The organism is Actinoplanes sp. NPDC024001 (assembly GCF_040638955.1).
In the GTDB taxonomy this organism is placed as follows: domain Bacteria; phylum Actinomycetota; class Actinomycetes; order Mycobacteriales; family Micromonosporaceae; genus Actinoplanes.
Genome location: NZ_JBEZZB010000014.1, coordinates 1 through 55,096, shown reverse-complemented (window position 1 = coordinate 55,096; position 55,096 = coordinate 1). Strand labels below are relative to the sequence as shown.

52 protein-coding genes and 2 pseudogenes (1 of these 54 cut by a window edge) are annotated in these 55,096 nt (G+C 72.1%); 29 read left to right on the top strand and 25 right to left on the bottom strand.

Annotated features, from left to right (window positions below; translation table 11 throughout):
- The 3 genes from AB0F81_RS08045 to dhaK all read right to left on the bottom strand — a co-directional run.
- Positions 1-1,162, bottom strand: the 5' portion of a protein-coding gene (locus tag AB0F81_RS08045) for a methyl-accepting chemotaxis protein (protein ID WP_360192811.1). It extends 410 nt beyond the left edge of the window; only the first 1,162 of its 1,572 coding nucleotides appear in the window; it begins with the start codon at positions 1,160-1,162; the stop codon falls past the left edge of the window.
- A 74-nt stretch (positions 1,163-1,236) separates the two neighbouring features.
- A complete protein-coding gene (dhaL, locus tag AB0F81_RS08040) occupies positions 1,237-1,860 on the bottom strand; it encodes a dihydroxyacetone kinase subunit DhaL (protein WP_360192808.1) in 624 nt (207 codons plus the stop codon).
- 2 nt (positions 1,861-1,862) lie between these two features.
- On the bottom strand, positions 1,863-2,864 hold the full coding sequence (dhaK, locus tag AB0F81_RS08035) for a dihydroxyacetone kinase subunit DhaK (protein WP_360192805.1): 1,002 nt from the start codon (positions 2,862-2,864) through the stop codon (positions 1,863-1,865).
- Between the two features lie 96 nt (positions 2,865-2,960).
- On the opposite strand from dhaK, the gene dhaM reads away from it, so the two are divergent.
- Positions 2,961-3,347 carry a dihydroxyacetone kinase phosphoryl donor subunit DhaM gene (gene dhaM, locus AB0F81_RS08030; protein WP_360192802.1) on the top strand — a complete coding sequence of 129 codons (387 nt, stop codon included), beginning with the start codon at positions 2,961-2,963 and terminating at the stop codon, positions 3,345-3,347.
- Positions 3,331-3,591 (top strand): HPr family phosphocarrier protein, encoded by a 261-nt coding sequence (locus tag AB0F81_RS08025; RefSeq protein ID WP_360192800.1) that lies wholly within the window; start codon positions 3,331-3,333, stop codon positions 3,589-3,591. Before dhaM ends, AB0F81_RS08025 begins: the two co-directional genes overlap by 17 nt.
- Here the strand turns inward: AB0F81_RS08025 and AB0F81_RS08020 are convergent.
- Both AB0F81_RS08020 and AB0F81_RS08015 read right to left on the bottom strand, forming a co-directional pair.
- Positions 3,578-4,870: a caspase family protein gene (locus AB0F81_RS08020; RefSeq protein WP_360192797.1), complete on the bottom strand. Its 1,293-nt coding sequence runs from the start codon at positions 4,868-4,870 to the stop codon at positions 3,578-3,580. The genes AB0F81_RS08025 and AB0F81_RS08020 overlap by 14 nt on opposite strands.
- 4 nt (positions 4,871-4,874) lie before the next feature.
- On the bottom strand, positions 4,875-5,291 hold the full coding sequence (locus tag AB0F81_RS08015) for a hypothetical protein (RefSeq protein WP_360192794.1): 417 nt from the start codon (positions 5,289-5,291) through the stop codon (positions 4,875-4,877).
- A gap of 122 nt (positions 5,292-5,413) precedes the next feature.
- Here AB0F81_RS08015 and AB0F81_RS08010 point away from each other — a divergent pair, with 122 nt between their 5' ends.
- From AB0F81_RS08010 to AB0F81_RS07990, 5 genes are all read left to right on the top strand, one after another.
- Entirely contained in the window at positions 5,414-6,760 is a 1,347-nt protein-coding gene (locus tag AB0F81_RS08010) for a baseplate J/gp47 family protein (protein ID WP_360192792.1), read from the top strand.
- Positions 6,761-7,014: 254 nt separating this feature from the next.
- Positions 7,015-7,785, top strand: a complete 771-nt coding sequence (locus AB0F81_RS08005) for a hypothetical protein (RefSeq protein ID WP_360192789.1) — start codon at positions 7,015-7,017, stop codon at positions 7,783-7,785.
- A 45-nt stretch (positions 7,786-7,830) separates the two neighbouring features.
- Positions 7,831-9,372, top strand: coding sequence for a hypothetical protein (locus tag AB0F81_RS08000; protein WP_360192787.1), 1,542 nt, complete (start codon positions 7,831-7,833; stop codon positions 9,370-9,372).
- 39 nt (positions 9,373-9,411) lie between these two features.
- Complete coding sequence (locus tag AB0F81_RS07995; RefSeq protein ID WP_360192784.1) at positions 9,412-10,050, top strand: LysE family translocator; 639 nt, start codon at positions 9,412-9,414, stop codon at positions 10,048-10,050.
- 6 nt (positions 10,051-10,056) lie between these two features.
- On the top strand, positions 10,057-11,310 hold the full coding sequence (locus tag AB0F81_RS07990) for an MFS transporter (protein WP_360192781.1): 1,254 nt from the start codon (positions 10,057-10,059) through the stop codon (positions 11,308-11,310).
- Here AB0F81_RS07990 and AB0F81_RS07985 read toward each other — a convergent pair.
- Positions 11,231-12,148: a LysR family transcriptional regulator gene (locus AB0F81_RS07985; RefSeq protein WP_360192778.1), complete on the bottom strand. Its 918-nt coding sequence runs from the start codon at positions 12,146-12,148 to the stop codon at positions 11,231-11,233. The genes AB0F81_RS07990 and AB0F81_RS07985 overlap by 80 nt on opposite strands.
- Before the next feature lie 125 nt (positions 12,149-12,273).
- On the opposite strand from AB0F81_RS07985, the gene AB0F81_RS07980 reads away from it, so the two are divergent.
- Together AB0F81_RS07980 and AB0F81_RS07975 are read left to right on the top strand one after the other, a co-directional pair.
- Positions 12,274-12,633 (top strand): hypothetical protein, encoded by a 360-nt coding sequence (locus AB0F81_RS07980; RefSeq protein ID WP_360192775.1) that lies wholly within the window; start codon positions 12,274-12,276, stop codon positions 12,631-12,633.
- Positions 12,633-13,094, top strand: coding sequence for an SgcJ/EcaC family oxidoreductase (locus tag AB0F81_RS07975; RefSeq protein WP_360192772.1), 462 nt, complete (start codon positions 12,633-12,635; stop codon positions 13,092-13,094). Before AB0F81_RS07980 ends, AB0F81_RS07975 begins: the two co-directional genes overlap by 1 nt.
- Here the strand turns inward: AB0F81_RS07975 and AB0F81_RS07970 are convergent.
- Positions 12,990-13,340 carry a MerR family transcriptional regulator gene (locus AB0F81_RS07970; protein ID WP_360192769.1) on the bottom strand — a complete coding sequence of 117 codons (351 nt, stop codon included), beginning with the start codon at positions 13,338-13,340 and terminating at the stop codon, positions 12,990-12,992. The two genes, AB0F81_RS07975 and AB0F81_RS07970, sit on opposite strands and share 105 nt — an antisense overlap.
- Before the next feature lie 47 nt (positions 13,341-13,387).
- Between AB0F81_RS07970 and AB0F81_RS07965 the strand changes: the two genes are divergently transcribed.
- A complete protein-coding gene (locus AB0F81_RS07965) occupies positions 13,388-13,765 on the top strand; it encodes a TIGR03618 family F420-dependent PPOX class oxidoreductase (protein WP_360192765.1) in 378 nt (125 codons plus the stop codon).
- 33 nt (positions 13,766-13,798) lie between these two features.
- Here AB0F81_RS07965 and AB0F81_RS07960 read toward each other — a convergent pair whose 3' ends face one another.
- Entirely contained in the window at positions 13,799-14,389 is a 591-nt protein-coding gene (locus AB0F81_RS07960) for a helix-turn-helix domain-containing protein (RefSeq protein ID WP_360192762.1), read from the bottom strand.
- 89 nt (positions 14,390-14,478) lie between these two features.
- On the opposite strand from AB0F81_RS07960, the gene AB0F81_RS07955 reads away from it, so the two are divergent.
- The 5 genes from AB0F81_RS07955 (at position 14,479) to AB0F81_RS07935 (ending at position 19,173) form a co-directional block, all read left to right on the top strand.
- On the top strand, positions 14,479-15,132 hold the full coding sequence (locus AB0F81_RS07955) for an NAD(P)H-dependent oxidoreductase (RefSeq protein WP_360192760.1): 654 nt from the start codon (positions 14,479-14,481) through the stop codon (positions 15,130-15,132).
- Entirely contained in the window at positions 15,129-15,458 is a 330-nt protein-coding gene (locus AB0F81_RS07950) for a multidrug efflux SMR transporter (RefSeq protein ID WP_360192758.1), read from the top strand. The genes AB0F81_RS07955 and AB0F81_RS07950 overlap by 4 nt, the downstream gene beginning before the upstream one ends.
- Before the next feature lie 88 nt (positions 15,459-15,546).
- Positions 15,547-16,533 (top strand): 2-dehydropantoate 2-reductase, encoded by a 987-nt coding sequence (locus tag AB0F81_RS07945; protein WP_360192755.1) that lies wholly within the window; start codon positions 15,547-15,549, stop codon positions 16,531-16,533.
- A gap of 34 nt (positions 16,534-16,567) precedes the next feature.
- Positions 16,568-18,292 (top strand): glyoxylate carboligase, encoded by a 1,725-nt coding sequence (gcl, locus tag AB0F81_RS07940; protein ID WP_360192753.1) that lies wholly within the window; start codon positions 16,568-16,570, stop codon positions 18,290-18,292.
- 128 nt (positions 18,293-18,420) lie between these two features.
- Positions 18,421-19,173, top strand: a complete 753-nt coding sequence (locus AB0F81_RS07935) for a GntR family transcriptional regulator (protein ID WP_360192750.1) — start codon at positions 18,421-18,423, stop codon at positions 19,171-19,173.
- 37 nt (positions 19,174-19,210) lie between these two features.
- Here AB0F81_RS07935 and AB0F81_RS07930 read toward each other — a convergent pair whose 3' ends face one another.
- Together AB0F81_RS07930 and oxc are read right to left on the bottom strand one after the other, a co-directional pair.
- Positions 19,211-20,572, bottom strand: coding sequence for an NAD-dependent succinate-semialdehyde dehydrogenase (locus tag AB0F81_RS07930; protein ID WP_360192748.1), 1,362 nt, complete (start codon positions 20,570-20,572; stop codon positions 19,211-19,213).
- A 98-nt stretch (positions 20,573-20,670) separates the two neighbouring features.
- Positions 20,671-22,407: an oxalyl-CoA decarboxylase gene (oxc, locus tag AB0F81_RS07925; protein WP_360192746.1), complete on the bottom strand. Its 1,737-nt coding sequence runs from the start codon at positions 22,405-22,407 to the stop codon at positions 20,671-20,673.
- A 470-nt stretch (positions 22,408-22,877) separates the two neighbouring features.
- Here oxc and AB0F81_RS07920 point away from each other — a divergent pair, with 470 nt between their 5' ends.
- The gene (locus AB0F81_RS07920) at positions 22,878-23,087 is read left to right on the top strand and encodes a hypothetical protein (protein WP_360192743.1); all 210 of its coding nucleotides are present in this window, start codon (positions 22,878-22,880) and stop codon (positions 23,085-23,087) included.
- 7 nt (positions 23,088-23,094) lie between these two features.
- Here AB0F81_RS07920 and AB0F81_RS07915 read toward each other — a convergent pair whose 3' ends face one another.
- The 5 genes from AB0F81_RS07915 to frc form a co-directional block, all read right to left on the bottom strand.
- The gene (locus tag AB0F81_RS07915; protein WP_360192741.1) at positions 23,095-24,087 is read right to left on the bottom strand and encodes a TerC family protein; all 993 of its coding nucleotides are present in this window, start codon (positions 24,085-24,087) and stop codon (positions 23,095-23,097) included.
- A complete protein-coding gene (locus AB0F81_RS07910) occupies positions 24,087-24,644 on the bottom strand; it encodes a hypothetical protein (RefSeq protein ID WP_360192738.1) in 558 nt (185 codons plus the stop codon). Before AB0F81_RS07910 ends, AB0F81_RS07915 begins: the two co-directional genes overlap by 1 nt.
- Positions 24,645-24,664: 20 nt before the next feature.
- Positions 24,665-26,068: an Nramp family divalent metal transporter gene (locus AB0F81_RS07905; RefSeq protein ID WP_360192735.1), complete on the bottom strand. Its 1,404-nt coding sequence runs from the start codon at positions 26,066-26,068 to the stop codon at positions 24,665-24,667.
- Positions 26,069-26,328: 260 nt separating this feature from the next.
- Positions 26,329-28,482, bottom strand: coding sequence for an acetate--CoA ligase family protein (locus tag AB0F81_RS07900; RefSeq protein WP_360192732.1), 2,154 nt, complete (start codon positions 28,480-28,482; stop codon positions 26,329-26,331).
- Between the two features lie 19 nt (positions 28,483-28,501).
- A complete protein-coding gene (gene frc, locus AB0F81_RS07895) occupies positions 28,502-29,731 on the bottom strand; it encodes a formyl-CoA transferase (protein ID WP_360192730.1) in 1,230 nt (409 codons plus the stop codon).
- A gap of 266 nt (positions 29,732-29,997) precedes the next feature.
- Between frc and sucC the strand changes: the two genes are divergently transcribed.
- Positions 29,998-31,176 (top strand): ADP-forming succinate--CoA ligase subunit beta, encoded by a 1,179-nt coding sequence (gene sucC / locus AB0F81_RS07890; protein WP_360192727.1) that lies wholly within the window; start codon positions 29,998-30,000, stop codon positions 31,174-31,176.
- 5 nt (positions 31,177-31,181) lie between these two features.
- A complete protein-coding gene (gene sucD / locus AB0F81_RS07885; protein ID WP_360192930.1) occupies positions 31,182-32,057 on the top strand; it encodes a succinate--CoA ligase subunit alpha in 876 nt (291 codons plus the stop codon).
- 24 nt (positions 32,058-32,081) lie between these two features.
- Here the strand turns inward: sucD and fdhD are convergent, their stop codons facing one another.
- Both fdhD and AB0F81_RS07875 read right to left on the bottom strand, forming a co-directional pair.
- On the bottom strand, positions 32,082-32,948 hold the full coding sequence (fdhD, locus tag AB0F81_RS07880) for a formate dehydrogenase accessory sulfurtransferase FdhD (RefSeq protein WP_360192724.1): 867 nt from the start codon (positions 32,946-32,948) through the stop codon (positions 32,082-32,084).
- A gap of 16 nt (positions 32,949-32,964) precedes the next feature.
- The gene (locus AB0F81_RS07875; protein ID WP_360192721.1) at positions 32,965-34,338 is read right to left on the bottom strand and encodes an OFA family MFS transporter; all 1,374 of its coding nucleotides are present in this window, start codon (positions 34,336-34,338) and stop codon (positions 32,965-32,967) included.
- 85 nt (positions 34,339-34,423) lie between these two features.
- On the opposite strand from AB0F81_RS07875, the gene AB0F81_RS07870 reads away from it, so the two are divergent.
- Positions 34,424-35,635, top strand: coding sequence for a molybdopterin molybdotransferase MoeA (locus AB0F81_RS07870; RefSeq protein ID WP_360192718.1), 1,212 nt, complete (start codon positions 34,424-34,426; stop codon positions 35,633-35,635).
- On the opposite strand, the gene AB0F81_RS07865 is transcribed toward AB0F81_RS07870, so the two are convergent.
- The 7 genes from AB0F81_RS07865 to AB0F81_RS07835 form a co-directional block, all read right to left on the bottom strand.
- Positions 35,627-36,517 (bottom strand): 2-hydroxy-3-oxopropionate reductase, encoded by an 891-nt coding sequence (locus AB0F81_RS07865; RefSeq protein ID WP_360192715.1) that lies wholly within the window; start codon positions 36,515-36,517, stop codon positions 35,627-35,629. The genes AB0F81_RS07870 and AB0F81_RS07865 overlap by 9 nt on opposite strands.
- Positions 36,514-37,341, bottom strand: coding sequence for a TIM barrel protein (locus tag AB0F81_RS07860; RefSeq protein WP_360192713.1), 828 nt, complete (start codon positions 37,339-37,341; stop codon positions 36,514-36,516). Before AB0F81_RS07860 ends, AB0F81_RS07865 begins: the two co-directional genes overlap by 4 nt.
- Positions 37,338-37,556, bottom strand: coding sequence for a formate dehydrogenase subunit delta (locus AB0F81_RS07855; RefSeq protein WP_360192710.1), 219 nt, complete (start codon positions 37,554-37,556; stop codon positions 37,338-37,340). The genes AB0F81_RS07860 and AB0F81_RS07855 overlap by 4 nt, the downstream gene beginning before the upstream one ends.
- Positions 37,556-40,339 (bottom strand): formate dehydrogenase subunit alpha, encoded by a 2,784-nt coding sequence (fdhF, locus tag AB0F81_RS07850; RefSeq protein WP_360192707.1) that lies wholly within the window; start codon positions 40,337-40,339, stop codon positions 37,556-37,558. Before fdhF ends, AB0F81_RS07855 begins: the two co-directional genes overlap by 1 nt.
- Positions 40,336-41,895, bottom strand: coding sequence for an NADH-quinone oxidoreductase subunit NuoF (locus AB0F81_RS07845; protein WP_360192704.1), 1,560 nt, complete (start codon positions 41,893-41,895; stop codon positions 40,336-40,338). The genes fdhF and AB0F81_RS07845 overlap by 4 nt, the downstream gene beginning before the upstream one ends.
- Complete coding sequence (locus AB0F81_RS07840; RefSeq protein ID WP_360192701.1) at positions 41,892-42,335, bottom strand: formate dehydrogenase subunit gamma; 444 nt, start codon at positions 42,333-42,335, stop codon at positions 41,892-41,894. The genes AB0F81_RS07845 and AB0F81_RS07840 overlap by 4 nt, the downstream gene beginning before the upstream one ends.
- Before the next feature lie 146 nt (positions 42,336-42,481).
- The gene (locus AB0F81_RS07835) at positions 42,482-43,249 is read right to left on the bottom strand and encodes an SAM-dependent methyltransferase (protein ID WP_360192698.1); all 768 of its coding nucleotides are present in this window, start codon (positions 43,247-43,249) and stop codon (positions 42,482-42,484) included.
- An 85-nt stretch (positions 43,250-43,334) separates the two neighbouring features.
- On the opposite strand from AB0F81_RS07835, the gene AB0F81_RS07830 reads away from it, so the two are divergent.
- From AB0F81_RS07830 to AB0F81_RS07820, 3 genes are all read left to right on the top strand, one after another.
- Positions 43,335-44,975: a glycoside hydrolase family 9 protein gene (locus AB0F81_RS07830; RefSeq protein ID WP_360192695.1), complete on the top strand. Its 1,641-nt coding sequence runs from the start codon at positions 43,335-43,337 to the stop codon at positions 44,973-44,975.
- A gap of 4 nt (positions 44,976-44,979) precedes the next feature.
- Entirely contained in the window at positions 44,980-45,834 is an 855-nt protein-coding gene (locus tag AB0F81_RS07825; RefSeq protein ID WP_360192692.1) for an alpha/beta hydrolase, read from the top strand.
- Between the two features lie 90 nt (positions 45,835-45,924).
- Positions 45,925-46,308: a hypothetical protein gene (locus AB0F81_RS07820; RefSeq protein ID WP_360192689.1), complete on the top strand. Its 384-nt coding sequence runs from the start codon at positions 45,925-45,927 to the stop codon at positions 46,306-46,308.
- A gap of 13 nt (positions 46,309-46,321) precedes the next feature.
- Here the strand turns inward: AB0F81_RS07820 and AB0F81_RS07815 are convergent, their stop codons facing one another.
- On the bottom strand, positions 46,322-47,317 hold the full coding sequence (locus tag AB0F81_RS07815) for a Ppx/GppA phosphatase family protein (protein ID WP_360192686.1): 996 nt from the start codon (positions 47,315-47,317) through the stop codon (positions 46,322-46,324).
- 177 nt (positions 47,318-47,494) lie between these two features.
- Here AB0F81_RS07815 and AB0F81_RS07810 point away from each other — a divergent pair, with 177 nt between their 5' ends.
- From AB0F81_RS07810 to AB0F81_RS07780, 7 genes and pseudogenes are all read left to right on the top strand, one after another.
- On the top strand, positions 47,495-48,271 hold the full coding sequence (locus AB0F81_RS07810; RefSeq protein ID WP_360192683.1) for a hypothetical protein: 777 nt from the start codon (positions 47,495-47,497) through the stop codon (positions 48,269-48,271).
- Between the two features lie 51 nt (positions 48,272-48,322).
- Entirely contained in the window at positions 48,323-50,701 is a 2,379-nt protein-coding gene (locus AB0F81_RS07805) for a hypothetical protein (RefSeq protein WP_360192680.1), read from the top strand.
- Positions 50,698-51,327 carry a hypothetical protein gene (locus AB0F81_RS07800; RefSeq protein ID WP_360192677.1) on the top strand — a complete coding sequence of 210 codons (630 nt, stop codon included), beginning with the start codon at positions 50,698-50,700 and terminating at the stop codon, positions 51,325-51,327. Before AB0F81_RS07805 ends, AB0F81_RS07800 begins: the two co-directional genes overlap by 4 nt.
- 200 nt (positions 51,328-51,527) lie before the next feature.
- Positions 51,528-52,232 (top strand): annotated as a pseudogene (locus tag AB0F81_RS07795) (PA domain-containing protein); the annotation flags it as partial.
- A gap of 69 nt (positions 52,233-52,301) precedes the next feature.
- Positions 52,302-52,955 (top strand): annotated as a pseudogene (locus AB0F81_RS07790) (M28 family metallopeptidase); the annotation flags it as partial.
- Positions 52,956-53,181: 226 nt separating this feature from the next.
- On the top strand, positions 53,182-54,327 hold the full coding sequence (locus AB0F81_RS07785) for an inositol-3-phosphate synthase (protein WP_360192674.1): 1,146 nt from the start codon (positions 53,182-53,184) through the stop codon (positions 54,325-54,327).
- Positions 54,314-55,096 (top strand): SCO3242 family prenyltransferase (locus AB0F81_RS07780; protein ID WP_360192671.1); only part of this gene is annotated, 783 nt, incomplete at its 3' end. The genes AB0F81_RS07785 and AB0F81_RS07780, both read left to right, overlap by 14 nt.

Below are 55,096 nucleotides of genomic sequence, written 5' to 3'. Positions count from 1 at the left end.
CCCGGGCCGCCTCGATGGTGGCGTTGAGCGCGAGCAGGTTGGTCTGCTCGGCGATGCTCGTGATCACCTTGACCACGGTGGCGATCTCCGCGGACGAGTCGCCGAGCCGGGACACGATCGCGTTGGTCGCCTCGGCCACCTGCACCGCCTGGGCGGCGACCTCGGTCGCCTCGGAGGTCGAGACGCTGATGTCGCGGATCGCCGAGCCCATCTCCTGGGAGCCGGCCGAGACGATCTGCAGGTTGTTGGAGACCACGTCGGCCGCGGCCGCGACCGTGCCGGCCTGCGCCGACGCCTGGTTGGCCGCCTCGTCGACGGCGACCGACACCGAGCTGAGCTGGCCGGCCGCGGTCTGCAGGGTGGTGGCGTTGCCGGCCAGCAGGACGACGTCCTCGCGCAGGCGGGCGATACCCCGGTCGAGCGCGGCGGCCATCTTGCCGATCTCGTCCTGGGTGCGGACCCCGGAGGTGCGGGTCAGGTCGCCCTCGGCCAGCCCTTCGGCGAGCTTCGAGACGCTGCGCACGGTGTCGCCGACCCGGGCCGCGACCCGGAAGCCGATCACCAGGCTGAGCAGCACACCGGCGCCGAGCAGCAGACCGATCGTCCAGGTGGCCTGGCTGCCGGCCTCCTCGGCGTCGGTGATGCTCTGCTCGGCCAGCTGGACCGCCCGCGCCTTCAGCGCCGCCTGGTCCTCCTGCAGTGCCCCGCGCAGCGCGTTGTACTCCTTGAGAGCCTCGGCCAGCTGCTCCGGCGTGCCCTCGGCGGCGTTGCTCGCGCTGATGAACTTGAGGTACGCCTCCCAGTCCTTCTTCGCCTTGCTGACGGTGGCGTCACCCGGCAGGTTGGTCTCCAGGGAGGCGAGCGCGTCGCTGATCGCCTTCTGGTTCGCCGCCATGCCCTTCTGGATGCCGTCCGCCAGCGACGGGTAGAGCTTCAGGGCGGAGACGTTCGCACCGAAGGCCTCGATGTTGGTGCTGTAGGCCCCGACGGCCGACTCGATCGCCAGCGACTGCCGCTGCGCGGCCGCGCCGTCCCGGTTCAGGTCGTAAACCGTACTGATCGCCAGACCACCGACGAGCAGGCCGCTCACGGTCGCGGTCAGCGCCGCCGCACCGATCTTCGTCCGCAGGGAGCGGTCGTCGAACAACCCACTCAAACCCATCCTCTTACCTTCCTGTACGCCGTCAGCTCGCTACGGCCGCAGAATCGGCATGAATCGAGTCCGGTTGAGGAACCTCAGGAGGCGACGTCGGCGAGCGCCTGAAATATCAGCGCGGTCGAGGTGGCGCCCGGGTCCTGGTGGCCGACGCTGCGCTCGCCCAGGTAGGAGGCGCGGCCCTTGCGGGCCTGCATCGCCGTGGTCGCCCGCGCACCCTCGTCGGCGGCCCGGGCGGCCGCGGCGGCCGCCGCGGTCAGGCCGGCCCCGTCCGCCACCGCCTGCTCGAAGGCGTCCAGCGCCGGCCGGTACGCGTCCACGATCGTCTTGTCCCCCGGCTCCGCACCGCCCAGCTTGCGGACCGCCTCCAGTCCCGCGTTGAGCCCACCGGCCAGCGCCGCCAGGTCCACCTCCGTGCCCGGTGGCAGGGCCTTGCCGAGGGCACGCAGGGCGCTGCCGTAGAGCGGGCCGGACGCGCCACCGACCTTGGAGATCAGCGTGGTCCCCGCCTTGACGAAGACCGCGCCGACCCCGTCCGGCGGGGTGGCGTCGAGAGCCGCGACCACGGCGGCGAAACCCCGGTTCAGGTTGACCCCGTGGTCGCCGTCGCCGATTGCCGAGTCCAGCCGGGTGAGCCGGTCGGACTCGGCGGCGACAGCGCCGGCGCTGGCCCGCAGCCAGGCGAGAGCGAGAGCGACGTCCACGTTCACGCACCCCAGCGCAGGCCGGGGGTGCGCACCGGGGCGTCCCAGAGGCGGAGCATCTCGTCGGTCGCCCGGGTCACGGTCAGCGACATGCCGGCCATGTCGAGGCTGGTCACGTAGTTGCCGACGAGCCGGCGGGCGATTCGCACACCGCGCTCGCCGAGCACCGTGGCGACCTCGCCGTAGACCAGGTAGAGCTCCAGCAGCGGGGTGCCGCCCAGGCCGTTGACCAGCACGATCACCTGGTCGCCGGTCTCCACCGGCTTGGCCTCGAGGATCGCGTCGAGGGCGGAGCGGACCAGCTCCCCGGCCGGGCGCAGCTTCTCCCGGCGCCGGCCGGGCTCGCCGTGGATGCCGACCCCGACCTCGATCTCGTCCGCCGGCAGGTCGAAACCGGGCTGCCCGGCGGCGGGGGTGGTGCAGGCGGTCAGCGCGTACGCGAACGAGGCCGAGGCCGTGTTGACCTCACGCCCGATCGCCGCGACCTCGGCGAGCTTGCCGCCCTCCTCGGCTCGGGCGCCGGCGATCTTCTCCACCAGCAGGGTGGCGCCGGTGCCGCGGCGGCCGGCCGTCCACGTCGAGTTCTCCACCGCCACGTCGTCGTCGACCAGCACCGTCTCCACGCTGATCCCCTCGTCGGCGGCGAGCTCCGCGGCGAGCTGGAAGTTCATCACGTCACCGGTGTAGTTCTTCACCACGTGCACCACGCCGGCGCCGCCGTCGACGGCCTTGGTGGCGGCAAGGATCTGGTCCGGCACCGGGGAGGTGAAGACCTCGCCGGGACAGGCGGCGTCGAGCATCCCGGCGCCGACGAAACCACCGTGCAGCGGCTCGTGGCCGGAACCGCCGCCGGACACCAGGGCGACCTTGCCGGGGCGGGGCGCGCCGGCCCGGGTCACGAACCGCTCGGTGACGTCGACGCGCAGGTCGTCGGGATGGGCGGCGGCGAGCCCGGCGAGCGCCTCGGCCACCACGTCGGCGGGATCGTTGATGAACTTCTTCACGACCGGCTCCTTCCACGGGCGACGGTGCCCTTCGACCCCCAGCATTGTCGCGCTGAGCTGATAGGCCAAGACTTTCAGTGACTAACATCCACAGACATGGCGCTCGTGGGGATCGTGCTGGTGTCGCACAGCGAGAAACTGGCGGAGGGAGTGCGCGACCTGCTGCGGCAGGTCGCCACCGACCAGGTACGGGTGGAGCCGGCCGCCGGCACGGAGGACGGTGACCTCGGCACCTCCGCCGAGCGGATCGAGTCCGCCGTGGCCCGGGCCGACACCGGGGCGGGCGTGCTGGTCCTGGCCGACCTGGGCAGCGCGGTGCTGACCGCCCGTACCGTTCTGGAGGATCTGCCGCCCGGGCCGCTGCTGGTGGACGCGCCGTTCGTGGAGGGCGCGGTCGCCGCCGCGGTGCTCGCCTCGACCGGCGCTGATCTGCAGACCGTCGCCGACGCCGCCCGGGAGGCCCGTGATGTCCCCAAGTTCTGAGACGGCCGTGGTGCTGCCGGCGGCCCTGCACGCCCGGCCGGCCGGCGCGGTGGTGCGGGCCGCCTCCGGCTTCACCGCGACGGTCGAGATCCGGCACGGGGAGAAGTCGGCCAGCGCCCGCAGCGCGCTGCGCCTGATGGCGCTGGGCGCGGACGCCGGCGCCACGGTCACCGTGCACGCCGAGGGCGACGACGCCGCGGCCGCCGTGAGCGCGGTGGCCGAGGCCCTCGCTACGGCAACCTGACCAGCCGGCCGGTGGCGGCCCTCGCCCAGTGCGGATCGCTGTCCAGCGCCACTCGCTGATACAGCGCCCGCGCCTCGGGGACCTCGCCCGCGCGCTCCAGCACCTCACCGAACTCCATGGCGATCGCCGGGTCGGCGCTGGCCGCCACCGCGTACCGATAGCGGTCCAGGCCTTCGGCGAGCCCGCCGGGGATGGCCGTCAGCAGCGCGCCGAGCCGCTGCGCCGCCCGCGGCGACCAGCGCGGATGCCGGGCCCGCACCGCGTCACGCCAGGCCTCGGCGGCCGGCTCGGCGCGGCCGGCGGCGAGCAGGCACCGCCCCAGGTGGAACGCGGCCTCCGGCGACCAGTGCGGATGGCCCGCACCGGCCACGCGGGCGTACCCGGCGATCGCCGCCTCCCGGTCCGCCCCGGCCTCGGCCAGCGCCGCGTGCCGGAACCCGGCCAGCAGCGCCCAGTCACCGCGCCCGGTGCGGGAGATCTCCAGCAGATCGGCGAGCGCCCCGGCCGGGTCGGTGTGCCGCCGGGCGAGCGCCACCCGCAGCGCCTCGGCGTCGTCCCGCTCCGGCGCGACCCGGCTGCGGGCCAGCGGCACCTGCCCGACCAGCTGGTTCGAGCGGGTCGGCGGGTCGGGCATCCGCTCGTGCAGATAGGCGTACACGTCCTCGGAGGTGATCAGGCCGTCGCCGTCGGCGTCCCGGGCGCCGCCGCGCAACGCGTCCACCAGGTGCCCGGTGAACGGGCTGGGCAGGCCCGCGCCGGGTGCGTCGTCGCTCCACCGGTGGGGCCGGGAGCTGGTGAGCACCGCCTGGCCACGGCCCAGCCGCAGCGCCGGCAGCGAGCCGCCGCCCTTGTGCCGGTAGTTGCCGGAGTAGCAGCAGTCCAGGATCAGCACCCGGGCGGCGGCCGCGCAGTCGCGCATCTGGTGGGCCAGGTCGGCGGCGTGCAGGGTGGTCGCCCGGACCGTCTCCAACCGGGTGTCGCGCGTGCACAGGTACAGGTCGGTGGCGCCGGTCAGCCAGCCGTGCCCGCTGTAGTAGACCAGGACCTGGTCGTCGCGGCGCGCGCCGGAGAGGAACCGCTCCACCTCGGTCCGGACCACCATCGTGGTCGCCTCGGCGACCACGGTCACGTCACCCGGCTCGTGCAGGCCGTGCACCGGGTCGGTCAGCGCCTCGCGCAGAAGCTCCAGATCGGTCGGTGGGCCGAGGAGCGGGCGCAGTTCCTCCGGGTGCTCCGGAAACTGCGCGTTGCCGATGAGCAGCGCGCGGTAGCGCCGCACCGGCTCACTCCTCGGCGGACTCGAGGGCGGGCGGTTCGCTGTCGGCCGGCGCCGGGTCGCGTCCGAACACCGCGAGGGTGATGTCGCGGACCGCTTCCTGCCCGAGCCCGGTCGACGTGATGTCGTAGGTGGACCGGTCACCGTCGCGCTCGACCGTCACCTGGACCCGGCGGCTGCTGCGCTGGGTGAGCCAGTGCAGCACGATCGTCACCACCGCGCCGACCGCGCCGGACCCGCCGAGCGCGAGGACGATCTCCGAGGCGGCGCCCTTGTGGCCGTCCGACGCGGTGAACCTCTCCCGCACCTCGACGTCCTCGCCGGCGAGCGCGTCCAGCAGCGAGCGCAGGGCGGGCGGCCACTGCCAGTCCCCCGGCTCCAGCTCGCTGTCAGCGGCGACCAGCAGCACCGTCGGATCAGACAAACACCCCACCACCCACGGTCGACGAAGCGAGCACCTGCGTGTTTACATCATCCGCACGCGACGGTGGCGGATCTCGCCCGGCACCTGACAGATTCGCGACAGCCGGACCCGCGGGGGAACCGATGACAGACGGCGATCGGCGGTTTCCCGACCTGCTCCGGCAGGCTCGCGAGGAGTTCAGCCGGCGGCTGGCGGAGGCCGGCACGCCCCGGCCGCCGGAGCCCGCCGAGGACGCCGTGCTGGTCGCCGCCGCCACCATGGTGGACTCGCTGCACGCCCGGCTCTCCGGCCTGGCCGAGGCGCTGCGGCCCGGCCTGCTGGAGCTCCTCGGGCTGACCCCGGCCGGCCCGGTCGCGGCCCGCGCCGAGCTGCTCTTCCGGTTCGATCCGGCGCCGGACGCGGGTTTCGAGATCCCGGCCGGCACCGAGGTGACGACCGTCGCCGGCGAGCCCGTCTTCCGCACGCTCGCACCGGTCCGGGTGACCGGGTCCGAGGCCACCGTCCTCGCCGCGCACGGTCGCTGGGTCCGCGACGAGCCGCTGGGCGTCAGCGACGGCACGGCCGGGCAGGTCTTCCGCCTGCGCCACCCTCCGGCCGGCGTGGCGGGCGCCGAGCCGGTGGTGGAGGTGGGCACCGAGAGAGGCTGGGAGCGGTGTCCGGTTCGGATCACCGCGGCGGGCGAGGTGCGCTTCCCGGCCGAGGGCGCCGGCGCGGTGCCGCCGGAGGGCGCGATCGTGCGGGCCGGTTACTGGACCGGCGGTGGCTCGGCCGGCAACGTCGCCGCCGGCTCGCTGGGCGTGCTCCGCACGCGACTGCCCGGGGTACGGGTGACAGTCCACCATCCGGCACCGGCCGGGGGCGGGCGCGACGCCGAGTCCACGGACGACCTGTGGCGGCGGGTCCCCCGGTTGATCAGCGGACGGGACCGGGCCGTCACCGGGGCGGACTTCGAGCGGCTGGCCCGGGCGGCTCACCCGGCCGTGGCGCGGGCGCACTGCCTGCCGGAACCGGAGCGCGCCGCCGTACGCGTGCTGCTCGTGGCCGGACCACCGGCGGCCGTGAGGTCGCGGCCCACGGTGAGCGATGTGACGCCTTCGCCGGAGACGCTGGCGGCCGTGGCCGCCCGACTGGAGCCGCACCGCCCGCTCGCGGTCGGCCTGCATGTGAGCGTGCCGCTCTTCCGCCAGGTCACGGTGTCCGCAAAGGTCATCGGCCAGGGGCGGACCGGCGCCGACACGGTCCGGCAGGCGGTGGAGGATCAGCTCTACGCCTACCTCAATCCGCTGACCTGGGAGTTCGGCCGGGTGGTCGAGGCCGCCGCGATCAAGCGGCTGGTGCTGTCGGTGCCCGGGGTGTACGACCTCGAGGAGGTCCGGCTCCAGCCCGACCGGCTGGCCCTGGGGCCCGCGGCGCTGCCGATCTCCGGGAAGCACCGGGTCGAAGTGACCGGCGAATCGGGCATCGGATGAAACGTCCGTTCGGCCGACGTCCACTGTCCACCGATCATGCACTCCGTCACATGCTTGTAGCTTGAAGTCATTTTCTCGCTTCCGGGGCCTGGATTTGCGGCCCCCGGCACCCGTACGTTGACATCCGGGATCCCGATCAGCTCCATCCGCGCGGAGCACGGTTTCACCCTCCATGCCATCTGGCCTTTTCATCGCCGCAGACACTGCACACAGTGCTAGTTCTGCGTTCCGTTCGTTGCTCGGAGGCCTGCTCCATGCCCGGACCCACGTTCCACGCCATCGCGATCGTCGACATCGAAGGATTCGGCCGCCGGCCGAACCCGGTCCAGAAGGAACTGCGGACCGCGATGTACCAGGTCGTCCGCAGCGCGCTGAACGAGGCCGGCCTCGATCCGGCGGCCATCGTGCAGGAGGACCGCGGTGACGGCATCATCCTGCTCGACCCCGGGACGTCGACGCTGCGGCTGACCGGCAGATTCGTCAAGGAACTCGACGCGGCGCTGCGGCAACACGAACGGATGACGTCCGAGGTCGCCCGGATGCGCCTGCGGGTCGCGGTCCACCAGGGACTGTGCGAGCGCGACGAGGACGGGTGGATCGGCGAGGCGATCAACACGACGGCGCGGCTGGTCGACGCGGCGCCGTTGAAGGAGGCGCTGGCCAAGGCGAAGCGGGCGACGATGGCGCTGATCGTCTCCGACGAGATCCATCGCAGTGTGGTGCGGCACGAGTACCCGCACATCGACTCGTCCACCTTCGGCAAGGTCATGATCGATGCCAAGGAGCTGCGGGACGAGCCGGTCTGGATCCATGTGCCGGGGTACTCGTATCCGCCCGGTCTCGCCGAGCGGCCGGCGGAGGCCTCGCCCGTCGAGGCTCCAGGGCCACCGCCGCCGCCCGCACCACCGCCCGGGCAGAGCGGCGGCATCGCGAACCACGGGCCGGTCACCCTGAACGGCGGTGACCAGATCGCCCGCGACAAGATCGTCTACCAGGGCGTCCAGCCCCCGGCGGACCGCCGATGACGACACCGGCGGGAGGGCCCGCCCCGGCCGGTGGCTCGGCGCCTCTTGGAGACCATCCGGCAGTACGGGCTCGAGCAGCTCACCGCCGCGGACGAACAGGAGATCACCTTCGACCGGCATCTGCGCTGGTGCCGGGAGACCGCCGAGGACCTCGCCGCCGCGGAGAGGGAGGGCTGGCGGGCCCGGTTCGACGCGGTCGCCGACGACCTGCGGGCGGCCCTGAGCCGGGCCGACGGCCACCCCGGCCGCCGGGCCGACGCCCACCACCTGGCCCTGCTGCTCGCCCGCCTGGCCTTCGACCGCAACCTGATCGGCGAGTCCCAGCAGCGCTACGAGCAGGCCGCCGCCCTCGCCGACGATCCCGCCCCGGCCCTGCGGCAGGCCGCCAGTGTGGCCGCGTGCCGGATGCGCGGCGACGACGCGTACCGGCTGTGGCGGGCCGCTGCCGACGCCGCCGGCGACACGACCGCCGCGGCGCGTGACCTCGCCACCGCGACCACCACCTACTTCCGTAAGGCAGGCGCGTTCGCCCAGCTGCCGCCGCGTGACGAGCCGGCCGCCCTGCTCGCCCGGGCCCGGCAGCTGGCCGGCGACGACCCCGCCGCGCAGGCCGCGGTCGCCCTCGCCGACTGTGCCGCCGCCGGTTATGCGTTCTTCGCCGAGAAGTCCGGGGACGCCGCGTCGCGGATGAGCACCCTCGCCGAGCGCGCGGTGGACCTGGCCCGCCGCCTCGGCGATCCCCTGGCCGAGTGCGCCGCCCTCTTCGCGCTGACCGGGGCGCACCGCCGCGCGGGCGACGAGCCCGCCGCCGCGGCCACCGCCCGTACCCGGGTCGACCTGCTCGATCCCCTCCCCCTCACCCCGGACGTCGCCGACGAGCTGATCGACGCGCTCCTGATCGCCGCCGCGACCAGCATCGCCGTCGGCGATCTGGTGGCGGCCCGGCGCTGCGGCCGCCGGCTGCGCGACCTGCCGTTGCTGGCCGAGGCCGGGCACGTCGCCACGTCGCGGATCCTGATGGCCGACGCCCTCGCCGGCCACACCGCGGACGTGATCGCGGCGAGCGGCCGGTTCCTCGACGGCTGGGCGCAGGCGGGCCACCCACCGGTCCGCAACCTCGGCCCGGTGGTCGCCGCGGTCGCGATGGTCCACGACCTGCGCGGCGACCGAACCGCCCGCGACGACTGGCTGGCCGTCCTCGACCGGCTCGGCGTCACCGCCGAGGACCGGTCCGGCTACAGCCCCGCCTTCGAGGCCATCGCCCTGCTGCACCACGGGCAGCCGGCGCTCGCCCTGGAGCGGCTGGACGCCCCGGGCGCGTGGCGTACCGGGATCCTGATGCACTGGCACGTCGCCCTGCGGGTGGAAGCCGCCGTGCTGTCCGGCCATCCCAAGGCCGCCGACCTGCTGGCCGAAGCCCGCCCGGCGGCCGCCGGAAACCGCATCGCCGGCGCGCTCCTGGACCGTGCCGCCGCGCTGCTCGACGACGACCGGGAAGGCGTTCGGGCCACCGCCGGCGCGTTCGAGGCCGCGGGCTGCCCCTATCAGCAGACCCGGACGCTGCTGCTCGTCCCGGCATCTGAGTAATCCGGCGACACGCGAGGACCGGCCGGGCACCATGCGGCCATGGACCTCGCTCTGCTCGCCGCGTTCGTGATCGCGGTCTTCCTGCTCAGCGTCGCGCCCGGCCCCGACATGCTGTTCATCGTGGCCAACGCGGGCGTCGGCGGCCGCCGGGCGGGCGTCGTCGCCGCGGCCGGGATGTCGACCGGTCTGGCCGGGCACACGGTGGCCGCCGCGGCCGGGCTCACCGCGCTGATCGCGGCGGCGCCGGAGGCACTGACGGTCATCCGGGTGCTCGGCGCCGTGTTCCTCGTCCACCTCGCCGTCAGCTCGTGGCGCGCCGGCCGCAGCGCCGGCCCCGCCGCCACCACGCCGGCCGTGCCACGCCGGTCGCTGCGCAAGGTCTATGCGATGGCGACCCTCACCAACCTGGCGAACCCGAAGATCGTGCTGTTCTACCTGGCGTTCCTGCCGCAGTTCCTGACCACCGGCGCCGACGCGTGGCCGGTCTGGGCGCAGCTGCTGACGCTCGGCGCGGTGTTCATCGCCGTCGGGTTCCCGGTCGACGCCACGATCGGCCTGACCGCCGGCGGTCTGGCCGAGCGGCTGCTGCACCGCCCGTCGGTGCGCCGCCGGCTCGATCAGGTCTGCGCGGTGATCTTCGGCGGTCTCGCGGTCCGGCTGCTGGTCGACACCCGCTGACCGCCGATGGCCCAGCGTCCCGCCCCGTCCCGAGCCCTTCCGCTGCCGGCTCTCGGTGCTCTGCTCGCCCTGGCCACGTCCGCGTTCTGCTATGTCGCGACCGAGACCCTGCCGATCGGCCTGCTGTCGCTGATCGCCGACGACCTCGACGTGTCGCTCGCGTCCACGGGCCTGCTGGTCACCGGCTATGCGGTGACGGTCGCGGTGGTCACGTTCCCGTTGACGTACGCGACTCGGCGGGTCCCGCGCCGACGGCTGATGGCGACGCTGCTGGGCGTTCTGGTGGTGGCGACGCTGGCCTCCGCGGCTGCCCGCGACTACAGCGTCCTGCTGGCCGCCCGCGTCGTGGTCGCGCTGAGCCAGGCGCTGTTCTGGGCCGTGGTGAGCCCGACCGTCGCGGCCATGTTCGACCTGCGCATCCGCGGCCGGGTCGGCTCGGTGGTCTTCGCCGGCGCCGCCCTGGGCCCGATGCTCGGCGTCCCGGCGGGCACCTGGATCGGCCAGCACTTCGGCTGGCGCGCGGCGTTCCTCGCGCTGGCCGGCATGGCGCTGGTCGCCTTCGCCGCCCTGCTGCTGCTCATGCCGGACGTGGTGGTCGACGAGACCCACGCCGCCACCGGGACCAGCCCGGACGCCCGCCGATACGCCATCGTGGTCACCGCCACGACGCTGTCGGTGGCCGGGCTCTACACGTCCTTCACCTACACCGAGGTGTTCCTGACCGAGGCGGCCGGCTTCACCGCCGCCGCGCTCGGGCCGCTGCTGCTGGTGCGCGGCGTGGTCGACTTCGCCGGGATCGCGGCCGGCGGCGCCGGCACCGACCGGTGGCAGCGCGGCACGCTGATCGGCTCGGTGGTGATCCTGGCGCTCGCCCTGCTCGGCATGTTCGCCGCCACCGGCTCGAAGCTCGCGACAACGCTGCTGCTGGCCGCCACCGGGTTCGGCCTCGGCGCGCTCACCCCGGCCCTGCAGAACCGGGTCATGGAGGTCGCGCCGGGCAGCACCGACCTGGCGTCGGCGGGCAACTCGGTCGCCTTCAACGTGGGCATCGCGGCGGGTTCGCTGCTCGGGGCGGGGGTGCTCGGCGGCGCCGGGGCCCGGGAGACCGCGCTGGTCGGTGGCCTGCTGGTGGTGGCGGCCCTGGCGGTGCTGCTGGCCGAGCCACTGGTCGCGGGCCGGCTCAGACCGGGCGGTGCGGGTCCTCCGGCGACAGCCACACGTGCGGATCGTCGAGAAACAGGCGGTCCACCGTACGCGTGAGGGCCTCGAAAAGCGCGACCACCACCGGCCGCGGCTCGCCGCGGCGCGCAACCAGAGACCAGGTCCAGTAGGGCGCCGGGTCGTGGATGGGGCGAGCGACCAGGTCGGCCGGCACCGGCGTGGTCTGGCTCTTGGGGTTGTTGACCACCGGGCGGCGCAGCCGCCGCACGTGATCGAAAAACGCCTCGCCGGTGACCCCGCCCTCGGAGACGCGCAGCGCGGTGGCGCCGGTCTGCTCGGCCATCGCCAGCGCCCAGCGGTTCCACGACGACCAGCTCGTCTCGTCCGCGTCGATCAGCACCGTCGTCTCCGCCGCCCGCACCGGCCCCGCGCCCGGGCCGGCGCTGATCGCGAAGAGCCGGTCGGCGCCGAGCAGGCGCGCCTCCAGCTCGTCGTCGGCGAGCGTCTGCACGGGCACCCAGCAGATCGCCAGGTCGATGCTGCCGTCGGCGACCCGGGCCGCCTGCGCGTGCGACGGCAGCACCCAGGCGTCCACCAGCAGTTGGGCGGTGCCGGCGGCCCGCTGCTCGAGGTCCGGCGGCCGCCAGTTGACGTAGCCGAGCCGGACCGGCGCGGTGCCGGACAGGCCGGCGGCGGTGCGCCGCAGGTCGTCGGCCTGCTCCAGCAGCGCCTTCGTGCGGGGCAGCAGGAGCGTGCCGGCCGGGGTGAGCGCGACCGTCCGCCGGTCCCGGTCGAACAGCCGGGTGCCGAGATCCCGCTCCAGCGCCTTGATCTGCTGCGACAGCGACGGCCCGGCGATCCGCAGCCGCTCGGCGGCCCGGGCGAAGCTCAGCTCCTCGGCCACCGCGACGAAGTAGCGCAGCTGGCGTAGCTCCATCCGCCGAGCATAGGTGCCTGATAGGCGCAGCCTCCCAGGCGGGAGGAAGCCGGTCGTGCCGACCGGCCGGCCCGCGGCGCACGCTCGCCCCAGACAGCTTTCCGACCCACCGCAGGGAGCCAGCCATGTCCAAGGTCGCCGTCGTCACCGGAGCCTCGCAGGGAATCGGCGCCGCCACCGTCGCCGCCTACCGCAAACTGGGCTATCTGGTGGTCGCCAACTCGCGCCGGATCACCCCGCCGGACGATCCGGGGGTGCTGGCGGTCCCCGGCGACATCGCGGATCCGGCGGTCGGCGCGCGGGTGATCGAGGCCGGACTGAACGAGTACGCGACGCGCGGCATCCGGTTCAACGCGGTGTCGCCGGGCGTCATCCGTACCCCGATGCACCCGGCCGAGACCCACGAGTTCCTGGCCGGCCTGCACCCGATGGCCCGCCTCGGCGAGATCCTGCACGTCGACGGCGGACAGAGCGCGGGGCACTGATGACCACATCAGAGGTGGCCGCGCTGCGCGGCCCGCTGGACGCGTGGCGTTCGGCCATCGATCGGTACGCACCCGAGGACGTGGCCGCCGTCTTCACCGAGGACGCCGTGTTCCAGGGGTTGCGTCCCTACACCGTGGGCCGGCCCGGGGTGGCCGCCTACTACGCGAGCCAGCCGCCCGAGATGACGGTGAGCTACCGCATCCTGGAGAGTCGCCGGCTCGCCCCGGACGTGGTGCTCGGCTGGGTCGCGGCTGACTTCAGCTTCCCGGGTCTGGACCGGGCCCCGGTGCTGGTGAACCTGACCGTGGTGGTGCGCCGGGACGGCGACGCGTGGCGGATCGCCCACTACCACGTGTCACCGCGGATCGCCGAGGACCGCCTCCAGCAGCCGGCGGGACTCCTCGAGCTCCCCGATCGTGGCGGTGATCCGGCGCCACTCGGCGGTCAGGTCGGCCCGTAGTCGCGGGCAGGTCGGGGCGAGTGTGCTGCCGTCCGCGGCGACGCACGGCAGCACACTCGCGATGACGCCGGTCGACAGTCCCGCGGCCAGCAGGAAGCGGATCCGGCGCACCGTCTCCACGTCGGACTCCGCATAGACCCGGTAACCGCTCGGCAGCCGGCTCGGGAGCAGCAAACCCTGCTCCTCGTAGTAGCGCAGCAGCCGCTCACTCACCCCGGTCCGCCGGCTCAGCTCACCGATGCGCATGATTCTCCCTTGACTCTCACATCGATGTGAGACTTTAGCGTGCTCGCATGACAGAGGACGTGGAAGAACTGTTGGCCGGCGCCCGGCACGCGGTGGTCGGCGTGAACCGGGCGTCGGGGCCGCCGCAACTCACCGTCGTCTGGTTCCTCTGGGACGGCGAGGCGTTCCGTTTCAGCACGACGCGCTCCCGGGCGAAATACCTGAACCTGAAGCGCGACCCGTCCCTGTCGCTGCTCGTCGACGACTTCGACAAGAAGTTCTACGTGGTCGCCTACGGCCGGGCCCGCCTGATCGAGGAGAGCCACGACGAGCTGGCCCGCCCGCTGCTGGAGAAGTACCTGCCGGAGCGGGCCGCCGCCCCGCAGTGGTCCGCCGACCGCGTGATGGTCGAGCTGCGCCCGGAGCGTCTGCTGACCGGCAGGTAGCGGGCCGGCAGGCCCACGGCGGCCTCCGCCGGCTCAGGGCAGCAGGCTCCGCGCGATGCGAGACAGGCCCGCGGTGATCTGCTCCGGGCTCAGGCCACGCTGGTGGCGCTGGTAGTCGTAGACCTCCGGCGCGACGGGGGCGAGCAGCAGGTCGGTCAGGGCGTCCACCTCGGGCGCTCCGGCCTCGGCCAGCAGGGCCCGCACGTGCGCCTGCCAGAAGCCGTAGGCGCCGGTCGTGAACCGCGCCCGGCCGATCTCGGCGCCGAGGGCGAGGTGACCGTGGCGCTCCAGGAGCCCGACCATCGCCGCATAGAACGCGGCCATCCGTTCGTACGGCGGCGCGCCGGGACCCAGGGGCGGCTCCCCGCGGATCAGCCGGTCCTGCACCTGCCGTTCGTGCTCATCGAGCAGGGCCACCGCGATGGAGGCGACGTCGGGGTACCGGCGGTAGAGGGTGCCCCGGCCGACTCCGGCGGCGCGGGCGATCTCCTCCATCGTGACCGGGCGCCGCCGGCTGAACAGCTCCTCGGCGGCGGCGAGCACGCGGGTCCGGTTGCGTGCGGCGTCCGCGCGCTCCTTCGGCGGCCCGCCGCCCGGGCCCACCAGGTTCTCCTCCGCCACCATCCCGCCAGCCTAACAAGTGGACACGGCGTCCGCTTGTGCTACGGTCGGCGCATAGGTGGACACCGTGTCCACTTATCCGGGGAGGAAAGATGCCGACACTGCTGCACGTCGACTCCAGCGCGCGGCGCGACTCGTTCTCACGCCGCCTGGGGCGGGCGTTCACCGACGCGTGGCGGGAGGCGGCTCCCGACGGGACCGTGATCCACCGCGATCTCGCCGCGAGACCGGTGCCGCCGATCGGCGAGGCCTGGACCGAGATCTGTGACCACCTGCTGCTCCACGGGATCACCGAGATCGACCGCTACCCGGAAGCGGTCCGCACGCCGGGACAGGAGGCGGCGTGGGCGACCGTCCAGCCGCTGCTCGACGAGGTCGTGGCCGCCGACGTGGTGCTGATCGGGGCGCCGATGTACAACTTCTCCGTCCCGGCCGCGCTGAAGGCGTGGCTCGACCAGATCACCTTCCCCAGGATGTCGCTGCGGGGCCGGCGTTTCGTCGTCGTGGGCGCCCGCGGCGGCTCCTACGCGCCGGGCACGCCCCGCGCGCCCTTCGACCACCACGAACGCTACCTACGGGACTTCTTCAGCGGGCACTTCGCCGTCGACGACCCGGTCTTCGTCAACGCCGAGCTGGTCAACTCCCTGGTCGACGCCCAGCTGGGGCACCTGCGGGGCAAGCACGACGAGTCCGTCGCCGACGCTCTGCACGCGGCACGTGCGCTCGGCAAAGGACTCGCCCGATGAACTGGGTGCTGCTCCTGCTCGCCGGAGTGGTCGAGGTGGCCTGGTCGCAGAGCATCAAACCGACGGCGAACTTCACCAGGCCGTGGCCGAGCCTGCTGTGCTTCCTGCTCGCGGCCACCGCCGTCTACCTGCTGTCCACCGCGATGAACACGATTCCCGTCGGCACCGCCTATGCCGTGTTCACCGGCATCGGCGCGGTCGGAGCCGTTACCCTCGGCGTCCTCGTGAACCGCGACCCGGTGACCGCCGGCCGGGCCATCGCGCTCGCGCTCATCCTGGGCGGTGTGGTCCTCGCCTACGCCACCGAGCCGGCACCCCAGCACTGATCACGCCCACTCCTTGTCAGCCATTCTCAGATTGCATACTGTACTCCCCATAACGCATACAGGATCGCGTGCGAGAAGGGGGTAGCCCATGCGAGTCGCGGTGCTCGGAGCCGGAGCTATCGGCGCCTATGTCGGCGCCGCACTGTGCCGGTCCGGAGTGGACGTGCATCTGATCGCCCGCGGGGCGCACCTGGCCGCGCTGCGGGCACACGGGGTCCGGGTCCTCAGCCCCCGCGGTGACTTCTCCGCACATCCGCACGCCACCGACGATCCGGCGCAGATCGGACCGGTGGACTACGTCTTCCTCGGCCTCAAGGCACATTCGTACGCCTCGGCGGGCCCGCTGCTCGCTCCCCTGCTCGGCCCCGACACCGCCCTCGTCGCCGGGCAGAACGGCATCCCGTGGTGGTACTTCCACAAGCTCCCCGGGCCGTACGAGGGCCACCGGATCGAAGCGGTGGACCCGAACGGCGAGACCTCGGCGGTGATGGCGCCGGAGCGGGCGATCGGCTGCGTGGTGTACCCGGCGACCGTCATCAAGTCACCCGGGGTGATCCAGCACCTGGAGGGCACCCGGTTCTCCATCGGCGAACCGGACGGGACGGTGTCGCAGCGCTGTCTCCAGTTCAGCGAGGCGATGATCGCCGGCGGCCTGAAGTGCCCGGTCGAGCCGCGGCTGCGCGACGACATCTGGATCAAGCTGATGGGCAACGCCTCGCTCAACCCGATCAGCGCGCTCACCCGGGCCACCATGGTCGAGATCTGCGAGAGCGCGGGCACCCGGCGGGTGGTCGAGCAGATGATGGAGGAGACGCTCGACATCGCCGCCCGGGTGGGCAGCACGCCGGAGATCTCCATCCAGAAACGGCTCGACGGCGCTCAGCGGGTCGGCCACCACAAGACCTCGATGCTGCAGGACCTCGAGGCCGGCAAGCCGCTGGAACTCGACGCCGTCGTCGCGGCCGTGGTGGAGATGGCCGACATCACCGGTGCGCCGGCGCCGACGCTGCGGACCATCTACGCCGCGACCGATCTGCTGGCCAGGACGATGGCCCGGCGGCCGAACGCGGCCTGAGCCCGACCCCTACCCCTTCCTCGGAGGTTGCCTCATGGCCAAGATTCCCTGTATGGACGCGGTCGTCTCAGTGCTGGCGTCGGAGGGCGTGGACATCGCGTTCGGCTGTCCGGGCGCCGCCATCCTCCCGCTCTACGCCGCGCTGCGCCGCAGCGACATCAGGCACCTGATCGTCCGGCACGAGGAGGGCGCCACCCACATGGCGGACGGCTGGGCCCGCACCAACGGCCGGGTCGGCGTGGCCATCGGCACGTCCGGGCCGGCCGGCACCAACATGATCACGGGGTTGTACACCGCCCAGGCCGACTCGATCCCGATGGTCTGCATCACCGGTCAGGCGCCCACCACCAAGCTGCACCAGGAGGCGTTCCAGGCGGTCGACATCGTCGAGATCGCCAAGCCGGTGACGAAGTGGGCGGTGCAGGTCAAGGAGGCCGCCCAGGCGCCGTGGATCTTCCGGGAGGCGTTCCGCGTCGCGCGGTCCGGCCGGCCCGGCCCGGTGCTGATCGACCTGCCGATCGACGTGGCACGCCAGGAGATCGAGTGGGACGCCGCGATCGACGCGCCGCTGCCGGTGCCCCGCGTCGAGCCGCACCCGCCCCGGGTGGAGCGGGCCCTCGACATGCTGCTGGCCGCCGAGCGCCCGTTGATCCTGGCCGGTGGCGGGGTGATCATCGGCGAGGCCACCGGCCTGCTGCGCGAGGTCGCCGAGACCCTGGACATCCCGGTCCAGGTGACGCTGATGGGCAAGGGCGCGCTGCCGGAGGATCACGATCTGTTCGCCGGGATGACCGGCATCCAGACCACCCAGCGGTGGGGCAACGCCTCGTTCCTGGAGTCCGACCTGGTCCTCGCGGTCGGCGCCCGCTTCGGCGACCGGCACACCGGCGACCTGGAGACCTACCGCGGCAGCCGGAAGTTCATCCACGTCGACATCGAGCCGACCCAGCTCGGCAAGGTGTTCGGCCCGGACCTCGGCGTGGTGTCGGACGCCGGGCCGTTCCTCGCGGCGCTGCTCGACGCGGCGCGGCAGCGGGGCGTGCGGCGCGACCGCAGCGGATGGATCGCGCAGGTTCGCGGGCTGCGCGAGACGCTGCTGCGCCGCGACGACTTCGACACCGCCCCGATCAAGGCGCCCCGGGTGTTCCGGGAGATCAACGCGTTCTTCGACCCGGACACCTACTTCGTCACCGCCATCGGCCTCTACCAGATCTGGTCCGGGCAGTTCCAGAAGGTGTTCAAGCCCCGGCACTACCAGGTCTGCGGTCAGGCCGGCCCGCTCGGCTGGGAGATACCGGCGGCGATCGGGGTCAAGTCCGCCCGGCCCGACGCCGAGGTGGTGGGCGTGGTCGGCGACTACTCGTTCCAGTTCCTGGTCGAGGAGCTCGCCGTCGCCGCGCAGTACGACATCCCCTTCGTACTGATCATGTTGAACAACGAGTACCTCGGGCTGATCCGTCAGGCCGAGATCGGCTACGACATGAACTACGAGGTCGACATCCACTACGACACGTACGGCTCGGACAACGTCAAGATCATGGAGGCGTACGGCTGTTCCGGGCGCCGGGTGTTCCAGCCGGACGAGATCGCCGACGCGCTGGCCTGGGCCAGCAAGGAGGCGAGGCGCACCAGCCGGCCGGTGCTGGTCGAGGTGATGATCGAGCGCGAGGCGAACACCGCGCACGGCCTCTCCATCGCCCACGTCAACGAGTTCGAGCCCGCACCGGACGTCGAGTACCGGGACCCGGTCTCCGGCTGACCGGCGGGAGGAACACCACGAGGGTGGGCGGCTGAGCCGCCCACCCTCGTGGCACCGCGCTCAGTGATTGCATCTCGGCGACTGTATGCTATAGCCCAGTTCATCGCTTCTCGCAGCGGAGGTAGTTCATGACCGATCGGAGAGGCGGGATCTCTTCAGCCGGCGCGCGACGGTCACTCGGCGCGACCCGCGGCGAGCCACGGGCCGCGCGGCAGCCTCTGGAACGGCCCGCCCCACTGCGCCAGGCGGTCTACGACGCCCTCGCCGAGATGATCATCAATCGTGAGCTGCAGCCCGGTGAGCACCTCGTCGAGAACGAGCTGGCCGCCCATCTCGGCGTGAGCCGGCAGCCGGTCCGGGAGGCCTTGCAGAGGCTGCACAACGAGGGATGGGTCGACCTGCGCCCCGCCCTCGGCGCCTTCGTGCACGTGCCCACCGAGGAGGAGGCCGACCAGCTCCTCGCCACCCGCACGCTGCTCGAGACGGAGTCCGCGCGGCTGGCCGCCAAGCACGCCACGCCCGAGCAGATCGAGCAGCTCAGGGAGCTGCAGCGTGCCGGGGAGCAGGCGCTCAGCGAGGACAGCCAGGTGGCCCTGGTCGACGCGAACGCGGCCCTGCACGCGTTCCTGGTCGAGATGTCCGGCAACAAGGTCCTCGCCCAGCTGATCGCGATGGTGGACCGCCGGGTGCGGTGGTACTACTCGCCGATCGCCCGCTCCCGCGGCCGCGAGGCGTGGGACGAGCACGCGGCGCTGATCGACGTGATCGCCAGCGGGAACAGCCGGCGGGCCGGCGAGATCATGCGCCGGCACACCGAACGCACCCGCGAGTCCTACCACCAGCGGCGCAAGGAAGCCGGCGAGCAGGAGACCCTGGGCTGACCGGCCGGGCCCCCGGCGGGCCCGGCCGGATCATCGCCTAGAGGCGGATGGACTTCTTGTTCATGAACTCCTCGATGCCGGCCGGGCCGAGTTCCCGGCCCATCCCGGAGCGTTTGATCCCGCCGAACGGCAGGTCGGCCTGCGACCCGCCGGCGCTGTTCAGATAGACCATGCCGGACTCGATCTGCCCGGCGACGCGGCGCAACCGGTCCGGGTCCGTGCCCCACACGCTGGCGCCGAGCCCGAACGGCGAGTCGTTCGCGATCGCGATCGCCTCCTGCTCGGTCTCCGCGCGGAAGACCAGCACGACGGGGCCGAAGACCTCCTCGTAATAGACGTCCATGTCCGGGGTCACGTCGGTGAGCACCGTGGCCTCGACATAGGCGCCGGGCCCGTCGACCCGGCGCCCGCCGGTGCGCAGCGTCGCGCCCTGCCGGACCGCCTTCTCGATCTGACCGGCCACCTCGTCGGCCGCCGCGGCCGACGCCAGCGGCGGCAGCTTGGTCGCGGGATCCGCGGGATCGCCCGGGACGAACGTCTCGGCCACATACCGGGTCAGCCGCTCGACGAACTCCTCGTAGACGTCGGCGAGCACGATCATCCGCTTCGGCGCGTTGCACGACTGGCCGCAGTTGCGCATCCGGGCGGTCGCGGTGGCCTTCACCGTCTGCTCCAGATCGTCGGTGTCCAGCACGATCAGCGGGTCGGAGCCGCCGAGCTCCAGGACCGCCTTCTTCAGGTTCTTCCCGGCCTCGGCAGCGACCGAGATGCCGGCCCGCTCGCTGCCGGTCAGGGAGACTCCCTGGATGCGGGGATCCGCCAGCATCGACGGGATCTGCGCGCTGGAGGCGAAGATGTTCACGTACGCGTCCTCGGGCACCCCGGCCTCGTGCAGGATCCGCTCGATCGCGACCGCCGACCGCGGGCAGATCGAGGCGTGCTTCAGCAGGATCGTGTTGCCGAGCACCAGGTTCGGCGCCACGAACCTGGCGACCTGGTAACAGGGGAAGTTCCACGGCATGATGCCGAGCAGCGGCCCGATCGGGTTCTTGGTGATGACGGCCCCGCCGCCGCTGATCTCCAGCGGCTCGTCGGCCAGCAGCGCGGCGGCGTTGCCGGCGTAGTACCGGAAGATGTCGACGACCACGCCGATCTCGCCGCGGCCCTCGTTGATCCGCTTGCCCATCTCCTGGGTCATCGTCGCCGCCAGCTCGTCGGCGCGGGCGGCGAACAGGTCCGCCGCCCGCGACACGATCGCGGCCCGCTCGGCGACCGGCCGGCGCCGCCACGACAGGTATCCGCGGTGGACGCGATCGATGGCTTCCCGGATCTCCTCCTCGGTCGCGTTCTCGATCTTCTCGACCAGTTCACCCGTCGCGGGATTGGTCACTGTGTACATGGCTCTGAGCCTCCGTCTTCTGCCAGGACTGTGCGGGCACGGATCAGTGGGCGGCCCGCGCCGGCGGGCCGCCCACACGCATCCCGGTCCGGTCGCCCTCAGCGCTGCACCGTGATGCCCTTCGGGTTGAGGTGGGCGATGTTGCCGCTCTCGGTGCCGTCGGCGGGGTCGATGATGCAGTCGATGAGCGCGGGCCGGCCCAGCGCCAGGGCCTCGCGAAGGGCGGCGGCGACCTCGTCCGGCGTCGTCGCCCGGTATCCCTTGCCACCGAACGCGGTGATCATCACGTCGTGCCGGGCCTGCAGGGCGGTGGGGGCGGGATCCCCGGAGGCTGCCGACGCGGCGTCGCCCCGGTAGACACCGCTGTTGTTCATCACGACCGTGACGACGGGCAGGCCGTAGCGGCAGATCGTCTCGAGCTCCATGCCGCTGAACCCGAACGCGCTGTCGCCCTCGATGGCGACGACCGGGTCTCCGCTCTCGACCGCGGCGGCGATCGCGAATCCCATGCCGATGCCCATCACGCCCCAGGTGCCGCTGTCGAGACGGTGCCGCGGCACCCGCATGCCGATCGTGTTGCGTGCCAGGTCCAGCGCGTTCGCGCCCTCGTTGACCACGTACGCCCGGGGGTTCTCCCGCAGGACGTCACGGATGGCCTGCAGCGCGCCGAGGAACTTCATCGGGTGTGCGGTCTCGGCGGCCTTGAGTCGCTTGGTCATCTTGGCGACGTTCTCCGCCGAGCGGGCCGAGAGCTCGTCGCGCCACGGTGCCGGGGCCGCGATCCGGCCGGGTCCGGTCCGCTCGATCAGGGCCTGCAGCACCGAACCGACGTCACCGACGAGCGGCGCCGCGATGGGCTGGTTGCTGTCCAGCTCGGTGCTGTCGATGTCCACCTGGATGAACGTGGCGTCGGGGTTCCACTGCGGCGCGTCGCCGTGCCCGAGCAGCCAGTTCAGCCGGGCGCCGACGAGCATCACGACGTCGGCCCGGCGCAGGGCCAGCGACCGGGTGCTGGCCACCGACTGCGGGTGGTCGTCGGGCAGCAGGCCTTTCGCCATCGACATGGGCAGGTAGGGCACGCCGGTCAGCTCGATGAACTGGCGGATCTGGTCGTCGGCCCGCGCGTACGCGGCGCCCTTGCCGAGCACGACGAGGGGCCGCTCGGCGCCCGCGAGCAGGTCGATCGCGCGGTCCAGCGCCGCGGGTTCGGGCACCTGCCGCGGCGCCGGGTCGACGACCCGCCACAGCGACGCCGCGCCCAGGTCGGCGTCGATGACCTCGCCGAGGACCGCGGCCGGGATGTCCAGGTAGACCCCGCCCGGCCGGCCCGACACGGCGGTGCGGATCGCGCGGGCGATGCCGCGGCCGATGTCCTCCGCCCGGTGCACCCGATAGGCCGCCTTGGCGAACTGCCGGGCCGCCGCCAGCTGGTCCATCTCCTCGTAGTCGCCGCGCTGCAGGTCGACGAGGTGCCGCTCGCTGGACCCGGAGATCTGCACCATCGGGAAGCAGTTCACCGTGGCGTTGGCGAGCGATACCAGTCCGTTGAGGAAGCCGGGGGCGGACACCGTGAGGCAGATGCCCGGCTTGCCGGTCAGGAAGCCGGCCGCCGCCGCCGCGTGGCCGGCGGCGCTCTCGTGCCGGAAGCCGACGTAGCGGATGCCGGACGCCTGGGCGAGGCGGGCCAGGTCGGTGATGGGGATGCCGACGACGCCGTAGACGGCTTCGACCTCGTTGAGCTTGAGCGCGTCGACGACCAGATGGATCCCGTCGGTGAGTTTCTTCGCGCCGACGGCGTCGCCGGCGTCTGATTCCCGGAGTGAAGCGATGGTCATGATCCGAGCCCTCCATGGTCGCGCGACGTCCCATATTGCATACCGTATGGGGTAGGCAATAATCGTGGACCACGCCGGGGTGGGGTGTCTAGAGGGCGGGGGCCGGTGGCTTTGGTCACTCGATCGTTTTTTGTATACCGAAGCCTGTATTCTGGAGGAGCCGAACAGGCACCCGTCGCCAACGGGACGAGCGCTAGGGTTTGTGGTGGCACGCCAGTGGGTAGGCGCCCGGCGTAACACCTTCACACCGTGAGCCCCGCCCCGCGTCGTCCGCCGTGGGCAACCCCCGCGGGCCGGCGCTGCGGCGACAGACATAGATCCGGCGACCCGGATGTGCCCGGCCCCACCAGGCCCACCCGAGTGTCCTGCCGGACCACCGTCCCGCACGGTCGTCCACCGTCCGGTCCGGTGCGCACGGTCCCGGGAAGCGTCGTTTCCCGGGAAGATCGACAAGCAGGAGTGATGTTGTCATGACCACCTGGCGCAAGTTCTCACGTACTCTGGCCCGCCTCACCGACCGGCTGGCCCTGCCCTCCGGCTTCCCGGCCGACGGCCGCTCCCTCGGTCTCGGCCTGGCGGCCGCGCTGGAGAACCAGCGCCGCACCGCCCGGCCGAGCGACGAGGAGATCGCGCGCTTCCTCCGCGGCTCCGCCCCGGACGAAGGCTTGATCAAGGCCTGACCACCGGTCAGCTCGCATCCCGGTCCGCCGTCACCGTCTCCGGGGCGGCGGGCCGCTGCTCCACCTCGCTCCGCCGCGACTTCATCAGGCTGGCGACAGTGGTGATCAGCAACGTGCCGACGATGACCCCGAGCGAGACGGTGATCGGCACCGCCGGCGCCCAGGACACCCCGTCGTGGTGCAGCGCCTCCAGCATCAGCTTGACGCCGATGAAGGCCAGGATGAACGCCAGGCCCTTGCTGAGGTAGACCAGCCGGTCCAGCAGCCCACCCAGCAGGAAGTAGAGCTGCCGCAGGCCCATCAGCGCGAAGACGTTCGCGGTGAAGACCAGGTACGGCTCCTGGGTCAGCCCGAAGATCGCCGGAATCGAGTCGAGCGCGAACAGCAGGTCGGTGGTGCCGATCGCGACCATCACGATCAGCATCGGCGTGACCATCCGCCGGCCGTCCACCCGGACCAGGATCGAGGAGCCGTGATACGACTCCGTGGTCGGCAGGATCCGCTTCGCCGTACGAAGCGCGAAGTTCTCCGAGAACTCGTCCTCGTGCTGCGGGCCGACCAGCTTGATCGCGGTGTAGATCAGGAACGCCCCGAACAGGTAGAACAGCCAGTCGAAGCGTGCGACCGCCGAGGCGCCGGCCGCGATGAACACGCCCCGCATCAGCAGCGCCAGCACGATGCCGATCAGCAGCACCTTCTGCCGGTACCGCACCGGCACCGCGAACCGGCTCATGATGATGATGAAGACGAACAGGTTGTCGACGCTGAGCGAGTACTCGGTGAGCCAGCCGGCGAAGAACTGGCCCGCGTAACCGGCCCCGCTGGTCGCCATCAGCACGAACCCGAAGGCGACCGCCGCCAGCACGTAGAAGCTCACCCAGCCGACGCACTCCCGGAAGGACGGTTCGTGGGGGTTCCGGGCGACCAGGTAGAAGTCGAGGGCGATCATCGCGACGAAGCCGATGATCGTCACGGCCCACACCCAGATCGGTAGATTCATCAGGCTCCTTTTGATCGAACGGCCCGGGCTGCGGCCCGCGCCTGCCGGCGGTGCTCGCGCGCCTTCCACTGCGCCTCGGCGTGCCGCAGGTAGAACTGGTACAACCGCTCGGCCCGCGGGTTGCCGTGCCGGATCCGGCGCAGCCAGCCCGGCGTCACCCGCTCGTACAACCAGCTGAACCCGATCGCGAAGCCGAGGCTGACGATCGCCTGGTACGCGAGGAAGCCGAGCACATCCGGCGGCAGGGCGGGCCGGCCTGCGAGGAGCAGGCCGACCAGCACCTCGTGCGCCAACCGGGCGAGGGGGAACCCGGCCAGCCAGTACAGCGCCGTCGGAGCGAACACCCCCGGTGTGAGCGTTCCGGCCGCCTGCAGCAGCCCGAAACCCCCGCCGAGCAGCACCAGCGGCAGCCCGAGCGCCACACCGGTGGCCAGCGCCCAGTCGACGGGCTGGCCCGCGACCAGGGCCAGGCCGAGGGCCGCCAGCCCGGCGACCGCGCCGATGCCGGCGCCGGGCAGTGCGAGGAGGCCGAATTGACGTAGCTGCCGGCCGGTCATGGTCTTCCCCTTCCGGCTCACTAGATGACCACGCCGAACCGGGCCAGGCTGTAGATCAGCATGCCCAGGTAGAACACCGCGCCGAACCCGATCACCACGTTCTGCACGATGCCGGGACGGATCGGTTTGGGCAGCATCCGGTTGTTCACCAGCAGCAGGACGACGCAGTACGCGCCCATCGCGAAGGTGGACAGGAAGGCCAGCACGTCGAGGATGGCGCCCGGACCGTCGGCGGGGCCGAAGTTCAGGATCAGGATGCCGAACGTGATGACGCCCCAGAGGAAGCCGGCGTAGATCTTGGACATGCTGAACCGCTTCGCGCCCGGCACGAAGTGGTACGTCATGTCGGACTGTCCCCGGGAGAACGAGTCGAACAGGCCGAGCGTGGCGTTGAGCCCGATCAGTGCGATGAATCCGAGGAACACGCCGTGCAGCACCGGCGCGCCGGCCGAGGCGAAGGCGTCCGCCATGGCGGTCAGCGCGACCTCCCGATCGCCGTCGCGGATCAGTTCACCGACGTTCGGGTTCTCCCGGACGGCGGTCTGGGCCAGCACGGTGAACGAGATCGTGACCAGCATGGTCACACCCCAGAAGAGCAGCAGGGCGTCGAAGGTCACCCAGCGCCGCCAGCCCTTCCACTTCTTCATCTCCTCCGGGTTGTCGGTGTCGAACATGAAGCCACGCGACGGCATCGCCTCCTGCTCGTTCGCGTGCCGCAGGCCGCGGATCTGCGGGATGTGCGCACCCATGCCGGCGCCGGAGTCGCGCAGGTGCAGCGTGTACCACATCTGCTGCATGCCGGACGGGCCGGCGAAGGCGATCGCGCCGACGATGACCGGGAACCAGGTCGCCGACATCGCCTCGTCCGGCAGGTAGCCGAAGTGGAACATGCCGCCGAGCGTGGAGGTGACGTCGCTCCACCGGCCGACCAGCGAGGCGACCACCGAGGTGCTGATCACGAGGAGGCCGATCAGCACGCCGAGCAGGCTCTCCAGCAGCGGGTAGATCACTTTGGCCAGGCTGAACAGCACGCCGACCAGGATCAGGCCGATGCAGGCCGTGACTTTCCACGGTATGCCGGTCACCTCTTCGAAGGCGGCGGCGCCGGTGGAGAGGTGACCTGGCCAGATGTAGACCAGGATCGCCGTGACGAAGAAGAACCACATCAGTGGCTTGAAGACCCGGGCGGCGCCGAAGAAGATGCTCTCTCCGGTGGCCATCGCGTACCGGGCCATCTCCAGCATGACGAACGCCTGGAGGGTGACACCGATCAGGAAGAGCCATCTGATCTCCGGCCCGAAGATCAAGACCAGGCGGGGCCACATGTACGACTCGCCCATGCCCACGCCGAGCGCGACGAGGAACACGGTCGGGCCGAGCAGGTGAACCGAGGGCGGCGCCTTGGGCAGCTCCCTGATCGGCATCGGTTCGAGCCGGCCGGCCCGCCATACTCGATCGTCAGGGACAGTGGTGGTAGCGGTGGATGTGGTCGTGCCAATCGTCGGATCGGTGGGCGAGGGGGTATTCGAAGCGTCCACTCTTGGACCTCCTGGGATTCCGGCGCCGCGCGAACCGAGGATGGGCCCGTACGGCGTCTGGTGTCCTTTGTGACCCTGGCCGTGGAGCGGTCGCTATGTCGCTAGTGGCCCCTCCGACTGCCCGGTGTGGTGGATCTGTGCACGACTCAGCGGCCGTCCCGTTGACCGCCGAGCAGACCGGCGGAGCGTGCCCACCGGTACTTCGCACCGAGCACGGCGACGGGCTTCTCCGTGGTGTACGGATAGGCGACGATGCCATGCCGGTACAGGTGTTCGCTGGCCTCCTCGACCTCGACGTCTCCGGCGAGCGAGGCGACCACGGGCTTGTTGACGCCCTTCGCGCGAAACTCCTCGACCACGTCCACCACCAGTTCGGCGAAGACCATCGGCGGGGTGACGATGGTGTGCCAGTAGCCGAGGATCAGCGAGTGGATGCGCGGGTCGGACAGCCCGAGCGCGATGGTGTTGCGGTAGGTCGAGGGCGGTTCGCCGCCGGTGATGTCGATCGGGTTGCCGGCGGCGCCGAACGGCGGGATGAACCTGCGGAACGCCTCGTCGAGGTCGCCCGGGATCTCCATCAGCGTGAGCCCGTTGTCCACGCAGGCGTCCGAGAGCAGCACCCCGGAGCCACCGGCGCCGGTGATGATGACGACGTTCTCGCCCTGCGGGGTGGGCAGCAGCGGGATGCCGCGGGCGTACTCCAGCAGGTCGTTGAGGCCGGGGGCGCGGATCACGCCGCTCTGCCGCAGGATGTCGTCGTAGACCCTGTCGTTGCCGGCCAGCGCGCCGGTGTGCGAGCTGGCCGCCTTGGCGCCCTGGTCGGTACGGCCGGCCTTGAGCACCAGCACCGGTTTGGTCGCCGACACCCGCTTGGCGGCCCGGGCGAACGACCGGCCGTCCTTCAGGTCCTCCAGGTGCATGGCGATGAGCTGGGTGTTCGGGTCGCTCTCGAAGAACGTCAGCAGGTCGTCCTCGTCGATGTCGGCCTTGTTGCCGACCCCGACGATCGCGGACACCCCCATCTGGGCGGACCGGCTGAAGCCGAGGATGGCCATCCCGATGCCACCGCTCTGCGAGGAGAGCGCCACCCCGCCCTTGACGTCGTACGGGGTGCAGAACGTCGCGGACATGCTCTCCGGCGTGTAGTAGTAGCCGTAGATGTTCGGTCCGAGGATGCGTACGCCGTGCCGGCGGGCGATCGCGAGCACCTCGGCCTGCAGCTCGTGGTTGCCGATCTCGCCGAAGCCGGACGGGATCATGATCGCTCCGGCCGCGCCCTTGACGCCGACCTCCTCCAGCGCGGCCGGCACGAACTTGGCCGGGATCGCGAAGATCGCGACGTCGACCGGGCCGGGCACGTCGGAGATGCTCTTGAACGCCTTGCGGTCCAGGATCTCGGTGGCCTTCGGGTTGATCGGGTAGATCTCGCCCTGGTAGCCGCCGTTCACCAGGTTTTTCATCACCGAGTTGCCGATCTTGCCGGACTCGGCGGAGGCGCCGATCACGGCGATCGAGGCAGGCCGCATGATCCGGTTCATGCCGGTCAGGATCTGCTCGTCGGTGAACTGCTCCGGGCGCTCGGCGGCCTTGGGGTCGACCAGGATCCGTACGTCCACCGCGGTCGCCGCGGTGGAGGTGGCCAGCACCGGGTTGAGGTCGACCTCGGCCAGCTGCGGGAAGTCGGTGACCAGGTCCGAGAGCCGGACGATCAGGTCGGACAGAAGCTCCCGGTTGGCCGGCTCGGCGCCGCGGACGCCGCGCAGGATCTCGGCCGAGGCGATGCCGTCGATCATCGACAGCGCGGTGGCGGTGTCGGTGGGGGCCAGCCGGAAGGTGACGTCCTTGAGCACCTCGACCAGCACGCCGCCGAGGCCGAAAGCGACGATCTTGCCGAACGTCGGGTCGGTCACCGTGCCGACGATGACCTCGTGCCCGGTGGTGAGCTGCTGCTGCACCTGCACCCCGACGATCGTCGCGTCGGCCTGATAGGCCTTCGCGTTGGCGATGATCGTGTCGTAGCCGGCCGCGACCTCAGCGGCCGAGCCGAGCCCGACCAGCACGCCGCCGGCTTCGGTCTTGTGCAGGATGTCCGGCGAGACGATCTTCAGGACCACCGGCAGGCCGATCTTCTCGGCCAGCGCCACCGCCTCGTCGGCGCTGCCGGCCAGGCCCTCGCCCGGCGTGGCGATCCCGTACGCCTCGACCACCAGCCGCCCCTCGGGAGCGGTCAGCGAACTGCGTCCCTCGGCACCGGCCAGCTCCAGCACCCGGCGCACGGCTTCGCGGTCGTAATTCGGCATTGCGTCTCTCCTTAGTGAGTCAGACGGCGCCGGCGGCACGCAGCTCGCCGATCACTTGCTCGCTGTAGCCGAGCTCGCCGAGCACCTGCTCGGTGTGCTCGCCGAGCAGCGGGGAACGCTCGATGTCGACGGCGGAGTCGGACAGCTTGATCGGGTTGCCGACCGTCTTGAACGGGCCCCGCTCCGGGTGGTCGACCTCGACCACCGAGCCGAGCGCGGCCAGGGTCTCGTCCTCGATCAGCTCCCGGGTCGACAGGACCGGTCCGCACGGCACGTTGCGCGCGTTGAGCTGCTCCATGACTTCCTGCTTGGTGTGCCGCTCGGTCCACTCCTCGATCAGCGCGAACGCCTTGTCGAGCTTGTTCAGGCGCGCCTGCGGGGTGCTCCAGGCGGGGTCCTCGGCCAGCTCGGGCTTGCCGATCAGCTCGCAGATCGGCTTCCAGCCGACCGGCTGGATGATCACGTAGATGTAGTCGTTCGGCCCACCCGGGGCACAGCGCACGGCCCAGCCGGGCTGGCCGCCGCCGGAGGCGTTGCCGGAACGGGGCACCTCGTCGCCGAAGTTCTCGTTGGGGTACTCCCCCAGCGGCCCGTGGGCCAGCCGCTGCTGGTCGCGCAGCTTCACCCGGCACAGGTTGAGCACCGCGTCCTGCATGGCGACCTGCACGCGCTGGCCACGGCCGGTGTGGGTGCGCTGGTAGAGCGCGGCCAGGATGCCGGCGACCAGGTGGATGCCGGTGCCGGAGTCGCCGATCTGGGCCCCGGTCGCGGTCGGCGGGCCGTCCTCGAAACCGGTGGTGCTCATCGCGCCGCCCATCGCCTGGGCGATCACCTCGTACGCCTTGAAGTTGGCGTAGCGGCCGGCGCCGAAACCCTTGATGGAGGCGTAGATCAGGCGGGGGTTGATCTCCTGCAACGTCTCCCAGGGGAAGCCGAAGCGCTCGACCACGCCCGGGCCGAAGTTCTCCACCAGGATGTCCACCTCGGACACCAGTTTGGTGAAGACCTCCTTGCCCTGCGGATGCTTCATGTTGAGGGTGATGCTGCGCTTGTTGGCGTTGAGCATCGTGAAGTAGAGGCTGTCCACATCGGGAATGTCCCGCAGCTGTGAGCGGGTGATGTCACCCTGGCCCGGAGCCTCCAGCTTGATGACGTCCGCGCCCAGCCAAGCCAGGATCTGCGTGGACGACGGGCCGGACTGAACATGTGTCATGTCGAGGACCCGAACGCCCTCCAGTGCCTTACCCATGAGCGAACCTCCTGTGTGCGCCACGCCGTGCACGTCGGACCGTGGAGCTGGTGCCACCGCTGCTGGGGGTCTCACCCGCTGCCAGCTTCGGGGATTGCATACCGTATGGGGTAGGCAATATCGTGGCGCATGTAACAGCTAGGTGTCTAGAGGATCGCGGAACGTTTTCGCCCGGCACCTTCATCGCTTTCGATCGCGACTCCACTCCCGTCCGGCGTGTCCGTGCACGCCGGGCACCCACCCGAGGTCAACAGAAGGGAGGCCCGGTGGATCTGTTGGAGCACCAGGCACAGGAACTCTTCGCCAAGCACGGCGTACCGGTCAGCCGCAGCCGCGTCGCCAGCACCCCCGACGAGGCCCACGCGGCCGCCGCCGAGATCGGCGGGCGCGTGGTGGTCAAGGCCCAGGTCAAGACCGGCGGCCGGGGCAAGGCCGGCGGGGTCCGGCTGGCCGACGGCCCGGACGCGGCACGCGAGGTCGCGACCGCGATCCTGGGCATGGACATCAAGGGCCACACCGTGCACGAGGTGCTGGTCACCGAGGCCGGTGACATCGCCGAGGAGTACTACGTGTCGCTGCTGCTCGACCGGTCCCACCGGTCGTTCCTCGCGCTCGCCTCCCGGGAGGGCGGCGTCGAGATCGAGCAGGTGGCGGCCGAGAACCCGGGCGCGCTGGCCCGGCTCCCGGTTGAGCCGGGCACCGGACTCGACCGGCCGCAGGCGCTCCGGCTGGCCGCCGGCGCCGGCCTTCCGGACGACGTGCACGAGCAGGTCGCCGGCATCCTGGTCCGCCTCTGGAACGTGTTCCGCGCCGAGGACGCCACCCTGGTCGAGATCAACCCGCTGGCCCGGCTGGCCGACGGCACCGTACGCGCGCTGGACGGCAAGGTGACCCTGGACGACAACGCCCGGTTCCGCCAGCCCGGCCACCCGCAGTACGTCGACGTCAGCGCCACCGACCCGCTGGAGAGCCGCGCTGCCGAGAAGAACCTCAACTACGTCAAGCTCGACGGCTCCGTCGGCGTCATCGGCAACGGCGCCGGCCTGGTGATGAGCACCCTGGACGTGGTCGCCTACGCGGGCGAGCAGTTCGGCGGGGTGAGACCGGCGAACTTCCTCGACATCGGCGGCGGCGCCTCGGCCCAGGTGATGGCGGACGGCCTGGAGATCATCCTGAGCGATCCCGGCGTGCGCAGCGTGCTGGTCAACGTGTTCGGCGGCATCACCGCGTGCGACGCGGTCGCCGACGGCATCGTCCAGGCCATCGGGCTGCTCACCGGCCCGGGCGAGACGATCGGCAAACCGGTGGTCGTGCGACTGGACGGCAACAACGCCACGCAGGGGCGCAAGATCCTCGCCGAGGCGGCGCTGCCCGGCGTGATCAGCGCGGACACGATGGACGGTGCGGCGCGGCTCGCCGCCGAACTCGCCGGCAAGGGGGCGTGAGCACCATGGCAATCTTCCTCACCGACAAGAGCCGGATCCTGGTCCAGGGCATCACCGGCGCCGAGGGCAGCCGGCACACCCGGCGGATGGTCGCCGCCGGCACGAACATCGTCGCCGGGGTCACTCCCGGCAAGGGCGGCCAGGACGTCGACGGCATCCCGGTGTTCAACAGCGCCGCCGAGGCGGTCGAGGCGACCGGCGCCGACACCACGGTGGTCTTCGTACCACCCCGCTTCGCCAAGGCCGCGGTGATCGAGGCGATCGACGCCGAGCTGAGCCTGGCCGTGGTGCTCACCGAGGGCATCCCGGTGCACGACACCGCGGCGTTCTGGGCATATGCCCAGGCGGCCGGCAACGGGACCCGGATCATCGGGCCGAACTGCCCCGGCCTGATCAGCCCGGGCCGGTCCAACGCCGGCATCATCCCCGCCGACATCACCGAGCGCGGGCGGATCGGCCTGGTCAGCAAGAGCGGCACCCTGACCTACCAGATGATGTACGAACTGCGGGACCTGGGCTTCTCCACCTGCGTCGGCATCGGCGGCGACCCGATCATCGGCACCACCCACATCGACTGCCTGCAGGCGTTCCAGGACGACCCCGAGACCGAGGCGATCGTGATGATCGGCGAGATCGGCGGGGACGCGGAGGAACGCGCCGCCGAGTACATCCGGGACCACATCAGCAAGCCCGTGGTCGGCTACGTGGCCGGGTTCACCGCGCCCGAGGGCAGGACGATGGGGCATGCCGGCGCGATCGTCTCCGGATCGTCCGGAACCGCGGCCGCCAAGCAGAAAGCCCTGGAGGCGGTCGGCGTCCTGGTCGGCAGGACACCGTCCGAGGCCGCCGCGCTGATGCGCGAAACGCTGTCGGCACGCTGACCGGCGGCTCTCAGCCCGTGCGGGTCAGCTGGGCTCCCCTCCGGCAAGCTGACCCGCACGCCGGTCGCGCCCCATCACGCGGTGCGCACCGGCGTACACGTTCATCGACGCGCCGCGCAGGAAGCCGATCAGGGTGAGCCCGGCGTCGGCCGCCAGGTCGGCGGCGAGCGAGGACGGGGCGGAGACCGCGGCGAGCGCCGGGATGCCGGCCATCACCGCCTTCTGCACCAGCTCGAACGAGGCCCGGCCGCTGACCATCAGGACGGTGTCGCGCAACGGCAACCGGCCGTCGCGCAGCGCCCAGCCGACGACCTTGTCGACCGCGTTGTGCCGGCCGACGTCCTCGCGCAGGCAGTGCAACCGCCCGTCCGCGGCGAACAGGCCCGCGGCGTGCAGCCCACCCGTACGGTCGAAGACCCGCTGTGCGGTGCGCAGCGTGCCGGGCAGCGTGCTGATCACCCCGGGATCGAGCCGGATCGGGTCGTCGCGCACCGGCCAGGCCGCGACGGTACGCACCGCGTCCAGGCTCGCCTTGCCGCAGAGCCCGCACGACGAGGTGGTGTAGAAGTTGCGTTCCAGCGACGGGTCCGGCGGCGCCACCCCGGCGGCCAGGACCACGTCGACCACGTTGTAGGTGTTGACCCCGTCCGCCGTGGCGCCCGCGCAGTACCGGATCCCGGCGATCTCCCCGGCCCGCCGCACCACGCCCTCGCTGACCAGAAACCCGGCGGCCAGGTCGAAGTCGTCGCCGGGCGTGCGCATCGTCACCACCAGGGAGCGCCCGTTCACCCGGATCTCCAGCGGCTCCTCGGCCGCCAGGGTGTCGATCGGCTCGCCGGCCACCCCGTCGACGATCCGCACCACCCGGCGCCGGCTGGTCACCCGTCCCATGTCGCCACCTCCCTCGTCACAGCCGGTCGACGGGAAGCGTCGACGGCAGCCGCACCCAGGCCAGCCCGGGCTGGCGCATCCAGCGGGTCAGTGCCGCGCCGAGCAGGCCGAGACAGCCGGCCACCACGAACGGCACGACGGAGTCCGGGTTCGTCACCACCAGCCCGGCGAGCACGATCCCGGCCACCCCGCCGACCGCCTTTCCGCTGTAGACGATCCCGTAGTTCGGCACGGTCGCGTCGTCACCGAACCAGTCCCGGACCAGGCTGACCAGCAGCGAGTAGCCCGCCCCGGCGCCGGCGCCGGCCAGCACGGCGAAGCACACCAGCGCCGCCGGATGGTTGTCGTTGGTCGCGGCCGCGAGCAGGCCGAACTGGGCCACCCCACCGATCAGCAGGGACAGGCCCAGCGTCCCGCGCCGGCCGATCCGGTCGGCCAGCGAGCTGGTCACCGCGCGGCCGATCCCGTTCGAGGCGGCGAGCGCGCCCATCGCGACGACGAGGGTCGAGGCCGACAACCCCCGGGTGTACGCGGCGCCGGCGAGGTAGGCGATGTCGAACAGCGCCATGGCCGCGGTGAGCACCACGACCACGAACATCATCGGCAGCATGCCGCTGCGCAGCGCGGCCAGCGGCGGATAGGGCCGGGTGGCCGGCCGGTTGTGCGGGATGCTGCGGTTGAGCCGCCGGTCGATGGCCCAGCGTTGCGGGTCGATCTGCGCCGGCCACCAGTTCCTCGGCGGCTTGCGCATCAGCAGCCCGCAGCTCGCCACCACCCCGAAGACGATGACCGCGGTGGCGTCCAGCACGGCCGTCCGGTTCGCCGGGTCGAGGGCGTAGCCGGCCACCACGACGAACGGGATCGCGCCGTAACCGAACGCGGCGCCCACCATCGCCACCCGGGAGGCGAGCCGCTCGGGGAACCAGTCGGTGACCGTGGCGATACAGGTCATGTAGACCAGGCCGGCGCCGAAGCCACCCAGCACCGAATAGCCCAGCAGCACGCCGGCCAGATCATCGCTGTGCGCCAGCGTGACCAGCGCGGCCAGGCAGCAGGTCGCACCGATCAGCATCGGTACGGCGAGCCGCACCCGCACGCGCCGGTACAGCCACCCGCCCAGCGGCGAGCCGGCCGCCTGGGCGACCACCCAGAGCCCGAGGACACCGAACGCCTGCCACACGCTCCACCCGGTCGCCTCGACGAGGGTCGGCAGGGCCGCGCCGAACCCGTACTGGAACAGGCTGATGGCCAGCATCGCGGCCAGCGGCACCCCGACCATCCACGATCGCGATCGGCCCAGCAGGTCCCGGTCGCTCTCGCCGACCCGGTAGCGGCGGCCGTAGAAGTCCCTGACCTCGCGTACGGCCAGGTCGTCACTGGATTCGATCATCTGGCACCTCCGGGCGACTATCGTATACAGTATGTAGGATTCTCGCTGATGCGGTGGGTCACTGTCCAGACGACGAGGAGTGCGCATGAGTGTCACCGGCTGGCACCAGGCCCGGCGGATCGCCCGGGAGGCGGGCCGCCCCCTGCCCCCGGCCGAGGTGCCGCTCGACCGGGCCGCCGGCTCCGCGCTCGCGACACCGCTGGTCGCGCTCTCTCCCCTGCCGGCCTACGACGCCGCCGCCATGGACGGGTTCGCCGTCGCCGGCACCGGCCCGTGGCGAATCACCGGACGCGTCCTGGCCGGCGACCCGCACCCGCCCGCCCCGCTGTCGCCCGGCGAGGCGATGGAGATCGGCACCGGCGCGCTGGTCCCGGCCGGCGCCGCCGCCGTGCTGCCCTACGAGCAGTCCACCCGGACCGGCCGCACGGTGAGCGGCGCGTTCGCCCCCGGCCGGCACATCCGCCGGCGGGGCGAGGACTGCCCGGCCGGCCAGGAGGTGCTCCCCGCCGGCACGGTCGTCACCTCCGTCGTTCTCGGGCTGGCCGCCAGCCTCGGGCACGACACGCTGACCGTGCACCGCCGGCCCCGGGTCGCGACGGTGGTCACCGGGGCCGAGCTGTGCCGGGCCGGCATTCCGGCGGCGGGACAGGTCCGCGACGCCATCGGCCCGATGCTGCCCGGCCTGATCCGGGCCGCCGGCGCCGAGCCGGCCTCGCAGACCCGGGTCACCGACGACCCCACCGCGCTGGTCGACGCGCTGCTGCGCCCGGACGCCGAGGTGCTGGTGGTCTGCGGTGCCACCTCGGCCGGCGCCGCCGACCATCTGCGCGGGGCCCTCGACACGCTGGCCGCGCGAGTTGCGGTCCGGGGTGTGGCCTGCCGGCCCGGTCACCCGCAGCTGTTCGCGGTGCTGCCGGACGGCCGGTTCGTCGTCGGTCTGCCCGGAAACCCGTACGCGGCGCTGGTCGCCGCACTGACCCTGCTGTTCCCGCTGCTCGGCCGGCTGGCCGGCCGGGCCGCGCCGCCGGCGCTGACCGCCACCCTGGCGGGCCCGGTGACCGCGCACGATCGGGACACCCGGCTGGTGCCGGTGACCCGGATCGGCTCGCTGGCCCGGCCCGCCGGGCACGACCGGCCCGGATCGCTGTGGGGCGCCGCCGGGGCGGACGCGCTCGCGGTCGTGCCGCCGGGCCACGCCGGCGGCGAGGTCGAACTGCTCGCGCTGCCCGCCGGCGACCTGGTGACCGCGGCGGACCGCCGGCCCGGCCAGGTCGCCGGCGTGCCGGTGTCACGGTAGGGCGGAGGACCGGCCGGAGAGCTGCTCGACCAGCTTCAGCAGCGCGCTGTGGTCCAGGCCGCCGTCGCCCTGCGCCTTGAGCGCGGCGATCAGCTGCGCGACCGCCGACCCCAGCGGGATCACCACGCCGGCGTCCCGGGCCGCGGAGGTGACGATGCCCATGTCCTTGTGGTGCAGGTCGATCCGGAAGCCGGGCTCGAAGCGGCGGGCCAGCATCCCGGCCGCCTTGCGGTCCAGGATCCGGTTGCCGGCCAGGCCGCCGGCCAGCACCCGGATCGCCGCCTCGGTGTCCACCCCGTACGCCTCGAGGAAGACGATCGCCTCGGCGACGAGCTCGATGGTGCCGGCGACGATGAGCTGGTTGGCGGCCTTCACCGTCTGGCCGGCGCCGTGCGGGCCGACGTGGACCACGGTCGCGCCGACCACCTCCAGCACCGGCAGCGCCGCCTGGAAGTCCTCGGCGCGGCCGCCGACCATGATGGAGAGGCTGCCCTCGATCGCGCCGGGCTCGCCGCCGCTGACCGGGGCGTCCAGCACCCGTACCTCGAAGGTCTTGGCCGCTTCGGCGACCGCGCGTGCGGTCGTCGGCGAGATGCTGCTCATGTCGATGTAGAGCTGACCCGGCCGGGAGCTGGCCAGGATGCCCTGCTCGCCGAGGGCGACCGTCTCGACGTCCGCCGAGTCGCGGACCATCGTGACGATGATGTCCGCCTTCTGCACCGCCTCGGCGACGCCGGCGGCGATCTGGCCGCCGGCATCGGTCAGCAGGGCGTTGCGGGCCGGGGTGACGTCGTAGCCGATGACGTCGAACCCGGCCCTGGCCAGGTTGACGGCCATCGGGGCGCCCATGATGCCGAGGCCGATGAAACCAACGGTTGTCATGCGAGGGGGTTCCCTTCGTGGTTGGCGCGGCGGTCGCGGGGCAGCCACTCGAAGCTCAGCCCGCTCGGCCCGCTCGGGACGTACTCCAGGCCGACCCAGCCCCGGTAGCCGGCCTGCTCGAGCTGGCTGAGGTGCCCGTCGAGATCGATGGCGCCGGAGCCCGGCTCGTGCCGGCCCGGTGCGTCGGCGATCTGCACGTGCCCGATCCGGTCGGCGTGCTCGGCGAGGACCTTGGTCACGTCGTCGCCGTTCACGGTCAGGTGATAGAGGTCGGCGAGGAACGCCAGGTTGCCCACCCCACGCTCGGCCCGCACCCGGTCCAGCACCGCGACGACGTCGGCGGCGGTGCGCAACAGGTACGGCTGCGGCCCGCTCACCGCCTCGACCAGCACCGTGCCGCCGATGCGGGCCACCGCCGCCGCCGCGAAGGCCAGGTTCGCCACCGCCGTCTCGTCCTGGCGGTCCCGGTCGAGGAAGGGGATCCGGTTGCCGTACAGGGCGTTGAAGGACCGGCAGCCGGTGGCGGCGCCGATCATCTCGACCAGTTCCACGTTGTCGCGGAACTCGGCGGAGTGCGCCGGTGAGGACAGCACCCCCCGGTCGCCGCCGGGCATGTCGCCGGCGAAGAAGTTGAGGCCGACCAGTTGGACGCCGGCGTCGCGGATGGCCTCGGTGAACGCTTCCACGTCGGACGCCGGTGGCACCGCCTCGGGGAACGGCCACCAGAACTCGACCGCGTCGAATCCGGCTGCCTTCGCCGCCGCCGGCCGGTCCAGCAGGGGCAGCTCAGTGAACAGGATCGAACAGTTGACGTCGAATCTCACGAGCCCTCCTGAGCGTTGGTCAGTAGCCGGGCGGCGGCCAGAGCGAGCGGGTCCAGCATCTGCGGCTCGGACTCCACGCGCCTCATCAGCTCGGCGCGCATCCGCGGATCCCAGAAGGCCCGGATGTGGGCGGCGATGGCCGCCGCGGCCGCCTCCGGCGCCTGGTGCTGGAACTGGACGGCGATGTCGTTGAGCATCCGGATCTGCGGGGACATCACTCGGCCGCCATGGCCGACTGCAACGCCGTCTTGAGACCGACCTGGACCGCGGTCACCTTGTACTCCGGGCAGTTGGTCGCCCAGTCGGAGTTCTCCGTGGTGACGACGTTCGCGCCGGTCACCGGGTGGTGGAAGGTGGTGTAGACGACCCCGACCGGCATCCGGTCCGCGAGCACCGCACGCAGGGACGTGGCGCCGACCCGGCTGGTCAGGACGACCTCGTCGCCGTCGTTGATGCCGCGAACCTCCGCGTCGTGCGGATGGATCTCCAGGACGTCCTCGGGGTGCCAGGCCACGTTCGCGGTCCGCCGGGTCTGCGCCCCGACGTTGTACTGGCTGAGGATGCGGCCGGTGGTCAGGATCAGCGGGTACTTGCGGGTGCTGCGCTCGCGGGTCGGCACGAACGGGGTCTGCACGAAGCGGCCCTTCCCGCGTACGAAACCGTCCATGTGCATGATCGGCGTGCCCTCCGGAGCCTGCTCGTTGCAGGGCCATTGCACGCTGCCGAGCTTGTCGAGCTTGGCGAAGGAGACCCCGGCGAACGTCGGCGTGAGCGCGGCGATCTCGTCCATGATCTGGCCCGGGTCGTCGTAGTGCATCGGGTAGCCCATCGCCTGGGCGATCTCGGCGACGATCTGCCACTCGTGCTTGCCGGTCCTCGGCGGCATCACCGGGCGCACCCGGTTGATCCGGCGCTCGGCGTTGGTGAACGTGCCGTCCTTCTCCAGGAAGGAGGTGCCGGGCAGGAAGACGTGCGCGAACTTGGCGGTCTCGTTGAGGAACAGGTCCTGCACGACGACCAGCTCCAGCGCCGTCAGTGCGGCGTGCACGTGCTTGATGTTCGGGTCGGACTGCGCGATGTCCTCGCCCTGCACGTAGAGCGCCCGGAAGCTGCCCTCGATGGCGGCGTCGAACATGTTCGGGATCCGCAGGCCGGGCTCGGCCTGCAGGGTGCTGCCCCACATGTTCTCGAACACCCCGCGGACGACGTCGTCGGAGACGTGCCGGTAGCCGGGCAGCTCGTGCGGGAACGAACCCATGTCGCAGGAGCCCTGCACGTTGTTCTGCCCGCGCAGCGGGTTGACCCCGACGCCCTCGCGGCCGATGTTGCCGGTCGCCATCGCCAGGTTCGCCATGCCCATCACCATGGTCGAGCCCTGGCTGTGCTCGGTGACGCCGAGACCGTAGTAGATCGCGCCGTTGCCGCCGGTGGCGAACAGCCGCGCCGCCGCCCGGACCTCCTCGGCCGGCACCCCGGTGAGCTCCTCGACCGCCTCCGGGCTGTTCTCCGGGCGGGCGATGAACGCGGCCCAGTCGTCGAAGTCCTCGCAGCGCTCGTCGACGAACGAGCGGTCCACCAGGCCTTCGGTCAGCACCACGTGCGCCAGCGCGTTCACCACCGCCACGTTGGTGCCGGGCGCGAGCTGCAGGTGGTGCTGCGCCTCGATGTGTGGCGACCGGACCAGGTCGATGCGGCGCGGGTCGATCACGATCAGCTTGGCGCCCTCGCGGAGCCGGCGCTTCATCCGGGACGCGAACACCGGGTGCCCGTCGGTCGGGTTCGCGCCGATCACCATGATCACGTCGGACTTGGCGACCGACCGGAAGTCCTGGGTGCCGGCCGAGGTGCCGAAGGTCTGCTTCAGGCCGTACCCGGTCGGCGAGTGGCAGACCCGGGCGCAGGTGTCCACGTTGTTGTTGCCGAACGCGGCGCGGATCATCTTCTGCACCACGTAGACCTCCTCGTTCGTGGTGCGCGAGGAGGTGATGCCGCCGATCGCCCCGACACCGTGCCGGGACTGGATGTCGCGCAGCCTGGCGGCGGTGAAGGAGATCGCGGTGTCCCAGTCGACCGGCCGCCACTCGTCGGTGATCCGCTCGCGGATCATCGGGGTGAGCACCCGGTCCGGGTGGGTGGCGTAACCGAAGGCGAACCGGCCCTTGACGCAGGAGTGCCCCTCGTTGGCGCCGCCGTCCTTGTAGGGCACCATCCGGACCAGCTCGGCGCCGCGCAGCTCGGCCTTGAACGAGCAGCCGACCCCGCAGTACGCACAGGTGGTGATCACGCTGCGGCTCGGCATCCCGAGCTGGATCACCGACTTCTCCTGCAGGGTCGCCGTCGGGCAGGCCTGCACGCAGGCGCCGCAGGACACGCACTCCGAGCTCATGAAGTCGGTGCCGCCGGCCGAGACCTTCGAGCCGAAGCCGCGCCCCTCGATGGTCAGCGCGAACGTGCCCTGCACCTCGCCGCAGGCCCGCACACACCGGGAGCAGGCGATGCACTTGGAGGCCTCGAAGTCGAAGTACGGGTTGCTGGAGTCGGTCTTCTCGTCGCGGTGGTTGGCGCCCTCGTACCCGTAGCGGACCTGCCGCAGGCCGACCGCGCCGGACATGTCCTGCAGCTCGCAGTCGCCGTTGGCCGAGCAGGTGAGGCAGTCCAGCGGGTGATCGGAGATGTACAGCTCCATCACGCCCTGCCGCAGCTTCTCCAGCTTCGGCGTCTGGGTGCTCACCCGCATACCCTCGGCCACCGGCGTGGTGCAGGAGGCCGGGGTGCCCCGCCGGCCGTCGATCTCCACGAGACACAGCCGGCACGAGCCGAACGCCTCGAGGCTGTCGGTGGCGCACAGCTTCGGGACGTCGATCCCGCACAGGGCTGCCGCCCGCATCACCGAGGTGCCCTCGGGCACGGTCACCGGCAGGCCGTCCACCTCGATGGACACCGTGGCCGGGCCGGGCTTGGCGGGAGTGCCGAGGTCGGGTTCCTTCAGCAGGCTCATCGGGGGCCGCCTCCATTCGGGCTTCGTGGGCTGAAGTCGTCGGCGAAGTGCAGAAGGGCGCTGCGGACGGGCATCGGGGTCAGGCCGCCCATCGCGCACAGCGACCCCTCGGTCATCAGTTCGCACAGGTCGCCCAGCAGGGCGAGGTTGTCGTCCGGGTCCTGCCCCGCGACGATCTTGTCGATCACTTCCACGCCCCGCACCGAGCCGACCCGGCAGGGCGTGCACTTGCCGCAGGACTCCTCGGCGCAGAACTCCATCGCGAATCTCGCCATGGCCGCCATGTCCACGGTGTCGTCGAAGACCACGACGCCGCCGTGACCCAGCATCGCGCCGGCGGCGGCGAACGCCTCGTACTCCATCGGCAGGTTCAGGCCGTCGGCCGGCAGGTAGGCCCCGAGCGGCCCGCCGACCTGCACGGCGCGCACCGGCCGCCCGGTACGGGTGCCGCCGCCGTACGTGTGAATCAGCTCCTGCAGGGTCATGCCGAAGGCCGTCTCGAAGATGCCGCCGCGGGCGATGTTGCCGGCCAGCTGGAACACCTGGGTGCCGCGCGACCGGTCGACGCCGAGCGCCTGATAGGCCGCCGCGCCGCCGGCGAGGATCGCCGGAACCGACGCCAGCGTCAGCACGTTGTTCACCACGGTCGGCTTGCCGAACAGCCCGGTGATCGCCGGGATCGGGGGTTTCGCGCGGACCATGCCGCGCTTTCCCTCCAGACTCTCCAGCATCGCGGTTTCCTCACCGCAGATGTACGCGCCCGCGCCGACCCGCACGAACAGGTCGAACCGCAGCCCCGAACCGAGGACGTCCTGCCCCAGCCAGCCCTGCTCGCGGGCCACGGCGATGGCCTGGCGCATGGTCCGCACCGCGTCCGGATATTCCGAGCGGATGTAGACGTAGCCCTCGGTCGCGCCGACCGCGTGGGCGGCGATCGTCATCCCCTCGATGAGGGTGAACGGGTCGCCCTCCATCAGCATCCGGTCCGCGAACGTCCCGCTGTCGCCCTCGTCGGCGTTGCAGCAGACGAATTTCAGCGCGTCGGGGGTGCCGGCCACGGTCTGCCACTTGATCCCGGCCGGAAAGCCGGCGCCGCCGCGGCCCCGCAGTCCCGACTCGATGACCTCGGCGACCACCTCCGCCGGGGGTTTCGCCAGCGCACGGCGCAACCCGGTCAGGCCGCCGTGCGCCACGTAGTCGTCCGGCGAGAGCGGATCGATCACGCCGACGCGGGCGAAACAGAGCCGGGTCTGGTCGCGCAGCCACGGCAGCTCGGCCACCACACCCTGGCACAGCTCGTGGTCGGCGCCGTCGAGCAGGCCGGCCGCGACGAGGTCGTCGACCAGGTGGGGCTCGACCGGGCCGTAACCCACCCGCCCGCGCTCGGTGACCACCTCCACCAGCGGTTCCAGCCAGAGCATGCCGTGCGAGCCGTTGCGGACGATCCGGATCGGGCGGCCCAGCTCAGCCGCTTTCCGCTCCAGGTCGGCGGCGACCTCGTCGGCGCCCAGGGACAGCGCGGCTGAATCGCGGGGCACGTAGACCGTGGTGGTCATCGGCTCACCTCTTCCGTCAGGAGGGCGTCGAGCCGGGCCGGGCTGAGCCGGCCCCGCACCCTGTCGTTGACCTGGCCGGCCGGGCCGAGCGCGCAGTTGCCCAGGCAGAAGACCTGCTCCAGCGTGACCGCGCCGTCCGGGGTGGTCTGCCCGACCTTGATTCCCAGGACCTGCTCGGCGTGCGCCACCAGCCGCTCCGCACCCACCGACTGGCAGGCCTCGGCCCGGCACAGTCGCAGCACGGTCGCGCCGGCGGGCTCGGACCGGAAGTCGGTGTAGAAGGTGACGACCCCGTGCACGTCGGCACGGGAGATGTTCAGCTCGGCCGCCAGCACCGGCACGACGTCGGCGTCGACGTAGCCGAACTCGGCCTGAATGCGATGCAGGATCGGCAGGAGCGCGCCACGATCGCCGCGATGGGCCGCGACCAGCGCACGCACCCGATCCGTTACCGAAGTGCCAGGACTGACCACGACGATCCCGCCTCCATCCACACCGGTCGGCTAGGGATCCACCATACTGCGCTCTGAATACGGTATGCAATGTCGAGTGACAGTCCGGCTCAGTGTCCGACGTGCGGGCCGACCTACGGCTTGCGGCCGACCGCGCCGTACTGGTCGATCTCGGGGAGGACCGCGTCCGGGCGCCATCGGGTCACCGGCACCAGGCCGGGGTCGACCAGCTCCAGCCCCTCGAAGAACCGGGCCAGGCGGGCCGGGCTGCGCAGGTGATAGGGCAGCGCGGCGGACTCGTTCCAGATGCGGGCGGCCTCGACGACCTCGGGGGTGTTGTCGGTGCTGTCGCAGACGGCCAGGTAGCTGCCCGGCGGCACCGCGTCCACCACCGTGCGGACCAGGTCGTTCGCCACGGCGTCGTCCTCCACGTGGCCGAGGACGCCCATGAACAGCACGGCCACCGGCCGCGCGAAGTCGAGTGTGCCGGCCGCCTCGCGCAGGACGGGCGCCAGGTCGTACAGACTGCCGTCGAGATAGACCGCGGCGCCGTCCGGATGGCTGGTCAGCAGCGCGCGGCCCTGGGTGAGGACCAGCGGATCGTTGTCGACGTAGACGATCCGGCTGTCCGGCGCCACGGACTGGGCGACCTCGTGCGTGTTGTCGGCGGTCGGCAGCCCGGCGCCGATGTCGAGGAACTGCCGGATGCCGGCCTCGCCGGCCAGGTAGCGCACCACGCGGGTGAGGTAGGCGCGGCTGAGCCGGGCGTTCTCGGCCAGGGTGGGCTGGCCGGCCAGGACCTGCTCGGCAACCGCCCGGTCCACGGCGTAGTTGTCCTTGCCGCCGAGCAGGAAGTTCCAGATCCGCGCGGTGTGCGGGACGGTGGGCTCGTCGCTGACCACGGCCACAGCCTAGACCGCGACCAGTCCGATGAGGACCATCGATTCGGATTGACAGCCAACCGGAGGACTGGGAGCGTTCCCACTCATGTCCAACGTCGCGGTCAATCAGGTGGGTTACCTTCCGTCCGGGCCGAAGCGGGCCACCCTGGTCACCGGCGCCACGAGCGCGCTGCCGTGGCAGCTCGCCGACGGCGCGGGCCGCGTCGTCGCCACCGGGACGACCGACCCGCGCGGCACAGACATCTCCTCCCACCAGAACGTGCACACCATCGACTTCAGCTCGCACCAGCAGACCGGCGCCGGCTTCACGCTGACCGCGGACGGTGCGACCAGCCGGCCCTTCGTCATCGAGGCGGACCTCTACGTGCCGTTGCGTGCCGACGCGCTGAAGTTCTTCTACTGCCAGCGCAGCGGCATCGAGATCCGCGAGGACCTGCGGCCCGGCTACGGCCGCCCGGCCGGGCATCCCGGCGACCGTGACGTCCCCTGCGCCCCCGACGCCGGCGACTACCGGCTGGACGTGCGCGGCGGCTGGTATGACGCCGGTGACCAGGGCAAATACGTGGTCAACGGCGGAATCACGGTGTGGCAGCTCCTGCACGCCTTCGAGCACCGGCGCGGCCTCGACGACCTGCCGCTCGACCTGCCGGAGACCGGCAACGGCGTTCCCGACCTGCTCAACGAGGTGCGCTGGGAGCTGGACTTCCTGCTGCGCATGCAGGCGCCGAGCGGCCTGGTGCACCACAAGATGCACGACCGGGCGTGGACCGGCCTGCCGACCCTGCCGCACCTCGACCCGCAACCGCGTGAGCTGCGCCCGGTCTCCACCGCGGCCACGCTGAACCTGGCAGCCACGGCGGCCCAGGGGGCACGGATCTACCGGAAGTACGACGCGGACTACGCGGAACGCCTGCTGACTGCCGCGCGCACCGCCTATGCCGCGGCCCGGGCCCACCCGATCCGGTACGCCCCGGTCGAGGACACCGTGGGCGGCGGCCCGTACAACGACGACGACGTGCGGGACGAGTTCTACTGGGCGGCGGCCGAGCTGTTCCTGACCACCGGCGAGCACCAGTACGCCGAGGCGGTGCTGACCTCCCCGCTGCACACCGCGGACGTCTTCGGCCCGTACGCCCTGGACTGGGCGGCCACCGCGGCCGCCGCCCGACTCGGCCTCGCCCTGAGCTCCAGCGACCTGCCCGGCCTCGCCGACGTGCGCGCCTCGGTCGTCGCCGGCGCGGACAGATACCTCGGCATCCTGCGGGCCCATCCGTACGCGGTGGCGTACGCCCCGCCCGGCAACCAGTGGGACTGGGGCTCCAACAGCATGGTGCTGAACAACCTGATGGTGCTCGCCGTGGCCCACGACCTGACCGGCGAGTCCGGCTATCGGGACGGCGTCCTGGAGGGCCTGGACTACATCCTCGGCCGCAACGCGCTGAACCTGTCCTACGTCACCGGTTACGGCACCGACTTCGCGCAGAACCAGCACAGCCGCTGGTACGCCCACCAGCTCGACCCGAGCCTGCCGCATCCGCCGAACGGAACCCTGGCCGGCGGCCCGAACTCGGGGCTGCAGGACGACGTGGCGCAGGCCCGGCTGACCGGGCAGGTCGGCCAGTTCTGCTACGTCGACGACATCCACTCCTGGTCGACCAACGAGCTGACCATCAACTGGAACGCGCCTCTCGCCTGGATCGCCGCCTTCGCCGCCGAACTAGGGTGACCGTGTGCCCTTCTTCACCTCGCACGACGGTACGCGGCTGCACTTCGACGAGGTGGGTGACGGGCCACCCCTGCTGGTGCTGCCCGGTGGCCCCGGCACCGACGTACGGTATATCGGAGATCTCGGCGGCCTCGCCGCCGGCCGCCGTCTGATCCGGATGGACGCCCGGGCCGCGGGCCGTTCCGAGGTTCCCGGCGACCGCGCCGGCGTGTCGTTCGCCGAGCAGGCCCGCGACGTCGACCAGCTGCGCCGCTTCCTCGGGCTCCCCCGCCTGGATCTGCTCGCGCATTCGGCCGGGACGCTCACCGCGCAGGAGTACGCCGCGGCCCACCCCGGCCTGGTGCGCCGGATGGTGCTGGTCACGCCGGTCGGCCGGGCCGCCCGCGAACCGGACGCCGCGGAGCTGGCGGCGCTGCGGGCCTCCCGTGCCGGCGAGCCCTGGTACGAGGCGGCGGCCGCCGCCGATGCCGCCCTGCGAGCCGGCGGCCTCAGTCGCGAGGCCGAGGTGCTGGCGCGGGCCCGGATGGTGCCGTTCTCCTGGCACCGGTGGTCGGCGCAGCGCCGCCGGGCGGAGTACGTGCCGGGGCATGCCACCTCACTGCCGTGGCTGCGCGACGCGTTCTACACCGGATCGTCGAGCGAGCCGGACCGGCTGGCCCGGCTCGCGGCGACGCGGACACCGGTGCTGGTGATCGCCGGCGCCTCGGACGGCCTCATCGGCACCGCCCCGGCACGCCTGGTGGCGGCGACCTATCCGGACAGCCGCCTGGAGGTGATGCCCGAGGCCGGGCACCGGCCCTGGGCCGAGCAGCCCGATCGGTTCCGCACCCTGGTCGGCGACTTCCTGACTCTCCCGTAGACCCGCGTCCGAATTCGTCCGAACTTCCCCCACACCCGGGATCGGCGCCCAACACTCGACGCGGAGTCACTACGTGGAGACGAGGAGACCATGAGATTCACGAACGCCTGCACCGCTCTGGCCGTCCTGACCGCCGGCATCCTGGTCATCGGCAACCCGGCACAGGCGAGCGGCGCGACCGCCACGGCGGAATCGGCCGCGGCGAAAGCGGCGAAGAAGCCGCTGCGGGCCGAACGCCGCACGGACTTCGACGCGATCGCCTGCGGCACCTCGATCGAGCAGGGCGGCGACAGCACCATCATCACCCACTACCACTGCTCGGGTACGGATCTCGCGCTCGCCCTGACCGCCCGCAACAGCGACGGCAGTGTCGCCTTCACCTCGGAGTGCCAGCAGTTCCTGGCCGGTGAGGCGTGGTACTGGGAGATCACCCGCAGTCCCGTCTTCCTCTACCGCGTCGCGGGGTGTGCCTGAGCGGCGGTGACGGTCACTGCGCGATGTTCATGATCCGCCGGGGCTGCCGGTCGGTGAGGGGCCACGGCCGCCGGGACGGGGTGGGCACGCCGAGCGTGTCCAGCCGGTGCAGGATCACGCCCTCACGCAAGGCCCAGGGGCAGATCTGCAGCTCGCTGACGTCCAGCGCCCGCATCGCCGCCGTGGCCACCAGCGCGCCCGCCACGAGCTGGTGGGCGCGGCCGGGGCTGACGCCGTCGAGGGCGGCCAGGTCCTGCGCGGCCATCCGGCTGATGAAGCCGAACAGCTGGCGCAGCCCGGCGTCGGTGAGGGTGCGGCGGCTCCGCGGACCGGTGCCGGCCGGGGCGGCGTCGGCGAGCCGGGCCAGCGACCGGAAGGTCTTCGAGGTGCCGACGGCGAGATCGTACGGACCCGCCGCGCGGATCCGCCGGGCGACCGGCGCGAGGGCCGTGTCGAGGTCCGCGGCCAGCGCCTCGACGTCGCGGCGCGCGGGCGGGTCGCCGGGCAGCCGTTGCCGGGTGAGCCGTCCGGCCCCGAGCGGCAGCGACAGCGCCACGTCGGGGTCCTCGTCGCGGCCCACCGCCAGTTCCAGGGAGCCGCCACCGATGTCGAGCACCAGCAGTCGCCCGGCCGACCAGCCGTACCAGCGGCGGACCGCCAGGAAGGTGTAACGGGCCTCGTCCTCGCCGGACATCACCTGCAGGTCGACGCCGGTCTCGGCGCGCACCCGGGCCAGAACCGCCCCCGAGTTGTCCGCGTCGCGCAGCGCCGAGGTGGCGAAGGCCAGCAGCTCCTCGCACCCGGCGATCGCCGCGGCCGCCTTCGCCCGGGACACCGCGCGCACCAGCCGGCCGGCTCCGGCGTTCGTCAGCCGGCCCGCCTCCACCTGCTCGGCGAGCCGCAGCTGCGTCTTCTCCGAGCGCATGGGCTGGGGGTGGCCGCCCCGGTGCGCGTCGACCACGAGCAGATGCACGGTGTTCGATCCGACGTCCAGCACACCGAGCCGCATAGCACGACGTTAACGCGGAGGTATCAACCATCGATGGTCACTTCGGGGCGATTCACCGGGTGTTCAGGGACAGTTCGCCCGGTGCCCATGATCCGGCCGCCCCCTGGGTGAGCCCGCGATCTTCTATCCTGTGTCGATCGGCCAGGAGCGGGAGAAAAGGGGCGTGATCCGGAACCGATGCTGACCGACTGGCTCGACGACCTGCTCACCAAGTACCTGACGCTGACCGACGAGGTGCCCCGCGACGACCTGCTGGACTTCTCGGCCGGATCACTGCCGGCCGTCGGCGCTCTGCTGCTGGAGCGGTACGACGATCCCGAGCTGGTCCGCGACGACCCCGACGACGAGTTCGCCCCGGCCGTCGCCGCGTACCTGGGTGAGACGCTGCTGCGGGCGGCCGGCGGCCGCTGGGCCTGGCCGGACGACGAGCCGGTGGTGATCCCCGGCGACGGGCTCGACCTCAAGCCGGTGGCGCCGTTCGCGCTGATCGAGCAGGTCGTGGAGCAGGGCGGCGCGGCGCCGCTGACCTCGGTGTGGGAGCAGTGGACGGCGGCGGTCGCGCGGGCCGGCGCCCGCCCGGCCAAGGAACCGACCGAACTGGACTCGCTCACGCCGGTGGAGGACGCCGCCCACCTCGCGGCCTGGACCGGCGCCCGGACCGCGCGCTTCGGGGAGGCCACGCCGGAGTCGCTGGACCTGGTCGAGGAGGCCTTCCGCGCGGCCGGCCCGGACGATCCTGAGCTGTTCGCCGACGCGGTCTGGCACGTGGGTGAGGTGCTCCGGCGCCGCTTCGGCGGGCGGTGGACTCAGGACGCCCCCGGCCCGACCGACACGGACACGGTCTACCTGCGCCTGGTCGGCCCGGGCCGGGCAAGCATCACCCCGTCGCGGCTGCTGGCGGCGTCGCGGAGCCAGCCGGGACATTTGCGGAGATACTGCGCTTCCATAGATTGACGCGCGCCCATATCCTCGTGGAGGCCTCACGCCGATCACGGGGAGAACACAATGGTCATGGTGCGTCGCCGGCTGGCCGCCGGCCTGGCAGCCGCCCTGCTGTGCGGATCCGCGCTTCTCGGCGCGCCGGCCGGCGCGGCGCCGCCGTCGCCTCCGCCGCCGACCACGGCGTCGCCGAGCGAGCTCCGTGAGCCCACGGTCATCCCGGGCTCGTCCACCCGGGGTGCGGATGAGCCGACGGAGACGTTCGACTACCCCAGCTTCACGTACCTGGAGGGCATGATCCCGTGGGACTCGCCGCGGCTGTCCCTGGATGCGCTGAACGCCCTCTCGGCCGACAAGGAGGACTACGCGCTCGGCACCGTGAACCGGCTGCTGGTCACGTGGCGGGACGGGGCGAGCGGGCGGCGCAAGCTGAACACCAAGCTCGCGCGCGACTGGAAGAACCTCTCCGACGAGACGCGCCGGAAGAAGTCGGAGCAGTTCTGGAAGCAATGGGTCGAGGTCACCGTCACCAGGTGGGGCAACCACCTCATCTCCGGTGAGGGCCACGAGCTGTGGGTGGCCAGGCAGGCCGGCGCCGACCCGGATCAGGGCTGGGTGCACGACAAGAAGGTCGACGGCTCCTCCTCGAGGAAACGGCCCGACTGGCACAATCCACGGCCGACGAAACAGGTGATCAACGGCCAGCAGGTCCGGGTCGAGATCATCGAGTGCAAGTACAGCGACACCGTCGCCGAGATCAACGAACGCCAGCTCCAGAACTACACCGACGAGTTCGCGAAGAACGGCGGCGGCGGCCGGTTGATGATCGTCGTCTCGGACAACCCGGCCGCGGAGGGCTACGCCAAGAACGCCGCCGACGAGGACGCGAAGATCGCCAAGGAGAACGAGCGGATCGCCGAGCTGAACCAGACGCGGCCGGCCGGCCAGAAACTGCTGCCGATCGAGGTCTACTACCGGCCGGCCAAGGCCAATCCCGTCCCGAAACTGACCGGTGACGACGTCGACCCGCCCACCGACCCGGGCGGCGGCGTCGCCACCTCCCCGGACCCGCCGCCGAAGACCTCGCCGCCCGGCGCGCTCAACGCCGGGCAGGCGCAGGAGCCCAGCCCCGCCGCGGACGCGGTCGCCGGCTCGGTCGCCTCGCCCGAGGAGGCGGCGGAGAACGCGGCGATCGGGCAGGACGCCGACCAGGCCGCCGGCGTCGTGCCGGAGGAGGACGACGTGGCGCAGCGGCAGCAGCCGCTCGGTGGCGTCGACTTCGCCACGCTGGAACTGCGCTACATCGCCGACACCTATGACGGCGGGGTCGGTACCGGGCTGGACTACGCGTACCAGGTCGACCCGAAGCCGGGCGCGAAGGTCTCCTACGGCGGCCGGGACGCGGCCCAGCTCGCGGCCGACGCGTTCTTCACCTGGCTGGCGCTGCCGCCGGAGAGCTTCACCGTCAACCTGAACCCGGACGAGCCCAACCGGATCATCGAGGCGAAACTCGGCACCACCGACGCCGGGCGGGTGCTGCTGGAGGCCGACCTGGCGATGAAGAAGTCCGTCGCGAAGTTCATCCACCCGAACACCACCCGTGGCCTGGCGTTCTGGGAGTCGCTTCGCGGCGAGGCCAAGTGCGTGTCGATGCGCCAGTGGATCGTGCCGCGCCCGGCCGTGGTCCGCGAGGACGGCAACGCGCTGTTCATCGTGGACGCGCCGCTCGAGGTGAAGATGGAGACCGAGTACATCGCCACGGCCGGGGCCGGCGGGGCGAGCGGGTGCGCCGGCCAGTCGGATGCGGACACCGAGCACAACGAGGCGCTCTACCGGGAGAAGATCCTGCCGCAGGTGGAGAAGGCCGTCAACGAGGCCCCGGAGTACGCGGACCTGCGCCGCGTCTACGCCAGCCGGGTCGCGGCCGAGTGGTACCGGCAGCGCAGCAAGAGCAAGACCACCGCGTACGGCGACCTGATCGACTCCGGCGACGTGAGCGCCTGGCCGGCCCGGATCTCGTGGTCGCCGCGTGAGGTGTGGCAGCGCATGGTGAAGTCCTACAAGGAGGGCGAGTTCCGGGTCGAGCGCCGGACGCGCAAGGGCAACTACATCTACACCAACGTGTACGTCTACGGCGGCGTCGACTGGACGACCGTACCGAAGAAGGTGCTCAGCGGCGCGGAGCTGCTCTCCGCCCGGCCGGCGATCGCCGACACCGTGGCGACCGCGCGGAGGGTGCCGTTCGCCGAGAAGGGCACCGGCCTGACCTGGCTCGGCGGCAGCACCACGCAGCGCCCGGCCGCGCAGGCCCGCCCGGTGCCCGCCGCACCGTTCGGCAAACCGCACTTCTGGCTGCTGGCCGGGCTGCCGGTGCTGCTCTGGCTGCTGGCCGGGGCCTGGCTGCTGCGGCGTGCCCGGACCGGCGGCACGGGAGCGGCCCGATGACCGCGCCGCTGCACCGGCCGGCCGGCGTGCTCGGGGCCGCGTACCTGTTCTCCGGCGCCGCCGCGCTGTGGACCTCGGCCGCCTGCGCGTCGCTGTTCGCCATCCCCCACTACCAGCGCTACTACGGCGACCTGCGGGACAGCGCGGACGCCGCGCTGCTCGCCGGTCTGCTGACCGGCTCACTCGCGGGCGGCGCGCTGCTGCTCGCCGGCCTGGCGCTGCTGCTGGCCCAGCTCGACCTGCGCGGACGCTCCGGCGCGCGGGCGATGACGTACGTGGTGGCGGCGGCCGCGGTCGCGATGTCGGTCACGATCCTGGTGCTCGACCTGTTCGCCGTGATCTCGTGGCACCGCTGGCTGATGGCCGGCGCCGCGCTGCTGACGCTCGGGCTGGTGGTGGGCGTCGGGGTGCTGCTCGCCCTGCCGTCCTCGCGCGCCTACTTCCGGCAGGCCGGGCAGGAGCGGGCGGAGCGGGCCGCCCGCGCCCGCCTGGCCCGGCAGCATCAGGCCATGCCGCATCCGGGCGCTCACCCCTGGCCCGGCGGCTATCCACCGGTGCCGCCGGGTGGCTATCCGCCCGCACCACCGCCCCCGCCGCCCCCGCCGCCGAGGTTCGACGCGCACTGACCGGTCGCGGCCGGTTGACCAGCGCCCAGATATCGCCTCAGCGGATTTGCCGATACCGCAACCGGCCACAGTGGAAGCGCGACCGGCCCTCCGGGACCACCTGATCGGCCCATGCGTGGCGTCAAGAACGCGCGTTAAGTTCCGGGCAACGCGCTTCACGGGACACGGAACATCCATCGATCCATTCACCCGGGGGGACCATGCGCAACAATCTTCGCCGAGGGGCTGTCGGCGTCGTTTCCGCAGCCACGGCCCTGGCACTTCTTCTTGCTCAACCGACGCCAGCCGGCGCCACCTCGCTCGATGACGTCTTCGCCAAGATCCTGGTCAAGCAGGTCAGCGGCGCGAAAGCCAAGGGACATCTCGACGCCCTGCAGGCGATCGCCGACGCCAACGGCGGCAACCGCGCGGCCGGGACGTCCGGCTACGCCGCATCCCGCGACTACGTCGCGAACAAGCTGCGCCGGGCCGGCTACAAGGTCACGCTCGACCCGATCAACTTCGTCGAGTCGTGGACGGAGAACAGCCCGCCCACGCTGAACCAGACCGCGCCGAACAGCAAGGCCTACGTTCCCGGCACCGACTTCGTCACCTTCCAGCCCTCTCCCGCCGGCGACGTGACCGCGCAGGTGCAGGGTGTCGACCTCACCCTGCCGCCGACCCCGACTCCGACCTCGACCAGCGGATGCGAGACCGCCGACTTCAACGGCTTCGTCCCCGGCCGGATCGCGCTCATCCAGCGCGGCACCTGCGGGTTCGCGACCAAGGTGCGCAACGCCGGATTCGCCGGCGCCTCCGGGATCATCATCTTCAACGAGGGCCAGCCCGGGCGCACCGACCCGTACCCGCTCGACATCGGCGAGTGGCGCGCCGGCATCCCGATGGTCTTCGCCAGCTTCGCCGTCGGCAACGAACTCGCCGCCACCCCCGGAACCACGGTCCGGCTCAAGGTCGACTCCACCCTGACGCTCGGCACCGACCACAACGTGATCGCCGAGACCCGGCTGGGCAACCCGAAGAACGTCGTGATGGTCGGCGCCCACCTCGACAGCGTGCCCGAGGGCCCCGGCATCAACGACAACGGCTCCGGCACCGCCGCGATCCTCGAGACCGCCCTGCAGATGCGGCACTTCCCGGTGAAGAACAAGGTCCGCTTCGCGTTCTGGGCCGCCGAGGAGATCGGCCTGCTCGGCTCCGACCAGTACGTCGAGGGCCTGTCCGCCGCCGAGCGCGACCGGATCAAGCTGTACCTGAACTTCGACATGGTGGCCTCACCCAACTACGCCTACAAGCTCTACGACGGCGACAACTCCGACGCGGTGGGCTCGCCGGCCGGACCGCCCGGCTCCGCGCAGATCGAGCAGCAGCTCGAGGCCTTCTTCGATCGCCGCGGCCTGGCCACCGTCGGCACCGACTTCGACGGCCGCTCCGACTACGGCCCGTTCATCGCGGTCGGCATTCCCGCCGGCGGCATCTTCACCGGCGCCGAGGGCATCAAGACCGCGGAGGAGCAGGCTCTGTTCGGCGGCACCGCGGGCGTCGCCTACGACATCTGTTACCACCAGGCCTGCGACACCCTCGACAACGTCAACCTGACCGCGCTCGACGTGAACGCGGACGCCATCGCCGACTCGACGGCCCGATTCGCCTTCAACACCACCGCCATCCCCTGACCGAGAAGTAGGCGCCAAGGCCTCCGATGGTGAACCATCGGAGGCCTTGGCGTCTCGCGTCCCACTTTCGCCCGATGCTGTAAAAGTTATCGACATCTATCCAAAAGCATGGACAAGACCGACCAGAAGTTCCTACGGTGAGCACCAGTCGTTCCATCGATTTCCAACGATGGGGGTGCCGATGACGGCGACCGGTGTGTGGCTGATCGGGGCCCGCGGATCCGTGGCGGTGACCAGCGTGGTGGGGGCTCTCACCCTGCGCGCCGGGCTCGCCGAGCCGCTGGGCTGCGTCACCGAGCTGCCCGAACTCTCCAGCCCGGCGGTGCCGGGCCTGGCCGACCTGACGTTCGGCGGCCATGACATCAGCGACGTCACCCTGGACAAGAAGGTGGAGAGCCTCGTCGCCGCCGGGGTGCTGCCGGTCCGGGCCGCGGAGGCGGTCGGCGCCGACCTGGCCGCGGTGCAACGTGAGCTGCGACCGGCGCCCGACGCCGGCACCCAGCTCGAGGGAGCTCGGTTGATCGCCGCGGACATCGACGACTTCCGCCGCCGGCGGGGCCTGGAGCGGGTCGTCGTGGTCAACGTGTCCTCGACCGAGCCGGCCGTCGCCGCCCACCCCGCCCATCAGAGCCTGACCCTGCTGGAGGAGTCGCTGGCCGGGCCGGGCCGGGTTCTGCCGCCGAGCTCCCTCTACGCGTACGCCGCCTTCCAGGCCGGCTGTGCCTACGTCGACTTCACCCCGTCGACCGGCGCGCGGCTGCCGGCGCTGGCGCAACTGGCGGCCCGCACCGGCTCGCCGTGGGCCGGGCACGACGGCAAGACCGGTGAGACGCTCGTCAAGTCGGTGCTGGCGCCCATGTTCGCCATGCGGCACCTGCGGGTGCGCACCTGGTCCGGCACGAATCTGCTGGGCGGCGGCGACGGCGCCAACCTGGCCGACCCGGCGGCGAACGCCGCCAAGGCCGGCAGCAAGCAGCGCGTGCTGGCCGAGACCCTCGGCTACCAGCCGCAGGGCAGCAGCCACATCGAGTACGTGGACGACCTCGGCGACTTCAAGACCGCCTGGGACCTGATCACCTTCAGCGGCTTCCTGGGCACCTCGATGCGGATGGAGTTCTCCTGGCACGGCTGCGACTCGGCCCTCGCCGCCCCGCTCGTGCTCGATCTGGCCCGGCTCACCGCCGCCGCGCACGCGGCCGGGCGCAGTGGGCCGCTCACCGACCTGGCGTTCTTCTTCAAGGACCCGGTCGGCGAGGTGCCGCACGCCCTGGCCGACCAGTGGGCCGCGCTGGTCGCCTTCGTGCGAGGCCTGCATGCGGCTTCGTGACCTGGCCGAACTGGTTCGCGCCCCGGCCGCCCTGTCGGTCCCGGGGGACGCCGTGGCCGGCGCCGCGGCCTCCGGGACGCTGGGCCGCGCGACCCCGGCGCTGGCGGCCGCCTCGGTCTGCCTCTACTGGGGTGGGATGGCCGCCAACGACTGGGCCGATCGTGACCTCGACGCCCGCGAACGCCCGGAACGGCCGATCCCGTCCGGCCGGGTCAGCCCGGGGCACGCCTGGCTCACCGCGGCGGGCCTGACCGGCGCCGGCGTCCTGATCGCCGGGCTGGCCGGCGGCCGGCGCGGCGCCGCGGTCGCGGTTCCCCTCGCCGCAGCGGTGTGGGCCTACGACCTGTGGGCCAAGAACACGGCGGCCGGCCCGGCCGTCATGGCCGCCTGCCGCGGGCTCGACGTGCTGCTCGGCGCGAGCGGCGGCCGGGTGCGCCGGGCGGTCCCGGCCGCGCTGACCGTCGCGGCACATACCTACACGGTCACCGCACTGTCCCGCCACGAGGTGTCCGGCGCGAGACCCGCACTGCCGGCCGCGACCCTGGCCGGCACGCTCGCGCTGGCCGCCGTCACGGCCGGCCGGCGCGCTGGGGCGGCCGGTCAGGGATCGGCCGGCCCGGTATTCACCGGATCAGTACCGGCCACGCCCGGACCGGCCACAGCAGGACCGGCCGCGCTGCTGGCCGCCTGGTATGCGACCGGCTACGGCGCCGCTCAGGTCCGGGCGATCGCCGACCCCGCTGCCGGCCGGGTGCGCGCGGCGGTCGGC

What these genes read in the sequence shown, in the direction of transcription:
- dhaM (WP_360192802.1), top strand. Translation starts at nt 2,961, where the DNA reads ATGGCGCTCGTGGGGATCGTGCTGGTGTCGCACAGCGAGAAACTGGCG.
- AB0F81_RS08025 (WP_360192800.1), top strand. Translation starts at nt 3,331, where the DNA reads ATGTCCCCAAGTTCTGAGACGGCCGTGGTGCTGCCGGCGGCCCTGCAC.
- AB0F81_RS08010 (WP_360192792.1), top strand. Translation starts at nt 5,414, where the DNA reads ATGACAGACGGCGATCGGCGGTTTCCCGACCTGCTCCGGCAGGCTCGC.
- AB0F81_RS08005 (WP_360192789.1), top strand. Translation starts at nt 7,015, where the DNA reads ATGCCCGGACCCACGTTCCACGCCATCGCGATCGTCGACATCGAAGGA.
- AB0F81_RS07995 (WP_360192784.1), top strand. Translation starts at nt 9,412, where the DNA reads ATGGACCTCGCTCTGCTCGCCGCGTTCGTGATCGCGGTCTTCCTGCTC.
- AB0F81_RS07990 (WP_360192781.1), top strand. Translation starts at nt 10,057, where the DNA reads ATGGCCCAGCGTCCCGCCCCGTCCCGAGCCCTTCCGCTGCCGGCTCTC.
- AB0F81_RS07985 (WP_360192778.1), bottom strand. Translation starts at nt 12,148, where the DNA reads ATGGAGCTACGCCAGCTGCGCTACTTCGTCGCGGTGGCCGAGGAGCTG.
- AB0F81_RS07980 (WP_360192775.1), top strand. Translation starts at nt 12,274, where the DNA reads ATGTCCAAGGTCGCCGTCGTCACCGGAGCCTCGCAGGGAATCGGCGCC.
- AB0F81_RS07975 (WP_360192772.1), top strand. Translation starts at nt 12,633, where the DNA reads ATGACCACATCAGAGGTGGCCGCGCTGCGCGGCCCGCTGGACGCGTGG.
- AB0F81_RS07970 (WP_360192769.1), bottom strand. Translation starts at nt 13,340, where the DNA reads ATGCGCATCGGTGAGCTGAGCCGGCGGACCGGGGTGAGTGAGCGGCTG.
- AB0F81_RS07965 (WP_360192765.1), top strand. Translation starts at nt 13,388, where the DNA reads ATGACAGAGGACGTGGAAGAACTGTTGGCCGGCGCCCGGCACGCGGTG.
- AB0F81_RS07960 (WP_360192762.1), bottom strand. Translation starts at nt 14,389, where the DNA reads ATGGTGGCGGAGGAGAACCTGGTGGGCCCGGGCGGCGGGCCGCCGAAG.
- AB0F81_RS07955 (WP_360192760.1), top strand. Translation starts at nt 14,479, where the DNA reads ATGCCGACACTGCTGCACGTCGACTCCAGCGCGCGGCGCGACTCGTTC.
- AB0F81_RS07950 (WP_360192758.1), top strand. Translation starts at nt 15,129, where the DNA reads ATGAACTGGGTGCTGCTCCTGCTCGCCGGAGTGGTCGAGGTGGCCTGG.
- AB0F81_RS07945 (WP_360192755.1), top strand. Translation starts at nt 15,547, where the DNA reads ATGCGAGTCGCGGTGCTCGGAGCCGGAGCTATCGGCGCCTATGTCGGC.
- gcl (WP_360192753.1), top strand. Translation starts at nt 16,568, where the DNA reads ATGGCCAAGATTCCCTGTATGGACGCGGTCGTCTCAGTGCTGGCGTCG.
- AB0F81_RS07935 (WP_360192750.1), top strand. Translation starts at nt 18,421, where the DNA reads ATGACCGATCGGAGAGGCGGGATCTCTTCAGCCGGCGCGCGACGGTCA.
- AB0F81_RS07930 (WP_360192748.1), bottom strand. Translation starts at nt 20,572, where the DNA reads ATGTACACAGTGACCAATCCCGCGACGGGTGAACTGGTCGAGAAGATC.
- oxc (WP_360192746.1), bottom strand. Translation starts at nt 22,407, where the DNA reads ATGACCATCGCTTCACTCCGGGAATCAGACGCCGGCGACGCCGTCGGC.
- AB0F81_RS07920 (WP_360192743.1), top strand. Translation starts at nt 22,878, where the DNA reads ATGACCACCTGGCGCAAGTTCTCACGTACTCTGGCCCGCCTCACCGAC.
- AB0F81_RS07915 (WP_360192741.1), bottom strand. Translation starts at nt 24,087, where the DNA reads ATGAATCTACCGATCTGGGTGTGGGCCGTGACGATCATCGGCTTCGTC.
- AB0F81_RS07910 (WP_360192738.1), bottom strand. Translation starts at nt 24,644, where the DNA reads ATGACCGGCCGGCAGCTACGTCAATTCGGCCTCCTCGCACTGCCCGGC.
- AB0F81_RS07905 (WP_360192735.1), bottom strand. Translation starts at nt 26,068, where the DNA reads ATGCCGATCAGGGAGCTGCCCAAGGCGCCGCCCTCGGTTCACCTGCTC.
- AB0F81_RS07900 (WP_360192732.1), bottom strand. Translation starts at nt 28,482, where the DNA reads ATGCCGAATTACGACCGCGAAGCCGTGCGCCGGGTGCTGGAGCTGGCC.
- frc (WP_360192730.1), bottom strand. Translation starts at nt 29,731, where the DNA reads ATGGGTAAGGCACTGGAGGGCGTTCGGGTCCTCGACATGACACATGTT.
- sucD (WP_360192930.1), top strand. Translation starts at nt 31,182, where the DNA reads ATGGCAATCTTCCTCACCGACAAGAGCCGGATCCTGGTCCAGGGCATC.
- fdhD (WP_360192724.1), bottom strand. Translation starts at nt 32,948, where the DNA reads ATGGGACGGGTGACCAGCCGGCGCCGGGTGGTGCGGATCGTCGACGGG.
- AB0F81_RS07875 (WP_360192721.1), bottom strand. Translation starts at nt 34,338, where the DNA reads ATGATCGAATCCAGTGACGACCTGGCCGTACGCGAGGTCAGGGACTTC.
- AB0F81_RS07870 (WP_360192718.1), top strand. Translation starts at nt 34,424, where the DNA reads ATGAGTGTCACCGGCTGGCACCAGGCCCGGCGGATCGCCCGGGAGGCG.
- AB0F81_RS07865 (WP_360192715.1), bottom strand. Translation starts at nt 36,517, where the DNA reads ATGACAACCGTTGGTTTCATCGGCCTCGGCATCATGGGCGCCCCGATG.
- AB0F81_RS07855 (WP_360192710.1), bottom strand. Translation starts at nt 37,556, where the DNA reads ATGTCCCCGCAGATCCGGATGCTCAACGACATCGCCGTCCAGTTCCAG.
- fdhF (WP_360192707.1), bottom strand. Translation starts at nt 40,339, where the DNA reads ATGAGCCTGCTGAAGGAACCCGACCTCGGCACTCCCGCCAAGCCCGGC.
- AB0F81_RS07845 (WP_360192704.1), bottom strand. Translation starts at nt 41,895, where the DNA reads ATGACCACCACGGTCTACGTGCCCCGCGATTCAGCCGCGCTGTCCCTG.
- AB0F81_RS07830 (WP_360192695.1), top strand. Translation starts at nt 43,335, where the DNA reads ATGTCCAACGTCGCGGTCAATCAGGTGGGTTACCTTCCGTCCGGGCCG.
- AB0F81_RS07820 (WP_360192689.1), top strand. Translation starts at nt 45,925, where the DNA reads ATGAGATTCACGAACGCCTGCACCGCTCTGGCCGTCCTGACCGCCGGC.
- AB0F81_RS07815 (WP_360192686.1), bottom strand. Translation starts at nt 47,317, where the DNA reads ATGCGGCTCGGTGTGCTGGACGTCGGATCGAACACCGTGCATCTGCTC.
- AB0F81_RS07810 (WP_360192683.1), top strand. Translation starts at nt 47,495, where the DNA reads ATGCTGACCGACTGGCTCGACGACCTGCTCACCAAGTACCTGACGCTG.
- AB0F81_RS07805 (WP_360192680.1), top strand. Translation starts at nt 48,323, where the DNA reads ATGGTCATGGTGCGTCGCCGGCTGGCCGCCGGCCTGGCAGCCGCCCTG.
- AB0F81_RS07800 (WP_360192677.1), top strand. Translation starts at nt 50,698, where the DNA reads ATGACCGCGCCGCTGCACCGGCCGGCCGGCGTGCTCGGGGCCGCGTAC.
- AB0F81_RS07785 (WP_360192674.1), top strand. Translation starts at nt 53,182, where the DNA reads ATGACGGCGACCGGTGTGTGGCTGATCGGGGCCCGCGGATCCGTGGCG.